Source organism: Pirellulales bacterium, from assembly GCA_035533075.1.
GTDB lineage: Bacteria > Planctomycetota > Planctomycetia > Pirellulales > JAICIG01 > DASSFG01.
This window is the reverse complement of sequence record DATLUO010000212.1, coordinates 1-47,734: the sequence shown is the minus strand read 5'-3', so window position 1 is coordinate 47,734 and position 47,734 is coordinate 1. Positions and strand designations below refer to the sequence as shown.

General features: G+C 62.3%; 39 protein-coding genes, 1 tRNA gene and 1 pseudogene. 25 read left to right on the top strand and 16 right to left on the bottom strand.

Annotation, left to right across the window (positions count from 1 at the left end; genetic code table 11):
* Window positions 1–159: 159 nt before the first annotated feature.
* The 3 genes and pseudogenes from VNH11_27205 to VNH11_27195 all read right to left on the bottom strand — a co-directional run bounded on the left by VNH11_27205 (window position 160) and on the right by VNH11_27195 (window position 1,980).
* The gene (locus tag VNH11_27205) at window positions 160–390 is read right to left on the bottom strand and encodes a hypothetical protein (GenBank protein ID HVA50083.1); all 231 of its coding nucleotides are present in this window, start codon (window positions 388–390) and stop codon (window positions 160–162) included.
* Between the two features lie 189 nt (window positions 391–579).
* Window positions 580–672 (bottom strand): annotated as a pseudogene (locus VNH11_27200) (IS1 family transposase).
* A gap of 1,216 nt (window positions 673–1,888) precedes the next feature.
* Window positions 1,889–1,980: transfer RNA gene (locus tag VNH11_27195), tRNA-Tyr, on the bottom strand.
* Between the two features lie 64 nt (window positions 1,981–2,044).
* Here VNH11_27195 and VNH11_27190 point away from each other — a divergent pair.
* From VNH11_27190 to VNH11_27170, 5 genes are all read left to right on the top strand, one after another.
* The gene (locus tag VNH11_27190) at window positions 2,045–3,112 is read left to right on the top strand and encodes a DUF262 domain-containing protein (GenBank protein HVA50082.1); all 1,068 of its coding nucleotides are present in this window, start codon (window positions 2,045–2,047) and stop codon (window positions 3,110–3,112) included.
* Complete coding sequence (locus VNH11_27185; protein ID HVA50081.1) at window positions 3,112–3,855, top strand: MAE_28990/MAE_18760 family HEPN-like nuclease; 744 nt, start codon at window positions 3,112–3,114, stop codon at window positions 3,853–3,855. Before VNH11_27190 ends, VNH11_27185 begins: the two co-directional genes overlap by 1 nt.
* Window positions 3,852–4,886: a DNA cytosine methyltransferase gene (locus VNH11_27180; protein ID HVA50080.1), complete on the top strand. Its 1,035-nt coding sequence runs from the start codon at window positions 3,852–3,854 to the stop codon at window positions 4,884–4,886. Before VNH11_27185 ends, VNH11_27180 begins: the two co-directional genes overlap by 4 nt.
* Window positions 4,887–4,901: 15 nt before the next feature.
* On the top strand, window positions 4,902–5,330 hold the full coding sequence (gene vsr, locus VNH11_27175; GenBank protein HVA50079.1) for a DNA mismatch endonuclease Vsr: 429 nt from the start codon (window positions 4,902–4,904) through the stop codon (window positions 5,328–5,330).
* Between the two features lie 109 nt (window positions 5,331–5,439).
* A complete protein-coding gene (locus VNH11_27170; GenBank protein HVA50078.1) occupies window positions 5,440–5,667 on the top strand; it encodes a DUF2283 domain-containing protein in 228 nt (75 codons plus the stop codon).
* 29 nt (window positions 5,668–5,696) lie between these two features.
* Here VNH11_27170 and VNH11_27165 read toward each other — a convergent pair whose 3' ends face one another.
* The 6 genes from VNH11_27165 to VNH11_27140 all read right to left on the bottom strand — a co-directional run bounded on the left by VNH11_27165 (window position 5,697) and on the right by VNH11_27140 (window position 10,467).
* Window positions 5,697–6,035, bottom strand: coding sequence for a hypothetical protein (locus VNH11_27165; GenBank protein HVA50077.1), 339 nt, complete (start codon window positions 6,033–6,035; stop codon window positions 5,697–5,699).
* Between the two features lie 68 nt (window positions 6,036–6,103).
* Window positions 6,104–7,450 carry a DUF3887 domain-containing protein gene (locus VNH11_27160; GenBank protein HVA50076.1) on the bottom strand — a complete coding sequence of 449 codons (1,347 nt, stop codon included), beginning with the start codon at window positions 7,448–7,450 and terminating at the stop codon, window positions 6,104–6,106.
* Between the two features lie 21 nt (window positions 7,451–7,471).
* Window positions 7,472–7,762, bottom strand: a complete 291-nt coding sequence (locus tag VNH11_27155) for a type II toxin-antitoxin system RelE/ParE family toxin (protein HVA50075.1) — start codon at window positions 7,760–7,762, stop codon at window positions 7,472–7,474.
* Window positions 7,762–8,040: a hypothetical protein gene (locus VNH11_27150; protein HVA50074.1), complete on the bottom strand. Its 279-nt coding sequence runs from the start codon at window positions 8,038–8,040 to the stop codon at window positions 7,762–7,764. The genes VNH11_27155 and VNH11_27150 overlap by 1 nt, the downstream gene beginning before the upstream one ends.
* Window positions 8,041–8,256: 216 nt before the next feature.
* Window positions 8,257–9,804 (bottom strand): sulfatase, encoded by a 1,548-nt coding sequence (locus VNH11_27145; GenBank protein ID HVA50073.1) that lies wholly within the window; start codon window positions 9,802–9,804, stop codon window positions 8,257–8,259.
* Between the two features lie 258 nt (window positions 9,805–10,062).
* A complete protein-coding gene (locus VNH11_27140) occupies window positions 10,063–10,467 on the bottom strand; it encodes a hypothetical protein (protein ID HVA50072.1) in 405 nt (134 codons plus the stop codon).
* A gap of 178 nt (window positions 10,468–10,645) precedes the next feature.
* Between VNH11_27140 and VNH11_27135 the strand changes: the two genes are divergently transcribed.
* From VNH11_27135 to VNH11_27120, 4 genes are all read left to right on the top strand, one after another.
* The gene (locus VNH11_27135) at window positions 10,646–12,259 is read left to right on the top strand and encodes an acyl-CoA carboxylase subunit beta (protein HVA50071.1); all 1,614 of its coding nucleotides are present in this window, start codon (window positions 10,646–10,648) and stop codon (window positions 12,257–12,259) included.
* 59 nt (window positions 12,260–12,318) lie between these two features.
* Window positions 12,319–15,690 carry a PSD1 and planctomycete cytochrome C domain-containing protein gene (locus VNH11_27130; GenBank protein HVA50070.1) on the top strand — a complete coding sequence of 1,124 codons (3,372 nt, stop codon included), beginning with the start codon at window positions 12,319–12,321 and terminating at the stop codon, window positions 15,688–15,690.
* 133 nt (window positions 15,691–15,823) lie between these two features.
* Window positions 15,824–16,780: a proline racemase family protein gene (locus tag VNH11_27125; protein HVA50069.1), complete on the top strand. Its 957-nt coding sequence runs from the start codon at window positions 15,824–15,826 to the stop codon at window positions 16,778–16,780.
* A gap of 109 nt (window positions 16,781–16,889) precedes the next feature.
* Window positions 16,890–17,537 (top strand): Uma2 family endonuclease, encoded by a 648-nt coding sequence (locus VNH11_27120; GenBank protein HVA50068.1) that lies wholly within the window; start codon window positions 16,890–16,892, stop codon window positions 17,535–17,537.
* A gap of 44 nt (window positions 17,538–17,581) precedes the next feature.
* Here the strand turns inward: VNH11_27120 and VNH11_27115 are convergent, their stop codons facing one another.
* Genes VNH11_27115 through VNH11_27100 form a run of 4 tightly spaced genes read right to left on the bottom strand, consistent with a single transcriptional unit; the run spans window position 17,582 to window position 20,462 of the window.
* Window positions 17,582–18,175, bottom strand: a complete 594-nt coding sequence (locus tag VNH11_27115; GenBank protein ID HVA50067.1) for a hypothetical protein — start codon at window positions 18,173–18,175, stop codon at window positions 17,582–17,584.
* Window positions 18,172–19,179, bottom strand: a complete 1,008-nt coding sequence (locus VNH11_27110; GenBank protein ID HVA50066.1) for a hydantoinase/oxoprolinase family protein — start codon at window positions 19,177–19,179, stop codon at window positions 18,172–18,174. Before VNH11_27110 ends, VNH11_27115 begins: the two co-directional genes overlap by 4 nt.
* Window positions 19,176–20,174 carry an ATP-grasp domain-containing protein gene (locus VNH11_27105; protein ID HVA50065.1) on the bottom strand — a complete coding sequence of 333 codons (999 nt, stop codon included), beginning with the start codon at window positions 20,172–20,174 and terminating at the stop codon, window positions 19,176–19,178. The genes VNH11_27110 and VNH11_27105 overlap by 4 nt, the downstream gene beginning before the upstream one ends.
* 24 nt (window positions 20,175–20,198) lie before the next feature.
* Window positions 20,199–20,462 (bottom strand): hypothetical protein, encoded by a 264-nt coding sequence (locus VNH11_27100; GenBank protein ID HVA50064.1) that lies wholly within the window; start codon window positions 20,460–20,462, stop codon window positions 20,199–20,201.
* 230 nt (window positions 20,463–20,692) lie between these two features.
* On the opposite strand from VNH11_27100, the gene VNH11_27095 reads away from it, so the two are divergent.
* The 4 genes from VNH11_27095 (at window position 20,693) to nadB (ending at window position 25,706) form a co-directional block, all read left to right on the top strand.
* Window positions 20,693–22,039: an AAA family ATPase gene (locus VNH11_27095; GenBank protein ID HVA50063.1), complete on the top strand. Its 1,347-nt coding sequence runs from the start codon at window positions 20,693–20,695 to the stop codon at window positions 22,037–22,039.
* Window positions 22,036–23,301, top strand: a complete 1,266-nt coding sequence (locus VNH11_27090; protein HVA50062.1) for a tetratricopeptide repeat protein — start codon at window positions 22,036–22,038, stop codon at window positions 23,299–23,301. The genes VNH11_27095 and VNH11_27090 overlap by 4 nt, the downstream gene beginning before the upstream one ends.
* Window positions 23,302–23,409: 108 nt before the next feature.
* Window positions 23,410–24,060, top strand: coding sequence for a hypothetical protein (locus tag VNH11_27085; protein HVA50061.1), 651 nt, complete (start codon window positions 23,410–23,412; stop codon window positions 24,058–24,060).
* Between the two features lie 17 nt (window positions 24,061–24,077).
* Entirely contained in the window at window positions 24,078–25,706 is a 1,629-nt protein-coding gene (nadB, locus tag VNH11_27080; protein HVA50060.1) for an L-aspartate oxidase, read from the top strand.
* 11 nt (window positions 25,707–25,717) lie between these two features.
* Here the strand turns inward: nadB and VNH11_27075 are convergent, their stop codons facing one another.
* Window positions 25,718–28,240 (bottom strand): PSD1 and planctomycete cytochrome C domain-containing protein, encoded by a 2,523-nt coding sequence (locus VNH11_27075; GenBank protein ID HVA50059.1) that lies wholly within the window; start codon window positions 28,238–28,240, stop codon window positions 25,718–25,720.
* Window positions 28,241–28,318: 78 nt separating this feature from the next.
* Window positions 28,319–29,626, bottom strand: coding sequence for an aminotransferase class I/II-fold pyridoxal phosphate-dependent enzyme (locus VNH11_27070; GenBank protein ID HVA50058.1), 1,308 nt, complete (start codon window positions 29,624–29,626; stop codon window positions 28,319–28,321).
* Between the two features lie 251 nt (window positions 29,627–29,877).
* On the opposite strand from VNH11_27070, the gene VNH11_27065 reads away from it, so the two are divergent.
* The 10 genes from VNH11_27065 to VNH11_27020 all read left to right on the top strand — a co-directional run bounded on the left by VNH11_27065 (window position 29,878) and on the right by VNH11_27020 (window position 43,628).
* The gene (locus VNH11_27065) at window positions 29,878–30,900 is read left to right on the top strand and encodes a universal stress protein (protein ID HVA50057.1); all 1,023 of its coding nucleotides are present in this window, start codon (window positions 29,878–29,880) and stop codon (window positions 30,898–30,900) included.
* Window positions 30,901–30,904: 4 nt separating this feature from the next.
* Complete coding sequence (locus VNH11_27060; protein HVA50056.1) at window positions 30,905–32,056, top strand: ABC transporter permease; 1,152 nt, start codon at window positions 30,905–30,907, stop codon at window positions 32,054–32,056.
* 20 nt (window positions 32,057–32,076) lie between these two features.
* Entirely contained in the window at window positions 32,077–33,210 is a 1,134-nt protein-coding gene (locus VNH11_27055) for an ABC transporter permease (GenBank protein ID HVA50055.1), read from the top strand.
* A gap of 147 nt (window positions 33,211–33,357) precedes the next feature.
* Window positions 33,358–35,838: a WD40 repeat domain-containing protein gene (locus VNH11_27050; GenBank protein ID HVA50054.1), complete on the top strand. Its 2,481-nt coding sequence runs from the start codon at window positions 33,358–33,360 to the stop codon at window positions 35,836–35,838.
* Window positions 35,839–36,027: 189 nt separating this feature from the next.
* Window positions 36,028–36,234 carry a hypothetical protein gene (locus tag VNH11_27045; GenBank protein ID HVA50053.1) on the top strand — a complete coding sequence of 69 codons (207 nt, stop codon included), beginning with the start codon at window positions 36,028–36,030 and terminating at the stop codon, window positions 36,232–36,234.
* A 131-nt stretch (window positions 36,235–36,365) separates the two neighbouring features.
* On the top strand, window positions 36,366–37,184 hold the full coding sequence (locus tag VNH11_27040; protein ID HVA50052.1) for a hypothetical protein: 819 nt from the start codon (window positions 36,366–36,368) through the stop codon (window positions 37,182–37,184).
* Between the two features lie 121 nt (window positions 37,185–37,305).
* The gene (locus VNH11_27035; GenBank protein HVA50051.1) at window positions 37,306–38,304 is read left to right on the top strand and encodes an RluA family pseudouridine synthase; all 999 of its coding nucleotides are present in this window, start codon (window positions 37,306–37,308) and stop codon (window positions 38,302–38,304) included.
* Between the two features lie 164 nt (window positions 38,305–38,468).
* Complete coding sequence (locus VNH11_27030) at window positions 38,469–39,329, top strand: fumarylacetoacetate hydrolase family protein (protein HVA50050.1); 861 nt, start codon at window positions 38,469–38,471, stop codon at window positions 39,327–39,329.
* Between the two features lie 635 nt (window positions 39,330–39,964).
* Window positions 39,965–40,912 (top strand): hypothetical protein, encoded by a 948-nt coding sequence (locus tag VNH11_27025; protein ID HVA50049.1) that lies wholly within the window; start codon window positions 39,965–39,967, stop codon window positions 40,910–40,912.
* A 937-nt stretch (window positions 40,913–41,849) separates the two neighbouring features.
* Window positions 41,850–43,628 carry a cysteine peptidase family C39 domain-containing protein gene (locus tag VNH11_27020; GenBank protein HVA50048.1) on the top strand — a complete coding sequence of 593 codons (1,779 nt, stop codon included), beginning with the start codon at window positions 41,850–41,852 and terminating at the stop codon, window positions 43,626–43,628.
* A 274-nt stretch (window positions 43,629–43,902) separates the two neighbouring features.
* Here the strand turns inward: VNH11_27020 and opgC are convergent, their stop codons facing one another.
* Window positions 43,903–45,120, bottom strand: a complete 1,218-nt coding sequence (opgC, locus tag VNH11_27015; protein HVA50047.1) for an OpgC domain-containing protein — start codon at window positions 45,118–45,120, stop codon at window positions 43,903–43,905.
* Window positions 45,121–45,312: 192 nt separating this feature from the next.
* On the opposite strand from opgC, the gene VNH11_27010 reads away from it, so the two are divergent.
* Both VNH11_27010 and VNH11_27005 read left to right on the top strand, forming a co-directional pair.
* Entirely contained in the window at window positions 45,313–46,899 is a 1,587-nt protein-coding gene (locus VNH11_27010) for a glycosyltransferase family 39 protein (protein ID HVA50046.1), read from the top strand.
* 262 nt (window positions 46,900–47,161) lie between these two features.
* Window positions 47,162–47,452, top strand: coding sequence for a fumarylacetoacetate hydrolase family protein (locus tag VNH11_27005; protein HVA50045.1), 291 nt, complete (start codon window positions 47,162–47,164; stop codon window positions 47,450–47,452).
* Window positions 47,453–47,734: the final 282 nt, after the last annotated feature.

The following is a 47,734-nucleotide window of genomic DNA, read 5'->3' as shown; positions in this document are numbered from 1 at the left end:
AGCGCGGCCATGATCCAAATCAGTAACGTGCATCTGATGCTGCGCCGGCTTGCCCCGGTCGCTCAGCCCGAATTCCACTACGCCGGCGCTGCTTGAATTCTACGGAAAAACAAGCGAAAAGTTTTCGGATAGCCTCTAAGCTGGGTAGTGTCGTCACAGTTAGTTGGGCGCGAGCGGTGACTTGCCGTCCCATTGCTTGACCTTAATACATTCCGAGGGGAGGTTGTGATGCAAGACCTTCGCCTCAGGCGCCATATTGAAAAACACTTCTGTCTTTGTCGCCGGGCAGATAAAGCCGTAAATGGCGGTCACGCTAAACGGGAATTCGATCGCCAGAGAATGCGGCTCATGGCAGCCAGGGCACTTAATTTCATGCGTTACGTAGCTCATTTTTATCGCTCTGATTGGGGGACATTATCGTGCCAGCACCGCCGCGAACAGTTCATCGAACGTCCAGGTATGGCCGGCTAGGCCGGCCATGACCGCAGCGGTCGGGCGACGCTTGCCAGTCTTTCCTGGCTTCCGGGTTCGCCAACAATAATTGTAATGGGCGACGAAGATCGCGAAAGCTGCCTCCAAGTTGCGGAGCTTTTTGGAGAAGCAATAGGTCAGCCGGTTCAGCCGCTTCAACATCAGGCGTTGGGTGCCGTTCAGCCGCTCGACGTGCGACGTGCATATCGTCCAGCGATCGGCCTTCGTCATGTCACGGCGCGGAGTTCGCTTCGTCCCGACCATTTCCGAGGGGGTGTAGATGATCTTGGCGTTTTTATATTCCTCGCGTATCGTGCCGAATCGAACGTATGCCCCGAAAGCCAGGTCAACCGCTTCGGGATAAGCCGCGAAGGCATCGGTCGAGATTTGAATGACGCGCCGATAGGCTCCGGCCGCGAACGCGTGGTCGTCGCTGGCGTGGGGCTTCGGGAACACAAGGCGCCCGGCCACGTCGAGCATGAACCGCCGGGCGTTGTCGCCCGGCCGCTTGCCGATCAAAAAGCTGGGCATCAGCTTCGTCGTCTGGTCAACGGCGGTCCACAGGTAGATGTCGCCCTTGTCGTGGCAGGTTTCGCGCTCCGTCACGGTCAACCGGGCCTGCTTTTTGGCAACGAACGTCCACTGCTCGTCGAATTCCAAGTGGTCGAGCTTAAGCCCGCGCATGCGGTTATCCAGGAACCGCCGGCAGGCATCGCCGAAATAGACCAGCAGCCGGCAAAGCGTGTTCCGGCCGATGCCAATTAGCCGCTCGGTGGCCCGAATCGACGATCCCTCAACGAGCAAATGGGCGCTCGCTTGGCATCCGCAACCGGCAGCCGCATATCGCCGAGGGGGCGGTAAGCCGCATCGAACCAAACGTGCCCGCAGTTATTGCAGCGATACCGCTGCTCGCTCTTTGCCGTCTTGCCGTACTTTTGAAAAGACGTGTGGGCACAAGCGACCATCATCATTGCCGTTTCCCTTGTTGGGTTACGGCTGGTCGCTACAATTGACTTACCACAGACGATTGGGCGACCGGCCTAATTGTTGGCCCCGCACCGATTAGCCGTTGACGCGGGGCTTTTCCATGCCATTATTGTATATCCTACAAATATCTTAGTCAATGGGCTATCTGGACTTGACGTAGATATTTTTCGGATATACGATTGCGGTATGAAGACCGCAAAAAAAAAGGGACCGGGCAGGCCCCGCAAAGGTTCAGAACAGTCCAAGAGCGAAGGTGTCTTGGTCCGAATGGCACCTAGCGAAAAGCGCGGGTTCACCGATGCCGCGCACCTTGCTGGAGCCCCGCTTTGCGTCTGGATACGCGAGCGCCTGCGGGCGATTGCGGCCAAAGAGCTTCACAGTGCTGGCCGTGAGGTGCCATTCCTGACATGAAGCTGTATCATGGCACGAGCGGAAGGCACGGGAATCGAACCCAGCCGGGCGAGCCGGACCCTAGGGCGGTTTATATAGACCGCTGCGCGACCAACGCGCGGGCAACCTTCCATGTCAACTGGTCAACAAGACGCATTACCCCCCATGCTGGTTCGCGCTGGCAAGATGGTGGCAAATGAGCAAGAAACTACCAGAGGTCACTCCAGAACAGGTCGAGCGAGCCGAAGCCCAGATTGTCGAGCAATCCAAGCGAATCGAGTTTTACCTGACGGAATACTCGGTCGAATTGCTTGCCAACAAGATGCACAACGGCGACTTCGAGATCCCTTGGTATCAGCGAGAGGATACGTGGGAGCCAGAAAGAAAGTCTCGATTTATCGAGTCGCTTCTGATGGGGTTGCCTATTCCCTTTCTCTTTTTCTGGGAAAAGCCATCTGGATCGCTGGAAATCGTCGATGGCTCTCAACGCCTCAGAACAATCGACCAATTCGTGTTGGGCGATCTTCGCCTCGGTGAACTTTCCCAATTGACTGAGGTTGCCGGTCTATGTTTCAAGGATCTGCCACTATCACGACAAAAGAAGATCAAGAACCGCTCGATTCGCGGTATTATTCTGAACGAACACGCCGACGAAGTGGCCCGCTTCGACATGTTCGAGCGCATAAACACCGGAAGCAAGATCGCGACTAAGGCCGAGGTTCGACGCGGCGCGCTTGTAGGAAAATTCACCGATTTGGTGATCGAGCTATCGCGGGACGCATTATTCATCGAGCTCGCGCCCGTTCCGGAACCGTCCGTCAACCGACGAATGCGAGAGGAATTGGTTACTCGCTTCTTCGCTTACGGCGATGGGCTTGAAGACTACAAGGACCGTCCGGCCGAGTTCTTGTTCCAATACACAAAGAATATGAACTCATATTTCGAGAAGCACCCAGCGGCCATCAAGAAGTATCGGGAACGGTTTGCCTCTACGATGGCATTTTGCAAGCGAGCCTTTCCGCTTGGGTTCAAGAAGACGAAAAGGGGCATTGACACGCCGAAAACGCGATACGAGGCACTGGCGATCGGTGCCTACCTGGCACTAAAGGAACGGCCGAGCCTCAAAGAGCAAACCCCCGATGTCAGCGGATGGATCGAAGGCGAGGACTTCATGCGATGGACGAAATCCGGGGGTGCCAATCCGAAGGCAGCGCTCGGCGGCCGATTGAATTTCGTCCGTGACAAGCTTCTTGGGGAAGAGTGATGGCCATTCTATCCGATTCGTTCGACGAACGGCTGCAAGAGATAGAAGCCTACTTGCAGTTGCTTGAGGCACTGGAGAGGCAGGTTCAGCTTGGCCCCCCGATCATCGGCGGCGCGCCGATCACCGCCCAGCAACAGAAAATCCTCTATTCGTCCGTGTACTTGCAGCTCTATAATCTGGTCGAAGCGACGGCAAACTGGTGCATAAATGCGGTCACAGCGGCAGCGGCCGATGGTGCCAGGTGGACGGCTGCTGACCTCGACTCGCGCTTGCGCCGTGAATGGGTTCGGACGACCGCAAGGACGCATGTGGACATGGGCTACGATAGTCGCCTGACTACCGCTATCGCGTTCTGCGATGGAATCATCAAAGCAAGTCCCATAGGCGCCTGGAACGTAGAGAAGGGGGGAGGGGGCAACTGGGACGACCGAGAAATCGAGGAAATTTCGGAACGAATTGGCTGTGAATTGAGCATCTCGCGACCAATCGAGGCGGCCGCCAAGCGAAGGATTCGCGAAGACATGGGCTCGCTTCGGCTCGTAAAATATCTTCGCAACCGGCTTGCGCACGGACAAATTTCGTTTGAGGAATGCGGAGATGGTGTAACCGTACCTGACTTGGTGGACATCAAAGACAGGACCGCAGGCTATCTGCGGGAAGTAATAGCAGCATTCGAGCGGTACATTGCGGATTTCGGCTTCATAGCACCTGAGCGCCGCCCGAGTCCTGGGAAACCTATATGATCTCGGGGATCGATCTTTTTTGCGGCGTAGGCGGCCTGACACACGGCCTGATTCGGGGCGGCGTTGATGTTGCTGCCGGCATCGACCTCGATCCCAACTGCCGTTTCCCCTACGAGTCGAACAACAAGTCGAAGTTCATTGAGCAGGACGTTAAAAGCCTTGACGGCCACTCGCTCCGGTCTCTTTGGGCCGACGATGCCGTTAAATTGTTGGCAGGGTGTGCTCCATGCCAATCGTTTTCTACGTACAGCAGAAAATATCGCCCATCTACGAGCGATTCCAAATGGGAGTTGGTTGCCGATTTTTCTCGGCTCATTGATGAGTCGTCGCCGGATTTAGTGACGATGGAGAACGTTCCGCAGCTTGCAGATCATCCGGTTTTCGAGACGTTCCTTGCATCGCTTACCGGATACGAGCTATGGCACGGCGTTATCGAATGTGCCGATTACGAAATCCCGCAGACAAGGAAACGACTGGTCTTGCTTGCGTCCCGCCTCGGGCCGATCAAGATGCTGCCCCCGCCTCTCATCGATGAGCGGTCGAAACCAACCGTCCGAAAGGCTATCTGCCATTTACCGAAACTGAAAGCCGGCCAGCATGATAACTCAGACAGGATGCATTCCGCATGCCGCCTTAGTGCATTGAACCTCAAAAGAATCAAGGCGTCTAAGCCTGGTGGTTCGTGGCGGGACTGGGATCGATCATTGATCGCCAAGTGTCATCGGCGAAGGACGGGAGAGACCTATCCGAGCGTTTATGGGCGAATGGAATGGGATGCCCCGTCACCCACAATCACGACGCAATGCTTTGGCTACGGAAACGGGCGATTCGGCCATCCTGAGCAGAACCGCGCAATCACGTTGCGAGAAGCGGCAATTCTCCAGACGTTTCCAGGCTCCTATCGCTTCGTGCCCGAAGGACATGTCCCGAAGTTCAGCACAATGGGCATGCTGATCGGCAACGCCGTACCTGTCCGCTTAGCGGAGTGGGTTGCTGCGAGCCTAATCGCGAGCCTGAAGGCGATTAAATGAGGCTCCGTTTCATCGATGGACATGCTTACCGGCGCTCAACGATCGGCCCTGATGGGTCGAGTTCGTGGCAAAGATACGAAGCCCGAATTGGCCCTCCGCCGGCTTCTGCACCGCATGGGCTACCGATTCCGTCTCCACAGACGGGATTTGCCAGGTAGCCCCGATTTAGTGCTCCCTCGCTTCAAGCTAGCGATATTCGTTCATGGATGCTTCTGGCATAGGCACCCAAGATGCCGCTTGGCGACAACGCCAGCGACTAACTCCGCTTTTTGGCTAGAAAAGTTCCGCACCAACCGCAAGCGGGACAGGCGAAATCAGCGGCAATTGGCAGCCGCCGGGTGGCGGGTGCTGGTCGTTTGGCAGTGCGAATTGGCGCAAGTCGATAAGCTGAAAGAACGATTGCGCGGCCTCATCGAGGAGCGTGGCCAGTCAGCGCCCAACTAACTGTGACGACACTACCCTAAGCTGGACCGGCTGTCGCTCACGAGCCAGGCGGAGTAGAATTCACTGAAAATGCAAAAGCCTTTTGGAACGCCCACAGAGATACGTTCCTATGCGAATCAGCTACGATCAGGAGGTGGATGCCCTGAACATCTCCTTTCGGGATACGACGGTCACAACGCAGGAGTTGGCCGATGGGCTCGGCGCGGAATACGACGCCCAAGGACAGTTGGTTGGATTGGAGATCCTGGACGCGGCCAAACGTTTCGGCGATCCGTCTACGCTCCAGCAAGTCATCCTGGAAGGCATCGGGCCGTCCACAGCCGCTGCGGCGCCCTGAGCGCCGACGAGGCAATTATGCCAACCAGTTCAGTTGGTCGCCGGCCGTTTCTTGCCACCTCCGCATTGGCGGCAGGCGTGGCAGTCGTTCCGCAAGCGGCCGCCGCTGAGCAAAAGCCGCGGCATAAAGTCGAACGCCTCGGTATCGGCGCCGTCGGCATGCGATATCAAGGGTCGGTCATTGCCGACAAGGCCCGACTGTACGGCGACGTGGTGGCCATTGCCGACGTCGACCGGAACGTGCGCGAGCAAGCGCGGGCCAGCTTCGGCAGCACGCCGCGAATCTTCGAGAATTATCTCGATCTGCTCCAGCGGCCGGATGTCGCCAGCAGGCTCTTTTTGAAGTTCGCTTCGGTCATCGAACGGCACCTCTTGTTAAGGCTGTTGATTTCAGTTTACCTCGGTCAGGGCCGCGGTCCAGCCAGGTCACTCTGTTGTCAGCGGTCCGTTGCCCGTGCCGCGAAAGCTTCGATCCATTTGGCAACGTCGTCGATGACTACCTTCGCCACGTTGCCGGGAGTCGAGTATTCGGCCGGTGTGCTCTTCCCTTCGCCTTCGATGAACAGGTGGTTGAGCCTGGGATACGAAATGAACGCCACGTCCTTTCGTTGTGCGAGCGCTTTCTTCCAACCGGTAAAATCCTCCATGGTCACCTGATAATCCCGCTCGCCCTGCAAGAACAGCATGGGTTTCATCAATTCGGTGGCCGCTGTGGCGGGGTCGTATTTTCGCAAATCGAGCCAATAGCTCGCCGGAATCCCCAGCGGCAATTCGCTGCTCGGCGTTTTCTCGGATAGGGTTGGCGATTTGACGTTGGCGACTTGCCGTTCCAGGTCATCGAGCTTCTTCTGGTCTTCGTCGGTCAACGTTCCATTCAATGACAGAACGTAGCGGACTTGTTCCAGCACAATCTCCTCCAATGGCCGTGTCGAGCCTGCGAGGCTGATGAAGCCCGCAACGGAAGGATTGCCCTGTCCGATTCGGGGCAGGACCGACCCTCCGAGGCTGTGCCCCAACACGAAGATCCTGCTCGTGTCGATCTTCTTCTCGGACGACAAAGCCTCGACGGCGGCCAGGGCATCGTCAATCGTCTCTTCCTTGACCGTGATCGTGTTTGCGGACAACGCCATCAAGGTCGGGTGCTCCTTGGTGCGCTTCTCATAACGCAGAACGGCGATTCCTTGGGGTGCTAGACCGTGAGCAAGGTCGCGGAACGGTTTGTTCGGGCCGATGGTTTCGTCTCGATCCTGGGGACCGGAACCATGCACAAGAACCACCGCCGGGAAAGGCCCATCACCTTTGGGAAGCGAAAGCGTGCCGGGGACACTCCAAAGCCCGTGGCCAACTGGAAGTTCCTGTTCCTCGAATTTTGAGGGGTCGGCATAAGGGGGCGGCTTATATGTGCCTGATGGTACGAAGAACAGTCCGGTGATCTTGTTGTCGGCGGTGAAGACAACTTTGGCTGCGAGCTTTCCCCGGCGAAACTCGCAGGTCACGAAAACCAATTCGTATTGTTTTGCCTTCGTCGCTCGGGTTTCAGTCGCCCGCAGCAGTGGGCCGTACTGGCTGGTCAGACCGTCCCAGACGTCCTTTAGTTTCGCCTCTGGCATGACCTGTTTCATGGTCGGTTCGAAAGCTTCGATCGCCTTGTCGAACTGGCCCGCTGCCATGCGCGCGACAAGCAGCTTCGCCGCTTCCAGCGGCTCGCTTGGTTGTTCGTCCGCAAAGAGGGCCGGAAGATCAGCCAGCGCGGCAATGAAGAAGATGATGACGAGTCGGCACATTGGTCCAGGGTAGGAGCACATTTAAAGCAAAGGATCTTGCTCGCGGGCAGCGTGTAGCACGCGCAAGACCTGCAAGCCGTCGTCGTCGAAGCGGTAGTAAATGACGTAGCTATCCGCGGTATGTTGCCGCACTTCGCCCCATCGGGGTGTTTCCATCCGTTGACCAAGCGCCGGGTGCGTAGCGAGCAAACCGAACAAGGCCTCGGTTGCGTCGAGCCAGTCTATCGCCGCAGTCAGATCGTCGAGCGCAATGTGCTCGACGATTTGCCGCAGATCCTGCTCCGCTTGGACACTGTAAAGGACGCGGCGCATCAGCGACCACCAGCTCCGCGCGCCGATACGTCATGTGCATGCTGTCGGAGCCGCGACCAATCGGCCGCGGTGAGTTCGCGTAGCCGCCCAGCCTGAACGGATGCAATTGCCTCCTCGACCAATTCCAAATGTACTTCGGGCACCGAAGGCGGCGGCCCGCTTTTGTCTCGCAGTGCTTCCACGGCCGCTTCCAGCGCGGCTTCCTTCGAGGGATAGAGGCCGCCGGCCACCACGCCAGCGAGGTACTGCTCAGTTTGGGGCGAAAGTTCGTATGCCATTCCGTTAGACTAACAAGTCTGGAAAGCGTGGTCCATACGCTGCTCGACCGCGACCTTCAGAATGCGCTCCGCGGCCAAGCGATGCCCCGGTTTGACGCACCGGGGCATCGCTTGGCCGCGGAGCGTGTCCTCAAACCGGGCCGGTCCTGGCCAAGCTCTGCCCCAGCCACCGCCGCTGCCTCGCGGTCGATCGATGAAGGAACGACTGACACAGCACTACGTGCCCGTGCGCTTGGCGGCCGGTCTGCGCTTGATGTCCGCTTCGGGCGGGTCGTGTTCCGGCAGCTTGAGCTGCGCGCGCAGTCGGCCCACCTCGGCTTCGAGCTCCTTTTGCGCGGCCGCATGGTCGGGCTTACCGTAGACGCTCGTCAGCTCGTGCGGATCGCTCTTGCGGTCAAACAGCTCCCAATAGTTGACCTCCGGCTCATAAAAGTAAACCAGCTTGTAGCGGTCGGTCACCACGCCGTAATGCCGCCGCACGTTGTGCGGGCCGGGATATTCGTAGTATTGGTAGTAAAAGCTCTTGCGCCAGTCGTCGGGCGTCTGGCCTTTCAAAATGCCCGCCAGGCTGCGGCCCTGCATTTCGGCCGGCGCATCGACGCCCGCGGCCTGCAAAAACGTCTCGCCGAAATCGAGGTTCGAAACAAGGTCGTCGTTGACGCTCTTGGGCTTGACCACGCCCGGCCAGCGCACCAACAGCGGCGTGCGCAGCGACTCTTCGAAGATCCACCGCTTGTCGAACCAGCCGTGCTCGCCCAGGTAAAAACCCTGGTCCGCCGAATAAACCACGATCGTGTTTTTCTCCAGGCCGGCCTCTTTCAGATAGTCGAGCACACGGCCGACGCTCTCGTCGACCGAGGCGATGCAGGCCAGGTAGTCGTGCATGTAGCGCTGATACTTCCAACGCACCAGGTCGCGGCCCTCAAGCTTGGCCTGGCGGAACTTCTCGTTTCGCGGCGCGTAAAAAGCGTCCCAGGCCTTTCGCTGCTCGGCGGTCAGCGCCGCGGGCGTGGTGAATTTCAGGTCTTTGTCGTTCATCGTCTTGGCGATCGTCATGTCCTGGGTTTTCTCGGCCAGGCCACGTCCGGAATAGTCGTCGAACAGCGTCTCCGGCTCCGGATACTCGCGGTCGTATTCTTCGAGGTACTTGGTGTTCGGCTCCCATTCGCGATGAGGCGCCTTATGCTGGCACATCAACAGAAAGGGCTTGTCTTTGTCGCGGCCTTTCAGCCAATCGAGGGCCAGGTCGGTGATGATGTCGGTCGTATAACCGGCGTGCTTGACGCGCTGGCCGTTGCGAATCATCGGCGGGTTGTAATACTGCCCTTGGCCGGGCAGGATCTCCCAATAATCGAATCCGGTGGGGTCGCTCACCAGGTGCCACTTGCCGATCATCGCCGTCTGATAGCCGGCCCCGTGCAAGAGCTTGGGGAAGGTCGTTTGCGAGCCGTCGAAGCGGCTGTTGGTGTTGTTATAGAAGCCATTGAGGTGCGAGTATTTTCCGGTGAGAATCACCGCCCGGCTCGGCCCGCAGATCGAATTGGTCACCAGGCAGCGGTCGAACCGCATTCCCTCGTTGGCGATGCGGTCGATGTTGGGCGTCTGGTTCAGCTTGTGACCATAGGCGCTGATGGCCTGGTAGGCGTGATCGTCGGAGAAGATGAAGACGATATTGGGCCGTTTCGAGTCGGCGTCGGCGGCTGGAAGCCGGCTGGTGGCGAGGATGGCGGTCGCGGCAACCGTCCAGAATAGACGAGGGCGCATGGTGTCGATCTCCGGAGTTCGTCGGGCGAGCGATGGAAAAACGGGCGTGCCGGGCGGCGCGATGCGCCGCCGGCCAGACATGGTTGTAATTCAACGCCCGGCCTAGGGGAAGAGACGGGGGGAGGGAGCGACGGAGAGAGGGAGCGACGGAGGGAGGGAGTGACGGAGAGACGGAGGGAGGGAGTGAACGAAATGAGGCGTCCACGTCGCGCTCGTTTCCTCTCCCTCTCTCCCTCTCTCCGTCGCTCCGCCTCTCCCTCACCAATTTTGCCCGAGACGGCCCGGCCAATACTTCCAGCCTGGGTAGCCTTCGCCGAAGTAGGTGTAAACAATGTAGCCGTTGCCGACGTTGCCCGGTCCCAAAAGGTTCTGCGGGTAGCCGAATTTATAGGCGCGATATGGAAAGGGATAACCATTGAACCCGTATCCGTACCCGCGATAGGCGCCGGTTCCCAGCGGGCCGTAGCCGTTCCACTTGCGGGCGCTCTTTCCGGCCCAGCCGTATCCCTTGCCCGGCCATTTGGGCGATGGGTAGTAATGGCTCGACTTGATGGCAGAGTGCGCAGGCTTCGCACCAAAGAAGGGCGGCGGACCGGCTTGGGCTGGGCCGCAGCAGAAGGCGGCCATCGCCAAAATCCACGTTGCATGTGCCCGTGCTCGCATAGCGTTCCTCCGGCGGTCTGAGTGGTGGCTGCTCGTGGATGTCTCTGTATTCTTCGCCCTAACCGCGGGACCGGCACGGATTTTTTGCCGGCGGCTGACACGGCTTGCCGCACTTCTCCATCTTCGCGGCAAAGGCTGCTATGATGCTCGCTCGCCAACACACCAGGTTGTTCGCCTTATGCCCGCCACGCTTGCCGAAATCGTCCAAAGTTTTTCGTTGCTCGAAGCCGAAATCGCGGTCGGAGGCGGCCAAGCGGCCATTCAGCGGCAACACGCCAAAGGCCGCCTCACGGCCCGCGAACGGATCGAGCGGCTCGTCGATCCCGGTACGGCCTTCTTCGAGATCGGGCTATGGGCCGGCTGGGAAATGTATGCCGAGTGGGGCGGAGCGCCGGCCGCCGGCGTGGTCTGCGGCATCGGCACCGTCGCCGGGCGAAGGCAAATGATCATCGCCAACGACGCCACCGTGAAGGCCGGTGCCTTCTTTCCGGCCACCACCAAGAAAGTGCTGCGCTGCCAGCGGATCGCCTTTCAGAACCGGCTGCCGCTCGTCTACCTGGTCGATTCGGCAGGGGTGTTTTTGCCGTTGCAAGAAGACGTGTTCCCCGACGAAGACGATTTCGGCCGCATCTTCCGCAACAACGCGGTGCTCTCGGCGGCGGGCATCGGCCAGATCGCCGCCATCATGGGCAACTGCGTGGCCGGCGGCGGCTACCTGCCGGTGCTCTGCGACAAGCTGCTGATGACCGACGGCTCCGGGCTGTATCTGGCGGGGCCGGCCTTGGTCAAAAGCGCGATCGGCCAGACCGTGTCGAGCGAGGAATTGGGCGGCGCCGAGATGCACGCCCAAGTCAGCGGCACCATCGACTACCGCGATGCCGACGACGAGTCGTGCCTGGCGCGGCTGCGGCGGCTGGTGTCCGCCGTGGCGGCCGGTCCGCCGCAGCCGGGGCCGCCTTTCACGCGGCTGGCATCCGCGGAACCTGCCCGGCCGCCGGCAGACCTCGATACGATCGTCAGCGGCAATCCGCGGCGCGACTATGAAGTTCGCGAGCTGCTGCGGTGCATCGTCGATGCGGATACGTTCGACGAATACAAAGCCGAGTATGGCCAATCGCTGGTGTGCGGCACGGCCCGCCTGGGAGGCTTTCCGGTGGGCATTGTGGCCAATCAGCATCACCAGGTACGGCCAGCGAGTGGGCCGGTGCAGTTCGGCGGCGTGATCTACGTCGACAGCGCCGAGAAGGCTGCCCGGTTTGTGATGAATTGCAACCAGGACTGGCTGCCGATTCTGTTCTTCCAGGACGTGAACGGTTTCATGGTCGGCCGCGACAGCGAGCGCGAGGGAATCATCAAGGCGGGCGCCAAGCTGGTCAACGCCATCAGCAACAGCCGCGTGCCGAAAATCACGCTGATCGTGGGCGGATCGTACGGGGCGGGCAACTACGCCTTGTGCGGCAAGGCCTTCGACCCGCGTTTCCTCTTCGCCTGGCCGACGGCGCGCTGCGCGGTGATGGGCGGCGAGCAAGCCACGTCGACCTTGCTCGACATCACGATCAAGAGTCTCCAGCGGCAAGGCGAGGAGGTCGATCCCGAAAAGCTGGCCCGTCTGAAGACCGAGGTCAAGGAAAGTTACGACCGGCAGATGGACCCGCGTTACGCGGCGGCCCGCGGCTGGGTCGACAAGATCATCGACCCTGCCCGCACGCGCGAGGAGTTGATCTTCGCGCTGGAGATCGCCACGCGCCACGCGGAGTTAGAGCCTTTCAAGCTGGGCGTGTTCCAAGTTTAACCGCAATACCGTTGATGCTATAATTACACCTGCCTCATGTTCCTTCCTGAAATCGTCACATGCGACGCACCCTGGCCCTGAGTCTGCTTTTCGCCGGCCTCGCCCTATCGGCAGTGCGCGCCGACGACGGCGGCGTCGAGTTCTTCGAGAAGCGCGTGCGGCCGGTTCTCACAAAGCATTGCTACGAGTGCCATTCGGCCGGTGCCAAGAAACTCGGCGGCGAGCTGCTGCTCGACAGCCGCGACGGACTGCGCACGGGAGGCGAAACCGGATCCGCAATCGAGCCGGGCAAACCGGATGCGAGCCTGCTGATCCGCGCCGTGCGTTACAGCGACGACGCCCCGCAGATGCCGCCCAAAGGCAAGCTCTCAGCCGCGGCCATCGCCGACTTGGAAACCTGGGTGAAGCTTGGAGCGCCCGATCCGCGGATCACGGCTTCGCCTGGCAACAAGGCCGGCGGCGATTGGCCGGACATCCTCCGCGGTCGCCGCGATTGGTGGAGCTTGAAGCCCGTCGTCGAACCCGCCGTGCCCACGACGAACGACGCCGGCTACTCCCAACAACCGATCGACCGCTTTATTCTCTCCGCGCTCGAATCCAAGGGGCTGCGGCCGGGCGTTCGCGCTACGCCCGCCACTTTGGCGCGGCGCTTGGCGCTGCTGCTCACCGGATTGCCGCCCACGCCGGAGCAAGTCGCCCGGCTCACCGCCGCCAAGGGTGATCGCGAGCTTTCGGCCGCCGTCGAGCGTTATATCGACTCGCTCTTGGCGTCGCCCCATTTCGGCGAACGTTGGGCGCGTCACTGGATGGACGTGGTGCGTTTCAGCGAGACGCACGGCAACGAGTGGAACTATGAAGTCCATCATGCCTGGCGATACCGCGACTATCTCATCCGGGCATTCAACGCCGACTTGCCCTACGACCAGTTCGTGCGCGAGCACATCGCGGGCGACCTCCTGCCGCCGCGCTGGAACGAAGCCGAGCGGTTCAACGAGGCGGTCATCGCCACGGCCTTTTACCGCTTCGGCGAGGCGAACCATGACGATTGCATCTCGCTGCCCGACATCGGCTACGACATTGAAGACAACCAGATCGACACGCTGAGCAAGGCGTTTCAGGCGACGACGGTGGCCTGCGCCCGGTGCCACGATCACAAGCTCGACGCCGTCTCGATGCGCGACTACTACGCCCTGCTCGGCGTGCTGCGCAGCTCGCGAATGGTCAGCCACACCATCGACGCGCCCGAGGCCAACGCCGGGCCGATGCGCCAGCTTCGCGACCTGAAGGCCGAAATCCGCAAGGAGTTGGCCGCCGCCTGGAAGAGCGACGCCCAGCAAATCGCCCGCTACCTGCAGGCCGCCCGTGCCAAGCGGGCCAATCATCCGTATGCCGAACAGTTGGCAATGGGCCTCGACGCCGGTCGGCTGGAAAAGTGGGTCGCGGCGCTGGCGGTCGAGAAGGCCCCGCTGGAAGATCCGTTCGAGCCGGCCCGGCGGATGGCCGCCGCAGGCGACGATCCGGCGGCCTTCTCCGCGGCCTGGCGGAAACTCTCTGAAGAGTATACGCAGCAAGACCGCGAGCGGAGCCAATACAACCAGACGCAATTCAGCACCTTCGCCGATTTTCGCACTGGCGTTTCGGCCGACTGGCAGATCGGGGGGCAGGGACTTAAGGAAGGGCCGGCCCGCAGCGGCGAGTTCGCGCTCCATGCCCAAGGCGACCTGCTCGTCAAGTCCGTGCTGCCGGCGGGCCTTTACACCAACGCGCTTTCCGAAAAGCTCAACGGCACGCTGCGTTCGGCCGTGTTGCCGCCGGGTAAGAAAAAGATCAGCTTTCGCGTTGTCGGCGAGCGGTCGAGCGCCGTGCGGTTGGTCTCGAATAACTGCCAGTTCAACTATGTGAACTACCGCGCCCTGACCTCCGATGGTTGGCAGTGGATCACTTTTTCGCCGCCCGACGACCGCGACCGCTTGCGGACCTACGCCGAACTGATGACCATGTTCGACAACCCCAAGTTCCCCGACCAGTTGAGCGCGCTGGGCGGCGACAAGGCGAACTACAAGCTGCCGTGGGAGAAAGCCGCGGAAGATCCGCGCTCGTATTTCGGCGTGACGCGCGTCGTGCTGCACGACGCGGCCGAGCCGCCCAAAGCCGAGCTGAAGCATCTGCTGCCGCTCTTCGCGGGAAGTGAACCGCAGAGCTTCAATCAAGTCGTCGAGCGCTATGCGGCCCTGCTTGATCGGACGATCGATGCCTGGGCTTCGGAGCAGGCCGGCGACGACGACGTGCAGTGGGTCGATGCCTTGCTGCGCCGCGAGCTGCTGACAAATAGTCCCTCGGCATCGCCGCGGCTGGCGACGCTCGCGCAGCAATATCGGCAGATCGAGGGCGGCTTGACGCTGCCGCGGGTTGTTCCCGGCGCGGCCGACGGGGGACCGGGCATCGAGCAAGCGGTGTTTGTCCGCGGAGATTGCCGGCGGCCCGGCGAGACCGTCGAGCGGCGCTACTTGGAAGTGCTATCGGGCGCGCCCGCGCCGTTCACGGCCGCCGGCAGCGGGCGGCTGGAACTGGCCCACATGATTGGCAGCCGCGAAAACCCGCTCACGGCCCGTGTGATGGTCAACCGCGTCTGGCACCATCTGTTCGGCACGGGCATTGTGCAAACAGTCGACGACTTCGGCCATATCGGCGAGCAGCCGTCGCACCCGGAGTTGCTCGATTATCTGGCCGCCCGATTCGCGGCCGAGGGCTGGTCGTTGAAGCGGTTGATTCGCACGATCGTGCTTTCCGGCACATTTCAAGCATCGAGCGAGGCATTGCCCCCCGCTCAACAGTTCGATCCGGCGAATCGGCTCCTCTCGCACTATCCTGCCCGTCGCCTTGAAGCGGAGGCCATTCGCGATAGCATTCTGGCGGCATCGGGGCGACTGGAGCCGGTGCTGTTTGGCATGAGCGTGCAGCCTTATCGGCAGCAGGATATCGCCGACCGCCGTCTTTTCGCCGGGCCGCTCGACGGGAACGGCCGCCGCAGTGTTTACATCAAGAACAACCTGATGGAGGCGCCGCAGTTTCTGGGCGCGTTCAATTTTCCCGGCGGCAAGGTGACGCAGGGCCGGCGCGACGTGACCAACGTGCCGGCCCAGGCGCTCGCCTTGCTCAACGACCCGTTTGTGCTGGGCCAGGCAAACGTCTGGGCTGGCCGGCTCGTTCAGCAACCGGCCGGCAGCGTGGCTGAGCGGATCGCTTCCATGTTCGAGACGGCCTTGGGCCGCGTGCCGAGCGACGCCGAGCAGCAGCGTTTCGCGAAGGCGGTGCGGCAGTTTGCCGAGCTGCACCAGGTTGCCGAGGCCGACACGCTGAAGAACCAATCGCTGTGGGCAGATATGGCGCACGTGATTTTCAACTTGGCGGAATTTGTTTATGTGCCGTAACGTGTGACACCCAACCAGCGAGCTTGCGAACGTCGTCGAGGCGCTGGGCGTTAGGCTTTAGGCGCCGTATTCCAATTGCGCTCTGCCGGCCAATGCCTAACGCCCAATGCCCAACGCCTAACGCCTTCTTCCCATGCCCGACGCCCGACTCCAGCGCATCCAAGTCATCGACACGCACACCGGCGGCGAGCCGACGCGGGTAGTGATCGCCGGTGGACCCGATCTCGGCTCGACGTCGTTGGCCGCCCGCCGCGATCGCTTTCGCCAGCAGTTCGATGCGTTTCGCTCGGCCGTCGTCAACGAGCCGCGGGGAAGCGACGTGATGGTCGGCGCTCTGCTCGTGCCGCCCGTCGATCCGAGTTGTGCCGCCGGGGTGATCTTTTTCAACAACGTCGGCTGTCTGGGCATGTGCGGGCACGGCACGATCGGCGTGGTGGTGGCGATGGGCCATCTGGGTCGCATCGGCGCCGGCCGGCATCGACTGGACACGCCCGTCGGCGCCGTGACCGTCGAATACGACGGCGCCAACCAGGTCTCGCTCGACAATGTAGCCAGTTATCGCCACGCGGCTGCCGTGGTCCTCGATGTGCCGGGCCTGGGCCCCGTTGTGGGGGACGTCGCCTGGGGAGGAAACTGGTTTTTTCTCGTCCGTGACCACGACGAGCAGATCGAGTTGACCAACGTCGAACGGTTGACCGACGTCACGTGGCGGATTCGCCGCGCGTTGTCCGAGCAGGGCATCACCGGCGCCGACGGCCAGGAAATTGACCATATCGAGCTGTTCGGTCCGCCGGGCCGCCCCGATGCCGACAGCCGCAACTTCGTGCTTTGTCCAGGCAAGGCTTACGACCGTTCGCCCTGCGGTACCGGCACCAGCGCCAAGCTGGCCTGCCTCTATGCCGACGGCAAGCTGCGCGAGGGACAAACCTGGCGGCAAGAGAGCATCGTGGGCAGCGTGTTCGAAGGATCGGTGCGCGTCGAAGACGGCAAGATCATTCCACGCATCCGCGGCACGGCGTATGTGACCGCCGAGGCGACGCTCATCCTCAATCCCGGCGATCTGTTCCGCTGTGGCTGGGGCAAACCCTGACCGCATTACGATCGAGTCGCGCTGGCCTTCGATGGCACAAGCCATCGCGCTTGCCGCTCGGCGCCGAACGTGTCAGAATTACAAGTGACCGCGTTTTTCCTGAGTCGTTATGGCACAAGTCGAAAACCCTCCCAACGCGATGACGCTGACCGATCTGGCCGAACTGTTCGGTCCCATGCCCGCCTGGCGCATTCGGAGTGTGCCCGTTCCGGGCACCGCCACGGAACAAGACGTGATCGACATTGAGGAGCATGAGAACCGCCTTTGTGAATTGGTCGAGGGCGTTTTGGTGGAGAAAACCGTGGGATTCTACGAGAGCGTTATCGCGGTGGCCATTGCGCGGCGGTTGGGAGATTTTGTCGAGACTCATAATCTGGGTGTCGTGAGCGGCGAGGGCGGCATGATGCGACTTTTTCCGGGAATGGTGCGGATTCCCGACGTGGCCTTCGCCTCATGGAAAGAATTTCCCGACGGCATCACTGAAGAACCGGTTCCCAACATCGTGCCCGATTTGGCCGTGGAGGTGCTCAGCGAGGGCAATACGAAACCGGAAATGGACCGCAAGCTGGACGACTATTTCGGCGCCGGCGTCCGCCTGGTGTGGTTCGTCGAGCCGCGTAAGAAAACCGTCGAAGTGTTTACTGGCAAAGACGAATCGACCGTGCTCGATGAAAACGCGACCTTGTCCGGCGGCGATGTGCTGCCGGGGTTTTCGATGCCCTTGCGGCCCTTGTTCGCCAAGCCGAAGAAAAAATAGCGCGAAAAACATCCGGCACCCATCGTGCTGAATGCCTTTTGCGGCTAGCTGGTTCCGTCCCGCAAATTGCAGTATCGAACGCGCGCCACGCCTCCGCTTGCCTTGGCAAAGAAGGCGTCGACGTATCCCGCCGCGAGCAGAACCTCAACCGTCGCCGGTTCGGGCGGGGACGTTGATTTCAGCAGCACTAACTCGTCGGCGGCCAGCAGTTCAGCCGCGCGCGCGGCGATCGAGTCGCTGGTCGCTTGCCAACTCATCGGCAACCGACCAGCCGATCCAGCGGCCTCGTCCTCGCGAAGGAAGCGTGCCGGATTGAGGATAGACAAAGGTGCGTCGCGAATGCCGTTGTCGAGCAGCGATTCCAACCACAGGGCCTCGGGCAGCAATGCAGCCACAAGTCGTGCATTCAACGCCATCGCGGCAATGGCCAGCCAATGGGCATCGGCTGAACGAAGACCATGCCGCCTGTCGAAGTCACGCACCACGTCGGCCATACGTCCGCCGCCCACGACCAGCACGTTGGCTGCGGCGGGTTGCTCGCCAAGCCAGCGCCGCAGCCGGTCGGCCAGATCGGCCAGATCAAGAAGACTGCCGCCCAGTTTGACGACACGGACCGGTGGGCCGGCGAGCTGGTTCACGTGCGTTCCCCGGCGATTACGGCCAACGCATGCGCCGCCGCCGCTTGCGAGACGGTCGCACCCAGTTCTTGGGCCAGCGAAACGATCGGTGCCGGCACTTGCAGACGCTGGCAAAGTTGCCGGGCGATGAATTCTCCCTGGCCTGAGATGACAATTGTTCCCGGCACTTCCGGCAATCGTCGCAGCACGTTTCGGGCGGCGAGGCCGAGCTGCGACAATTGGCCACGCGCGACGGCGACGGCGGCCGCCAGGGCGTCTTCTTGGCTGAACAGGTCGCGGTCGGCGCAAATCATCCGCGCCAGGCGGTCGCGGGCGGCAGACTTCGTGGCCGGACGGCCGTCCGCCGTCTGGCAATCGGTCGGGTCTTCGGCAAGATCGCCGAGCAGCAGATAGGCGTCGCGCGTGGTCGCAAACAACTCCGCGGCCACCGGCACCTGTTGCTTTCGCCAAGGCAGCGCATCGACGACGGCGCAGACCGGGCTGCGGACCACACCGGTATAGACCAACTCGCCCGCCGCAAGCCGTTCCGGATCGTTCTTGCCTTGTGCGGCAACGCGGCCATCGACGAGCGGCACGATGTCGGTGGTCGTGGAGCCGACGTCGACCAGCAACGCACCACCGGACGCGCAATACCGGCCGGCAAAACTTGCCAGCGCATGCCAGTTCGCGGCGGCCGCTAACAATGGTTGCCGGCAGGCGAGTTCGGGCGGCACGAGCGAGCCGTCCGTCAGGTAAACAAGCACCGGACGTTGGCCGGCCGCCTGGCACACTGCCTCGACGATGTGGGCAACGCCCTCGGCCTTGGTCTCAAAGCAATCGGCCAGCTCACCGGTCATGGTGACGGCGATCTTCTCCGCGGACGGCGCCCGTGCGATGATTTCCCGCAGGGCGGCCGGCAATTCGGCCGGCCTTTGCCAGAGCGGAAATGGCTCGCTCACGGCGAAGCCCCGGCCGTCCGCCGCCTTCAGGTTTGCTCCGCCAACGTCGAAAGCCAGAAGATTCATGGAAACTCGATCATCTCGTCACTGAACGACAAGTTATACGGTCCGTCCGAGGCGATGGCCAGCATGGCGGCGGCCAGGTTCTGCCGGCAGGCGGCGCGCAAGCCAATGTAGGAGGTCGTCAACCGCGGATTGATTTCAATGACCACGTCGCGGCTGCCGTCGTCGGACTCGCCCAACACGAGGTCGACGCCGAGATAGCCCAGCGGTCCGGGAAGCGATTGGATGGCGCGGCGCGCCAGGCGTGTGGCGCGGTCTGACAAGGGCGGCGGAAGCGGCAATGCGCCGCCCAGATAATGGAACCGACCGTCTCGGCTGAGCCGCTGGCGACAGGGGGGCAGAGCGACCTGCTCGTTCGACCCGCAAAGCAACGCGACGCTCGCCGCCATGCCGGGACAAAACGCTTCCAAACGGCCGCGGCGGCGACTCGCATCAACGCATGGAACCTCGCTGTGTTCGATGAATCGCAATCCCTGCGACCCGGCGCCGTCGAGCGGCTTCCAGACTGCAGGGTAAGGAAAATCGCGCGGCCAAGGTTCGCCCGGCACGAAGGGCATGCCGCGCGGCACCGGCACGCCAGCTTCGGCAAGCTGCACCGCAGTCGCGTGCTTATCGCCGGCCAATTCGACCAGCCGGGGCGAGCTTCCCAGCAATCGGCCGCCGCCGGCGATCACCCGCCGGCAGCGCTCTAAAAGAACGCCGCCGATTTCCGGAGCGATCACCACCGTCCGATCTGCATCGGCGGCGGCGCGGTCGAAGGCCACGTCGTGTTCAGCCGCGCTTCGTACATCAGCCCAGCAAACGTTCGGCGCGTGCAGCCCGGCCTGTCGTGCATCGTGCAAGCACATCACTTCGATACCGCCGACCGCGGCAAAATCGGCGGCCAGCGCCGCGCACATTGCCCGACCCTCGCGGGCCAGCGAATCAATTCCGGCGGACATGCCCGCATCAGCCAACAAGCCGCCGCCGGTCAAGTATTCGTAAACAAACATCTTCATTGAAGAGGCGTTGGGCGATAGCCGCTATCGCTCTTTCCGCTTCAGCCGCGAGTCGTTCTCTTTGAGAAACGTGCGGATTTCGTCGCCGAAGTCCAGCAACCGTTCCCATTGTTCGACGTATAACGTGACCGGCATGCGTTGCAGGCCGTACACGCTGACGGCGCCTTTCTCGCTCACCTTGCAATAGAGCTGGCCGCGCTTCGGCTCTTTGTCGGCCAGCAGCTTGGACGCTTCTTCGACCGGCAACTCGCCGGCCGCCACCTTGGCCAGGATTTCGTCTTTATTCATGTTCCTGTTTCCTTCACTCCCGATTGAGCTGATGTACGGTCTCCGCTACAAACCGTTCCCCCTTGACCCCTTCGCCGCCACAGTTTCGCTCTATGCTAGCGGCAGAGAGTAAAACACGCTACCGCATTCGGCCCGCTCGCGAACCTTGACAGCGCAAACCCACCCGCCCTACGATTGATCGTTCCTCGACACCACTCGTATTTCCAGGCTCAAGCTTCCAGGGCACACTCATGGCTCGCGGTGATGATTCCCTGCAATCGCTGCGCGAGGCGCTGCGGTTGTCGCCCGACAATCTGCCTTTGCGGCGGCATCTGGCCGAGACGTTGCTCAGTCACGGGCATGCCGAAGAGTCAGAGACCGAGTATCGCAAGGCCCTCTCAATGGCGCCGCACGACGTGCAGCTCAAGCTCGGCCTGGCACGGGCCTTTTATCAACAGGGCAAAGACAGCGCGGCCCTGGTGATCGTCGAAGACCTGGCCAAAGACCGCAACCCGCCCGCCGCGGGTTATCTGCTCCAAGCCCGGCTGCTGCTGCGGTCGGGCGAAGTCGAAAGGGCGGTGGCCCAGTACAAGCTGGCCGTCGAGACCGATGCGGCCGTGGCCGACGTCGAGCTGGCCACGCGGCTGGGCGTGGGGGCAGACTCGTCCAATTCCGACGTGGTCGATGGCCGGCTGCGCGAGGCCTGGGGCGACGTGCCCCGCGGCATGCCGCAGCAACTCGAGCGGCCCAGGGTCACGTTCAACGAAGTCGGCGGCATGGACGCGCTCAAAGAAGAGATCCGCCTGAAAATCATCTACCCGCTGACACACCCGGAAATCTATCAGGCCTACGGCAAAGCGATCGGCGGCGGCATTTTGATGTATGGCCCGCCCGGCTGCGGCAAGACGCACCTGGCCCGCGCCACGGCGGGCGAAATCAAAGCCGGCTTCATCGCCGTCGGCATCAGCGACGTGCTCGACATGTGGATCGGCACCAGCGAGCGGAACCTGCACGAGCTGTTCGAGCAGGCCCGCAACAACCGGCCCTGCGTGCTGTTCTTCGACGAAGTCGACGCCTTGGGGGCGCGCCGGTCCGACATGCAGCACAGCGCGGGGCGGCAGCTCATCAACCAGTTTCTGGCCGAGCTCGACGGAGTCGAAACCTCCAACGAAGGTGTGCTGATTCTGGCGGCGACAAACGCTCCCTGGCACCTCGATCCGGCATTCCGCCGGCCTGGCCGCTTCGACCGCATCTTGTTCGTGCCGCCGCCCGATCTGACGGCACGGGCAGCGATTCTGCGCATCCTTTGCCGCGGCAAGCCCGTGGCCGAGATCGACTTCAACCACGTGGCCAAGAAGACCGACCATTTCTCCGGCGCCGACCTGAAGGGGCTGGTCGACGTGGCGATCGAAAGCAAGCTGCGGCTGGCGATGAAAGAGGGCGTGCCCAAGCCGCTGGGCACCGCCGACCTGCTGGCCGCCGCCGGCGCCGTCAAGCCGACGGCCCGCGAGTGGTTTTCGACCGCCCGCAACTACGCCCTCTACTCGAACCAGGGCGGCATCTACGACGACATTCTCAAACACATGAAACTCGGATGAGTCACTTCGCGCGGGCCCAATTGCTCATCGAGCGGTCGCGCTATGAAGACGCGATCGGCGAATTGCAGCAACATCTGACTGCCGAACCGAACAGTCCCCTCGTGCATGCGCAACTGGCGCTCTGCCTGTGCGAGCTGAAGAAGTACGCGGAGGCGATGGACGAGGCACGGCTGGCGATCCACTTGGGCCCCGACCAGTCGTTTTCGCACTACGCCCTGGCCGAAGTGCTTTACGCCCGAAACCGGCCCAAGGAGGCGCTGCCGGCGGCGAGCGAGGCCCTGCGTCTCGATCCCGACGATGCCAGTTACTTCGCCCTGCTGGCCCGCATCCACTTTTCGCAAAGCCGCTGGCGCCAGGCGCTCGACGCCGCGACGGAGGGCCTGGCCTGCGATCCCGAGCACGTGGCCTGCACCAACCTGCGGGCCATGAGCCTGGTGAAGCTCGGACGCCGGGCGGAGGCAGGCGCCACGATCGACACCGCGCTGGCGCGCAATCCCGATGTGGCCCTGACGCACGCCAACCAGGGCTGGACCCTGCTCGAACAACGGCAGCCGCAAAAAGCGATGGAGCACTTTCGCGAAGCGCTCCGCATCGACCCGGAATTGGAGTGGGCGCGGCGGGGCATCGTCGAGGCGATGAAGGCCCGGCACGGCGTGTATCGTTGGATGCTGATCTGGTTTTTCTGGATGGCCCGCCTGCCGCCGCGGTTCCAATGGGGCGTGGTGATCGGCGGCTACTTGGGCGTGCGGGGCCTGAGAAATCTCGAGGTGGCGAACCCTGAATGGTCGGCCTGGGTCACGCCCCTGATCATCGTCTACGTGGTCTTCGCCCTGATGACCTGGGTTGCCGATCCGCTGTTCAATCTGTTGCTGCGGTTGAACCGCTTCGGGCGGCTGGCTCTTTCGCGCGAGCAGGTGGTGGCATCGAACTGGCTGGGGGCCTCGTTGGCAGCGGGCATCGGCATGCTCGGCTGGGCGCTGGCCAGCGGCCGGGAAGAAGTCTATTTCGCCGCGGTCGTATTCGGCGTGTTGTGCATACCGATCTCGGCGATTTACCGTTGCCAGCCCGGCAAGCCCCGCCGGCTGATGGCGCTATTCACGGCCGGCCTGGCGCTCATCGGCACACTTGGTTTCTTGCCGCTGTTGATCGCTCCGGAAACGGCGTTTCGACTATCGCTCAACTGCGTTCAGCTCTTCATCTGGGGCGCGATTGCCGCGCCCTGGGTGAGCAACGTGCTGATGGCCGTTCCCACGCGGCGATAGTTCGCTCGATTGACACGCGGCGTCGGGCATTCGACAATTTGCTGCACGCTGGTCGTTCGCCCCGAATGGGCAGTTCCGGCACTTTTGGATTCCTTTGGAAACATGAACATGTCGAGCGATCCGAACGCCTCCGATCCGTATCGTACGCCCATGCCGCCCTCATCCAGCAGAACGAGCGTGTGGCTGTATTTGGGCGTCGGTTGTCTGCTGATGCTGTTCGTTTGCTGCGGCGGCGGCGGAATAGCCATGTACCTGCTTGGCAAGAGGACCTTCATACCGACTCAGGATCCCGCAGAGGTGGCGCAAAAGAGCCGTGAAATTGCCGATTTCGACGTGCCCCAAGGTTTCAAGCCCGAAGTCGCAATCTCCATGAACAACCCGTTCAGCGGCGACGCTTTCATGACGATGGTCGCCTACCAAGCGCCGAAACGCGACGGCGGCATCTTCCTGATGAGCGCGGGAAAGGCGATGGGCGACATCACTGAGTTTAGGCAGCAAATGGACGTGCAGATGCACGCGCAGGGACGGCAGGCCAAACAACTGCGGGTGCTCGAAACGCGCGACGTCGAGCTGGAAATCCGCGGCGAACCGGCGACGTTTCAAATCCAAAAAGCCGAAGACCGGCAGAACAAGCAAAAATACGTGCAGGTGGAAGGGACATTCCAGGGCAAGCAGGGAACGGCCATGATCGTCGCGCAGCTCAAGGCCGACGACTTTTCCGAAGAGGACGCCGAAAAACTGGTGCGGTCCATCAAGTAGAATAGGCGACCGTCTCGATGCATCCCACCGTCACCACCCGCTTCGGCGCCGATGAACCGCGTTACCTGGTTCCCTTCCATCCCAAGCGGATGCCGCACCATTTTACCGACGTCTTGATCGTCGGCGGCGGGCTGGCGGGATTGCGGGCGGCGCTGGCCGTCGATCCGCGGCTGCGCGTGCTGGTGGTCACCAAAGAGAGCCTGTTGCAGTCGAACAGCAGCTATGCCCAGGGCGGCATCGCCGGCGTGCTCGATCCGGAAGACCGCTTCGAGAACCACATCGACGACACGCTTCGCGCGGGCGGCGACTTGTGCGATCCGGAAGTCGTCGAGTTCGTGGTGCGCGAGGCGCCCGATCGCATCCGCGAGCTGATTGCCTGGGGAGCGCGGTTCGACGAAGAATCGGGCGAGCTGGCCCTGGGCCGCGAAGGCGGGCACAGCCACGACCGCATCGTCCACGCCCTGGGCGACGCCACCGGCCGCGAAGTGATGCGGGCCGTCATCGACCGCGTGCAAACGCTCGAGCACGTGACCACCTGGCAAGACACGTTCACGCTCGACCTGCTGACGCACGAGGGCGCTTGCCGCGGGGCGCTGGTCTGGAATCCGCGGCACGGCAAGACGCTCGTGTGGGCCAAGCAGACGCTGCTTTGCACCGGCGGGGCGGGGCAAATCTATCGCGAAACCACCAACCCGCCCGTGGCCACCGGCGACGGCCATGCCCTGGCCTTTCGCGCCGGGGCCGAGCTGCGCGACATGGAGTTCATGCAGTTTCACCCCACCGTGCTCTACATCGCCGGCAGCAGCCGCAGCCTGATCACCGAGGCCATGCGCGGCGAAGGGGCCCGGCTGGTCGACCGCGGGGGCGATCGTTTCATGCCCGACTACGATCCGCGCGCCGAGCTGGCCCCGCGCGATGTGGTGAGCCAAGCCATCGTCAAGCAGATGGAAAAGACGCGGCACCCCAACGTCTATCTCGACCTTTCGCACCTCGATCCGCGGCGCGTCCGCGGCCGCTTTCCGGGCATCGCCGCCACCTGTGCGGAGTTCGGCATCGACATTACGCGCGATTGGATTCCGGTCCGGCCGGGCGCGCATTATATGGTCGGCGGCGTGACCGTCGATCTCGAAGGCCGCACGACGCTGCCCGGCTTATGGGCCGCCGGAGAGGTCAGCTCCAGCGGCCTGCACGGCGCGAACCGGCTGGCCTCGAACAGTCTGCTGGAAGGGCTTGTCTACGGCGCCCGCGCCGGCGAGGCTGCCTCGCGTCTGGCGCTCGATATGCCCGACGATTTTAGAGCGTTGGCGTTAGAGAATCCATTGCAGGACGACGCCCCGGAGACGCTCGATCTGGACGACATCCGCAACTCGCTGAAGAGCCTGATGTGGCGGGCGGCGGGCGTGCGTCGCGAGGCCTCGGGTCTGAGCGAGGCCGAAGAAACGGTGGGCCATTGGTGCGGCTACGTGCTCAATCGCCAGTTCGACGATCCCGCGGGCTGGCAGTTGCAGAACATGCTTTGGGTGGCCCGGATGATGATCGCCGCCGCCGCCATGCGTCAGGAAAGCCGCGGCGTCCATCTTCGCACCGATTTTCCCTCTCTCGACAACGCCCACTGGCGGAAGCACCTGGCATTTGTGAAGGGCTAATGTTCCGGCGGTCACTCCTTGTTTAGCGTTTCGTCGAGATTGAGCACCGCACTGGCGAGCGCGGTATACGCGGCGTGTTCGATCGGGTCGAGCGATTCGTTCCGCTTCGATTCGCCCACGGCCAGCAGCTCGGCCGCGGCCGACGGATCGGCGGCGAACTCGCGCGTTAGCCGCTCGACGCTGGCGGTGAGCACGCCGAGTTCCTCGGCAGTCGGACGCCGGGCCAGCACGTGGCGAAAGATATTGCTCACGCGTTCGTTGATGTCGCCCGGCCCGGCTGTCAAAACCCGCTCGGCCAGCGCGCGGGCGGCCTCGATGTACGTCACGTCGTTGAGCGTCGTCAGGGCGTGCAAGGGCGAATTGGTCCGCAGGTGCTTCACCGTGCAAATCTGCCGCGACGCGCTGTCGAAGAAGAGGCTGGGCGCCACAATCCGCCGCCAGAAAGTATAGAGGCTGCGGCGGTAGAGCGCCTCGCCGTGGTCCTGCTGAAAGTGCTTGCGGTCGAATGTGATGTCGGCCCACAGGTCGCCCGGCTGATAAGGATTGACCGGCGGCCCGCCCACGCGGCCGACGAGCAATCCCGCCGCGGCGAGCGCCTGGTCGCGGATCATCCAGGAGGGCATGCGAAACCGCGGCCCCCGCGCCAGCAGGCGGTTGGCCGGATCGCGCTCGGCCAGTGCCGCCGAGACGGCCGACGATTGGCGATAGACGGCGCTGCTGACGATCAACCGGCAAAGCCGTTTGACATCCCAGCCTGACTCGACAAACTCCGCCGCCAGCCAATCGAGCAGCTCCGGGTGCGGGGGCAGCTCGCCTTGCACGCCGAAATCTTCCGGCGTTTTCACCAGGCCGACGCCAAAGAACTGCTGCCAGATTCGGTTCACGGTCACCCTGGCCGTGAGGGGGTGGTCGGGCGCGACGAGCCAGCGGGCCAAGCCAAGCCGATTGACCGGCACGCCCGCCGGCAACGGCGGCAGTTTGGTCGGCACCGCGGCGGTCACCGACCCGCGCGGCTTGTCATACAGCCCCTTTTCCAGGATGAAGGTTTGCCGAGGCTGCGGCGTATCGGCCATCACCATCACGCGGGCGATGGAGCGGTTGAGCGCATCGCGGGCATCGATTGCCCCTCGCACCTTTTGCACCTGCGCGACATAGTCGGCGGCATCCTTTTCCCAGTGCTTTTCGAGCTGTTCGAATTGGCCGCGGTTGCGTTGCCGGGCAGGGAGCTTGAGAACGGCCTTGATCGCGTCCGGCAGACCGGCCGCTTTTTCCGATTGGTCCGCCGTCTGTCCCTCGCCCCTGGGAAAGAAGGTGATCTCGAAGGCGTCGAGCTCGCCAGTTGCCGATTCGACCGCCGCGGCAAGTTGCGGCCGACGCGACTGTTGCTCTTCGGTCGGCAGCTCGATCACGGGCGGCGTTTGTGGATTTCCGCCGCCGCCGTCCACGGGCGTCTGATTGAAGAAGGCGAACAGCGAATAGTAATCACGCTGCGTGAGCGGATCGAATTTGTGGTCGTGGCAGCGGCAGCAGTTGAGCGTCAGTCCCAGCCAGACCGTGCCCACGGTTTCCGTCATGTCCATCACGTAATCGACGCGGTTCTCTTCGGGGATGCGACCGCCTTCGCCGTTGATCGTATGGTTGCGGCAGAAGCCGGTGGCCAACGTCTGCTCCTGCGTCGCGTCGGGCAACAGATCGCCGGCCAGTTGCCAGACGGTAGACTGGTCGTAGGGCAGGTTGCAGTTGAACGCCTGCACCGACCAATCGCGCCAGGGATACATCGTCCGCTCGCCATCGCCTTGATAGCCGTTCGAGTCGGCATACCGGGCGGCGTCGAGCCACTCCCAGGCCATTCGCTCGCCGAAGGCCGGTGAAGCCAGCAGCCGATCAACCAGCCGCTCGTAGGCATCGGGGCCGGAATCGCTCACGAAAGAATCCGTCTCGGCGAGCGTCGGCGGCAGGCCCAGCAGGTCAAGCGACAGCCGGCGAATGAGCGTTGTTCGCGGAGCTTCGGGCGACGGCGTGAGTCGCTCGCGCGCCAGCCGGGCGAACACGAACGCGTCAATCGGATTTTGGAGGCGATCGGCGGCGGCGGTTGCTTGCGGGATGGAGGGGCGCGTCAACCGCTCAAAGGCCCAGTGGCCGCCCCAAGGCGCGCCTTCGTCGATCCACCGCTTCAATAAGGCGATCTGCTCGGCTGACAACGGCCGCTGGAAATCCGCCGGCGGCATTCGCTCGTCAGCATCGGCGACGGCGATGCGTCGATAAAGCTCGCTGGCTTCGCTCTTGCCCGGCACGATGGCCGCGTGGCCTTCGCGGACCTGTTTGGCGCTCGCCTCGTCATCGAGCCGCAAATCGGCCTGCCGCTGTTTGGCATCCGGTCCGTGGCACTGGAAGCAGTGGTTGGAAAGAATCGGCAAAATCTGTCGGCCAAAGTGGACCGGCTGTGCGGCTGGAGACGCAGCCTCGCTCGCCGTGGCTCCAAAGGGCAACGGTGCGAAGATCAAGGCCGTGCAAGCAAAGGCGATGCGGAGCATCCGGGGCGTCTTACAAGTAGGCGGGCATCCGTGGCAGGACTATTCAGTCTATCGTAATCGCCCGGAGATTTCACGCTCTTACCCGCCCACTTTGCTCTCGCGTCCGGGCACCGGCTCGACACGGGCAGACGCGCCGTTTTCCGAGGGGCTGGGTCCCGCTTTGTGTTCCTGCCCCAGGCAGCGGCCGATCTGCCGCACGGCTTGCCGCAAGCGGTTCTCGTTTTCGACCAGTGCCATCCGCAAATAACCTTCGCCCGCCGGCCCAAAGCCGCTGCCTGGGCTGGCCGCCACGTCGGCCTCTTCCAGCAATTTCATGGCAAACTGCATGGTGTCCATGCGGCGTTGCCAGACTTCCGGGATTTTGGCCCACACAAACATGCCGGCCCGCGGCGGCGTCACTTCCCAACCGATCCGCCGCAAGCCTTCGCACAACACATTCCGCCGCCGCTGGTAAATTGCCGCCTGGTCTTCCACGGCCGCCTCCGTTTGCCGCAAGGCGACGATGGCGGCAATCTGGATGGCCTGGAACATGCCGTAATCGTAGTAAGCCTTGATCGTGCCCAGCGCCTTAAGCATCTCGGCGTTGCCGGCGCAGAATCCGACGCGCCAGCCGGCCATGTTGTAGCCCTTGCTCATGGTGGTGAACTCGACGCCCACCTCCGCCGCCCCCGGCGCCGCCAGAAAGCTCGGCGGTTGATAGCCCTCGAAGGCCACGTCGGCGTAGGCGAAATCGCTGATCACCATGAAACCGTACCGCTTCGCCAGCTTGACCACCTCGACGTAAAATTCCGGCTCGACCGTCACGGTCGACGGATTGTGCGGGTAGTTGAGGATCAGCAGCTTCGGCTTGGGATAGAGCCGCTCGCAGGTGTGCGCGATGTTGGCCAGAAACCGCTCGCTGTCGGCCACCTCCAGGGCGATGGCGTTGCCGGAGGCCAAGGCCACCGCGTACACGTGAACCGGGAAATACGGGGCTGGCACGATGGCGGTGTCGCCCGGCCCCGTCAGCGCCAGGCACATGTGGCTGAAGCCCTCCTTCGAGCCGAGGCAGACCACGACTTCGCGTTCGGGGTCGAGCCGCACGCCGTACTTGCGAAGATATTTGCCCGCCACCTCGCGCCGCAGGTTGAGAATGCCGATCGACTGGCTGTAGCCGTGGTTGCGCGGGTCGCGGGCCGCCTCGACGAGTTTTTCGATCACGACTTCTTGCGGCGGCTCGGCGGGATTGCCCATGCCCAGGTCGATCACATCATCGCCTGCCCGGCGTTTCTGGTAGAGGATGGCGTTGATCCGCCCAAACAAATACGGCGGCAACCGGTGCATGCGGTCGGCCAGCACGATCTTGAACGGCTCGTCGGACGAACGGTGATCGGTGGATTGAGACATTGGTCGGAGCAAGACACGGCAGCGGAGCGAAACCTACAGGATACCGTGCGGGCCCGGCGAGGGAAACGGGCGATGACGCCCCGTGCCTTTTCGCTCGCCGAGTGCGGAAAAGCACGCCGATCGCCGCCGTGCAGCCCGACAGTTTCGCCGAATACAGGTCCGCCTAGGTGCGGCAGGGCTTGTCGGAACGTTTGGCACGTGAACTGCCTTTCGATTGCTAGGGCAGTACACGATTTCGCAGGAGCCACGCCATGAATGCCACACCCGAGCGCTTTCGAAACATTTTGTTGGCCACCGACTTTTCAGAGTCGGCGGCCACGGGGCTGGAAACGGCCATTTCGCTGGCCCGCCAGTGTGGGGCAAAACTGACGGTCGCGCATGTCATCCGCGATGTCTCGGTCTCGTTTGCGATGCTCGACTATGGCACCGCCTGGCAGGCGTTGCCCGAAGACCTGGGGCGGCTGCAAAACGAGCTGCGCGACGACGCCGAACAGCGTTTGCAATCGCTCGTCGCCGATCATCGCCAGACCGGCGTCGAGATCGCCAGCCAGGTTCTCGTGGGCGTTCCCTATATCGCCCTGATCGAGGCGGTACCACAGAACGCTTTCGACTTGGTCGTGGTGGGAACGCGCGGCATGTCGGCCGTCAAGCGCGTGTTTGTCGGCAGCACGGCCACGCGGCTGGCACGGGCGTGCCCGGTGCCGGTCTGGATCGCTCGCCAGGGGCTGCCCGGCGAGACCCAATCGATCCTGGTTCCGCTCGACTTTTCGCCGATCGGAGACCGCCTGCTGGCGACGGCGGCCGTGTTGGCCAAGGCGCTGCGTGCCAAGCTGCACCTGCTGCACGTTTATGACATCGAAGAGCTTTACGGCGTGCCGCCTATTTCCGACGATACCCGCGCGGAGCTAAGCTATTACCGGCGGCGAGCACGCCGCTTGGCGCTGGAAAAGCTGGAACAATCGTTGGAAGCCATGGGACTCGATCACGGCACGGCCACGCTCCATGTGACGCAAGGAATTCCTCACCAAGTAATCAACGCCACCGCGCGCAAGCTCGACGTCGGCCTGATCCTGATGGGGAGTACCGGCCGGAGCGGCCTGTCCGGGCTGCTGATCGGCAACACCGCCGAAAAAGTCCTGCACACGTCCGACCGTTCGTTGCTCGTAGTCAAGCCGGAAGGTTTTGCGGTAACGCTGCCCACGAAGGCCGAAGTGGCCGCGGAGCCTCAACTGCTGCCCGTGGGCGCGGCGTCCGTCGCGCACCGGCGTTGGTGATGGGATGCGATTGATCGACTTGGTGCTGAAGAACCTGCTGCGGCGCAAGCTTCGCTCGACGCTGACGGTCGTGGGCTTGGCGATCGCCGTGGCCACGGTGGTGACGCTTGTCGGGGCGGCGCGCAACCTGCGTCAATCGGCCGCGGCGGCCTATAAGAACCAGGGCGTCGATCTGGTGGTCGTCCGCGCGGGGGCGGTCCAAAGGACGTCGAGCAGCTTGGACCAGCGTTTGGCCCGGCGAATTGCCGCTTTGCCGGGCGTGGGCGACGTCGTGCCGGCGCTGACGGATGTGATTTCGCTCAGCGGCAGCGGCGTGGTCGGCCTGCCGGTACACGGCTGGCCGGCCGGATCGCCGGTCTGGAACAACTTGAAATTGATTGAAGGGCGCCGCCTTACGGCCGATGACCACAACGGGGTTTTGCTCGGCAATGGGCTCGCCAAGAATCTCAAGAAACGCGTCGGCGACACGGTCGAGATCGAGTTGCGGCGTTTTCGCGTCGTGGGCGTGTATCAAAGCGCAAACCCGTTCGAAAGCGGGGCGGCCGTGGTCCTGCTGGCCGACTTGCAGAAACTCATGGACCGCAAGGGGCAGGTCTCCGAGTTCCTGGTGATGCTGGCCGCCGATGAGTCGGACCGCAAGGACGCGATCGAAGCCGTCAAGCAGCAGGTGGACCAGTTGACCGACGACGGCGGCGATCCGCTGAGGCTGACCGCGCTGGCCACCGAACAATACGTCAGCCAGGACATGGAGATTCAGCTTGCAGACGAAATGGCCTGGGGCACTTCGTTCATCGCCCTGGTGATCGGCTGCGTCGGTGTGCTCAACACCATGCTGATGTCGGTGATGGAACGGACGCAGGAAATCGGCGTGCTGCGGGCGCTCGGCTGGCGAAAGTCGCGCGTGATGGAGATGATTTTGTCTGAATCGTGCCTGCTGAGCCTGGCCGGTGCGGTGCTGGGTACGGGGCTGGGGAGCGTTCTCGTGGCGGTGCTCAGCCGATTCACCGTGGCCCGCGGGCTGATTCGCGGCAACGTTTCGGCGGCGACCGTGCTGGCAGGATTTGCCCTGGCGGTCGTCGTGGGTTTGATCGCCGCGATTTATCCCGCCTATCGCGGCGCGAACTTGCAGCCGACGGAGGCGCTGCGGTATGAATAGCCCGTAGGAGATGCACTCGCGTGTGGTTTCTGACGCTCGTCATCAAAAACCTGTTCCGCCGGCGTCAGCGTTCGTTGCTGACGACGCTGGGCATCGCCCTGGCCGTGACCGCAGTGGTCTCGCTGGTGGGGATCTCCAACGGCTTCGAGCAATCGTATTTTGATCTTTACGCCCAGCGCGGAATCGATCTGGTCGTTCAGCGATCGGGCCGCAGCGAACAGCTTGCCAGCGGCCTCGACCAGCGGCTGGGCGAGCGAATTCGCCGGTTGCCCGGCGTGCGTGAGGTCATCGGGGGCATGGTCGACGTGGTGTCGCTGGAAGAGGCCGACCAAATGATGGTGATTGTCAACGGCTGGCCGGCGGAGTGTCCGCTCTTCGACCGTCTGACGTTCCTCTCCGGGCGAAGTTTGACTTCGTCCGACCGGCGGGGCGTCTTGCTTGGCAAAGTGCTCGCCGGCAATCTGGACAAGCGGGTGGGAGACTCGATTGAGCTTTATGGCCGGGCGTTCAAAGTCGTGGGAATCTTCGAGAGCCATAACGTTTACGACAACGGGGCCGTCGTGATGCTGCTCGACGTGCTGCAAAAGGAGACGGACCGCGCCGGTGAAGTGAGCGGTTTCACCGTCGAGGCCGAACCCGGCGCTCCCAAGCAAGCGATCGACGAATTGAAAGGGCGCATCGAGAGGCTCGAACCACGGCTGTCGGTCCTCTCGACAGCCGACTTTGTGAGCAGCATCGCCCAGATTCGCGCGGCACGGGCCATGGCTTGGCTCACCTCGACCGTGGCGCTCGTTTTGGGCGGCATCGGCGTGCTGAACACGATGGCGATGTCGGTTTTCGAGCGGACGCAGGAGTTTGGCGTACTCCGCGCGGTCGGTTGGCGGCGCGGACGGATTCTGACGATGATTCTTTCCGAGGCGCTTCTTCTGGCTTTGTTTGGCGCCTTGCTCGGATCGGTGGCCGGGGTGGCCATGCCGCTTGTCTTGTCTCACGTCCGCTCCGCGGCCGGCGTGATTGAAGGCCGCGTTTCTCCGGCGATCGTCGTCAAGGGAATCGCCATTGCACTGTCGATGGGCGTCGTCGGCGCGATTTACCCGGCATACCTCGCCGCCAGCCTGCGGCCGGTCGAAGCGATGCGGCAAAGGTATGCGTAAGGTGGGGCCAGCGAGCTGGCCCCACCTTACGCCTACTACGTCGCAAAAGGATGCAGCGTCGCGGATTGTCAAATGGCACCCGCCAGGGGATAACTAAGTGCGGCCCAGCTTGTCAGCGGCCCCAAACGCTCCTGGTCGGCATCATCGATGGCTCGTCGTTTCACACTCGCCGGTTTGCTGTTTTGGGTCACGTTCGCCGCCCTGGGGTTGGCGATCGTGGTGCCGATCTATCGGCGCACGCACCGACTGGCCGCCCGTCAGGACATGGTTGTTTCTCTCGCGGTCTCGGCCGACGGCTCGACCTGCGGGGCATTGATGGGTGACGGAAAGGTCCTTATCTGGGACACATCGGGCATGTTCAAGGCCACATTGCGGACGCGGGGTAGTTTTGGTCTTGCCGGTCAACTCGCCCTCTCGCCCGACGGAAAACAGGCCGTCGTTACACGCGGTTGGCAACGCAAGGGGAACCGGCCGCGCCGCGGAATCGACCTGTGGGACGTCGGCGCCGTCAAGGTTCTCAAGACCATTCCAGCGGCGACGCTCGGGGCACAAATCGCCTTCTCGCCCAGGCAACATCTGCTGCTCGTGCAAGACCGCAGGCGCGGAACGGCCATCCACTCTCTCGACAACGACCGCCCCCCGCGGACCATCGCCAGCGAAGGCCTCCGCGCCAAATTCTCGCCCGACGGAACGGTGCTTGCCGTCACCACGGGGGCCAACGAGTTGAAAGTCTACGACGCGGCCACCCTGGCGCTCGTGGCGCAAACGGACGTCGGCGGTGACGAGTGCTGGTGTCAGGATATGGCCTGGTCGCCTGACGGACAAACGATCGCGATCCTGCGCGGAACATCCGAGGACGTCGATGATTCGAACACGACCATTGAAACCTGGCAATGGAAGTCGGGCCAGCGGGAAACGAAGACGCTGCCCGACGATGCGGCCTTTGCTGCCCTGACCTTCGTTGCCGACGGGCGAACGCTCGCCGTCGCCGGCAGTCGGACCGGACTCGTACACGGCGGCGGTCGGTTCGAACCGCTGTCGATGGGGCCGACGCTTCACCTGGCCGCGGACGTGCGAGGCGAAAGCTTATTGACGGAGGGCGTCGGCAGGATCGATCTTTGGGACGGCGGCACGTTCCGGCTGCGCAAAAGACTTTTCGAGAAAATGCCTGAGCCGCCCCTCTGGCCGGCGCTGGCGGGAATGACGATCTGGCTCATCGTGTTTGCCCTTCGACGTGCGCGAAAAAAGGTCCGCCTTCGCTTCGAGCAAGCGAAAACGCTCACGCCCGGCTCGCAACGCAAAAAGAAACGAGCAAGCGTTGTCGGCTATTTCATGGCACTGATGCTAGGCTTTGTATTGATGGTGGTCGTGAGGTCCGGTAACGGTGCCAAGCTCCGGGAAGTCGCGCCGCTGCCCCTTGGGGTCTTAGCGGGATCGATCGCCCTGGGCATCGGCATCGTCTACGCAAGGCTGCGATGGAAGTTGGCGCGCGCCGCCAATCCGGCGCGCGATTTTGCGATCGCAGAACGGGCCGCCGGCACACAGGGCACAACACGGCAAATCGGCGACATGCTGACTTGGTCGGCACCCGGCACCTCGCTGGTCGAGATGCTGGAAAGGGAGGCCGAAGCCGCCCGCGATCGATTGCGGTCCGTGGTCGGCCTTAGTCCGCCCCCACCGACGGTCCGCACGTTCTTCTTTGAAGACGGTCAGGCGCTGGCGAGCTATTTGGCAGGACTGGGCATACAGCTTGCCCCGCACTTTCTCAGCAAGAGCGTTTATCTGCGGGCGCCGGGTCGGCGGCTGCTCGTCGCCGAAAGCCCGCTACGACAGCACAGCGCCGATCCGCGGGTCACGTTGCGATGGCTGCTCACCTATCATCTGCTCGAATCGCTGGACGGCCGATCGCCCGCGGCCTGGATCGACCAGGGGCTGGCGGCGGCGCTGTCGCACGACAACGAGTATCACGAGCTTGCGCGGCTGCAGCGACGGGTGCTGGCCGGCCGCGCCTCAGGTCGGACCATTGGCGCCGGCGAATTCCTCGCCGGCACCGTCAATCGCAACTGGCGAAAACATCTGCGTCATAACGATCTCAAGCACTTCGCCTGGAGCCAGCAGTTCGCGGCCCAGACGTGGTCGGTGATGGAATTTCTTTGCGGACGCGGGGCGACGCCCGAAAGACGGCTGGCGTTTCAGCGGTTCTTCAACGACCCCGATCGCCGCAAGCGACCGGCCGAAGCTTTCGCCCGGCACTTCGACTGTCCCTTCGAGGAACTCCTTAACAGGTGGCAAACATGGGTCGACGAACAAGGAACCGGCGAGCATTACCCGCCGCCGGCGCATTTGGCGACGTATCTCATGGAGGGGCCAATTGCCAGGCTGGCTTCCACCGACACACTTCCGGGCGAACGCGTGACCGCCATCCGAGAACTGGGCGAGCACGGCTACTTGCTGGGTGCCGATCGGTTGATCGCCTTGCTCGATGGCCACGACGAAGAACTTCGCCGCGAAGCCGTTTGGTCGCAGGAGTGGATCTCTGGTCAGTCTCTTGGATCGGCCATCGCGAATTGGCAAGCATGGTGGCAAGGCGTCGCTGAAACGACGTCGTATCCGACGGCGACTTCTTGAAACGGGAAAGCTGCGCCGCAAGGCCCCATTTGGCACGCCGCTGGCACGATAATTGTTCGCTGTGACTTTCCGGCGCGCTCAGCGCGAACGTTTTGGCACAGGAAACCCAGACCAATGGCCAAGAAAAAAGCGGTAACGAGAAAGGACGCTTCCACCCGATCAGGAAAAAAAGAGGCGACTGGGCGCCGGTTGAGCACCATCAAGCCGCCTTCAGCGCCACCGCTGTTCCATAGCGACGAGGTGGGCGCTCCGCTGGGGCGAGACCGGGCCATCCGCGAAAAGGTGCGGCTCTATCCACGGGCAAGCGTAAAGGAAATCGTCGCCATGTTCGAGTTGGAAGGGCTGCGCGTCGCGCCCGCCGACGTGCAAAAGGCGAAGCGCCAAGCGACGCCTTGACGGCTTTCCGTCGCACGGCCTATACTCCGCGCTGGACGATGTGCCGGAAAGCCCGTCGCGCGCTGGACCGCGGTGAGCTGCCGACTTTTGTTTTTCGCGAACTTTCGCCGCCCTCCTTTGAAGATCACGCTATGAAAACCGAGCGCCGGCACGAGCTGGCCACGAATGTGTTGGCGGACTGGCTCGGTGAAAAAATCGAAGCCCTCAAGCCTTATTCCGCCGCCGTCTCGGCGAGCGTGCTGGCCGCGGCCGTGCTCGTATTTGCCTCGGTCCTGTGGTATCAAAAGCGGGAAGCGACCGCCAACCAGGCCTGGGAAGAGTATTTTTCGGCCCTGGAACAGCCCGACCCGAACAAAACCTTTGAGCGGCTGGAGGAAGTGGCCAACAATTACCAGGCCGACTCGCCCGCCGGGCAATGGTCGCGGTTGAGCCTGGCCGATACCCAGCTCGCGAAGGGCGTCGACGATTTGTTCAAAGACCGCGCGGCCGCACGCAAGGCGCTGGAAGAAGCGGTGGACCTCTATCGGGCCGTGCTGGAAAAGGCGCCCGGTGAATCGCTGCTGGCGGAACGGGCCACTTTCGGCCTGGCGGAAGCCTACGAATCGAAGGACGAACTCGACTCGGCGCGCGATCAATATCGCGCCTTGCTGGCCAACTGGCCCGACGGCGCCTTCAGTTCGCTCGCCAAAAGCCGGCTGGCCGATCTCGACCGCAAGTCGACGAAGGATTTCTATGATTGGTTCGCCAAGCAATCGCCGGAGACGAAATTGCCCAAAGGGCCGGGCACTCCGGGCATCAAGCCCGATTTCGACCTCAACAAGTTTCCGGAACATCCCTTTCAGTCGGGCATGACCCTGGGCGGAGAAAAGCCGGAAAGCAAGCCGAAGGACGATGCACCGAAAGAGGACGTCCCAGACGCGAAAGCCGATGGCGGCGAGGTGCAACCGTAGGGTGGGACCAGCGAGCTTGCGAGCGCCGGCCCACCGAAAGCGACGACGTCCCTTAGGGTGGGCCGGCGCTCGCAAGCTCGCTGGCCCCACCCTACAGGAGCGGGGCCGTCCATAGCGAACAATGCCGCCAGATGAACTTTCTTCCGCGCCGATCGAAATTGTCGTTTCCGACGCGCAGGCCGACGCTCGACTCGACTGGTTCCTGGCGCAGCAGTTTCCCCGCTATAGCCGCACGTTCCTGCGCCGCGTGATCAACGCCGCCGCGGCCAAGGTCGATGGAAAGCGCGTGCGGGCGAGCCACCGCGTGGCCCCCGGCGAGCGAATCACCGTCTTTTTGCCCGAACTGCCGCGCGAGGGGCCGGAGCCGGCCGACATCCCGCTCGAAATCCTTTACGAAGACCCGGCGCTGGCGGCCATCAACAAGCCGCCGGGCATGGTGGTCCATCCCGGCAAAGGCAATTGGCGCGGCACGCTGGCCAGCGCGTTGCAGTTTCATTTCGACCGCCTAAGTGGGCTTGGCGGCCCGACGCGGCCGGGCATCGTACACCGGCTCGATCGCGATACCAGCGGCGTGATTGTGGTGGCCAAGCACGACCGCGCCCACAAGGCCCTGGCCGACCAGTTCGAGGCCCGCACCGTGACGAAAGAGTATTTCGCCATCGTCGTGGGGCAACCCGACCGCGACCGCGATCTCATCGACCTGCCGATCGGTTTTCACCCGCACCAGCGCGAAAAGATGGCCATCCGGCCGACCGACCCTGCCAGCCGTCCCGCCCAGAGCTTCTATGAGGTGCTCCAGCGGTTCGACGGTTTCAGCAGCGTGCGGATTCTGCCGAAGACCGGCCGGACGCACCAGATTCGCGTACACCTGGCGGCGATCGGCTGCCCGGTGCTTTGCGATCGGGCCTACGGGGGTCGGTCGAAGCTTACGCGCGGCGAGCTGCGTCGCGTGTCCGACGACGACGAAGTGCTCATCGACCGCCAGGCCCTGCACGCCCGACGCCTGGCTCTGGCCCATCCCGACACGGGTCAGCCCTTGGAGATTGTCGCCCCGCTGCCGGTCGATTTGGAGCGCGTCATCGAAGCGCTGCGCCGCTGGCGAAGTGCGCGGTCCCATTGATTGCAGCCGCGTTTGATTGTCAAATCATGAGGCAAGGCGTTAGGCATTGGGCGTTAGGCGTTAGGCGTTAGGTATTGAGTATCCCTAGAGCGACTCCCATTTCCTAACGCCTATCGCCTAACGCCTCTTTCGCCACGTAGAACCACCCACGCGCAGAGACTGCCATGAAGCTTGTAAAATACACCCAGCACGGCGAGGGCGAACGCATGGGCCGGCTGGACGGCGATGAGATCGTGCCGCTGGTTTCCACCGCCGGCCAATATCAGACGCTCACCGACATCCTGGAAGCCGACGATCCGCTGGGCGTGATCGACTTGCTTGCCGATCCCGACACCGGCCGGCTGGCGTTGGACGCGGTGACGCTCTTGCCGCCCATCGATCGGCAGGAGGTCTGGGCGGCGGGAGTCACGTATATCCGCAGCCGGACGGCGCGGATGGAAGAATCGACCAGCGCCGCGGCCTGTTACGACAAGGTTTACGACGCGCCGCGGCCGGAGTTGTTCCTCAAGGCCATGCCGTACCGTGTGGTCGGGCCGGATAAACCGGTGCGGATCCGGCTCGACGCGGCCTGGAGCGTGCCGGAGCCGGAACTGGCCCTGGTGCTCAATTCGCGGATGATGTTGGCCGGCTTCACCATCGGCAACGACGTGAGCTCGCGCGACATCGAAGGCGAAAACCCGCTCTATCTGCCGCAAGCCAAGGTCTACGATCAATCGTGTTCGTTGGGGCCTTGCATTACCTTGGCTCAGGCCATGCCGGAGCCGGCCGACATCGGCATTCACCTGGCCGTGCTTCGCCGGCACGCGATCGTGTTCGAGGGGCGGACCAACGCGGCGCAGATGCACCGCACATTTCGCGACCTGATCGACTATCTCGGCCGCGACAACACGTTTCGCTATGGTGCGATCTTGCTGACCGGCACGGGCATCGTGCCCGACGACGATTTCCGCCTCAAGGCGGGCGACATCGTGAACATCACCATCGACGGCATCGGGACGCTGGTGAACTCGGTGGTGCAGGGGTGAGTTGACCCGTCGAATCGGGATGCTATGCTGACGAGACACGGATCCTCAATTGGTCCCGTCGATGAACCGTGCCGAAGACGACACACGCACCAACTGATCGTTCTACTTCGCGCGGCCGACGATGAAAGATTTCACGTTTCGAGCGCCTGGGCGGTGGCCCAGGCAGAGCCTCTCCGCACATCCGTTCTGCCTCGCAACGTTCCTCGGGGCGACCTTCGTCCGGCGGTTCGCACGCGCCGGATCCGCCCGTCGTCTTCGCGAGCCATGCGCCAAACTCAGGCGCGTCGAGCGACTTTTCAAGCCCACGACGAAACCGGCGATCCGCTGTGGGGCGACGAGCGGCGGGAAATAGCGAGCGTCGTCGGCCTTGTCGCGGCGGCGATAGATCAGCGGCGGCTTGTGGGCCACAAAGTCTTGTTGCAGTTCCTCTCGCGCGGGACGGAATCGCGCCACCGGCACCTTACGAATTATTAATGCTTTTGGCCTTGCCCGGCGGTTCCCTGCCGCGCTCCCTTTTGTTAGGTTGGCGGTGTTTTGCCGGATCGCTTGCCGACCGCTTTCGGGTGGTGGCACCCAGATTTTTCCGGAGTTCATTATCTCGGCGAGGACCGGACTTTTCGGCGGAGGCCGTAGGGATGTTCCCGAGCACGTTGAAAAAAGAGGTGCGATCGCTTTTGCAGGCTGCCCTCGCTGCCTGTGGCGTGGGCTTAGTTGCGGTGGCCGCTCGCGGATTTATAGTTGATCTGCGGTTGGCTCATGGGACGCGCGGAGATGCCGCGACGAGCATCCCGGCAGCGATAGCTGGAACCGTCGAGGTCAAGGCCCGTGAGCAGCCGCTCAGGATCGACCCAATTCCCGGGCTCGAGGACGTTGTGACCGAATCGCAAGCGGTCGAGGCGCTGTGCGCGAGTCTCCCTAACTGGAACCCGCCGACAGTCACCTTGCTGCTCCACGAATTGCGCTTGTGGGGACCGGCCGCGTCCTTCTCCGATCGAGTGCTCGGGATACCTTGGTCCGGCGCGGCAGCAACGCAGATCCTGTTGAGCGACAAGCTCTGCAATGCATCTACCGTTCCAGGCGGCGGTAGTTACCTGCTTGATTCGCCCTTTGGCATCCGCGTTGTCAGGGCAGGCTCCGCAGATGCGGCGGGATCGGGCGGTGAGGGGCACCACGGCCAGCTTCTAATGGTGCTCGGCGAGGCTCGGCTGCCGCTGTCGACGCCGATAGAGACGGAATCGGGACGACTAGGCACAGTAGCTGATCTATTGCGCGACGCAACCGTTCGGTTCACGCTGTCGGGCGAGGGAGAGTTTATGGCGGTTGCACTTGCGTTTTGGCTGGCTCCGGAGAGTGCGTGGACAGACCGACTCGGCGCCATACATTCGTTTGACGATCTCCTCGGCGAGTTGTTGTTGCAGCCGTACGGTAAAGGTGCATGTGGGGGGTGCCACACACCCTATGCCGTAACAGTCATCCTGCGGTGCGATGACCATTGCCCAATTCTGTCGAATCTCATCACGCCGCGCGGCGCTGCAATGGCTCGCGCGCCTGTCGAAGCTGCTGGAGCGCTCCCAGCGCCCTGAGGGCGGCTGGGATTTGTCGTGGCCCGGCGCCTACGAGTGCAACCGCATTTGGTGGGACGACGTTATGGATAGGATTACCATTGCGGGCCACCACCTTGAATGGATCGCGCTGGCGCCCTCATCGGCTCGCCCCAGCCGCGATGTAGTAAAACGCGCGGCGGCAGCCCTAATCGCCGATATCAACGCTCAGCCAGAAATGCGGCTGCGTTCAATCAAATCGCTTTTACCATGCAGCCATGCTGCGAGGGCGATATGTCTACTGCGCGGCGTTGACCCGTATGCGCTGTGGACCCGTTGTTGGGAGGCCGGAAAAATTTGCCGTTCCAGGGGTGGGGGCTGGACGTTCAATGCAGTCAGAGTTCCGAGGCGTTCTGAGGGCGGGGGCATTCCATCCACATCCAAGTGAAAAGGAGGCAACACCGCACACACCGCACATAGACGACTATGAAGTTTCTGTACGAAAGCTTTGATCATTTGTTTTGGAGAGAAAGTATGAAACGAATTCGCACCATAGGCCTTTGCTGTATTGTGGCGCCTCTATGCGCGGGACTGCTCCCTTCGGCTAATCCAGGTCGTGCTGTTTCACTTGTCGAGGCGGCAAATGTTTGGGGCGGTCAGTGCTATACCCCTAATGAGTCAAACACCACTACAGCTTGCACCGACTGCGGAATCATCGTCATGGTCCCATCAATCTATGACTACCCGCTGGGTTCGCCTGAGGGTAGACCGATTCCCTGCATCGTGGGGAATAAGTGCTTGTACACGCCGCTCAACCTGACCAAGCATTGTGCGGGCAGTTGATCACTGAGCGCTGATGTTCGCTGCCGGCACGGCTCAGCTACGCTCCGGCCGTGCTGGCAGAAGTTGGCGGCGCCTCGAGCGATCGTGAGCGGTTGGGTGGTGTAAGGTGTGAATCGACCTTTGCGCTCTCGGAATCATGAGAATCAGTAGCGTGCCGGTGATAGTGTTGGTAATAATGTCGTATGCTGTGTACGGACGTGACGTTGAGCCGCCGAGCGTCGAATTCATAACCGACGGCCTGAGCCGTGCCGAGCGTGCCTTCTTTGAGTCCGGCAAGCTCACATTGAGATACACGCGTATCGAATCGCTTAACATGGGAGCTACGGGCGCGCTGCAACGCGTCGAATGGCTCCTTGGTCGCAACGGCAGCGCATGGTATCAAGAGGCGAGATCCTTGGATCCGATGGAAACCCCAGAGGTATCGGTGTCCGCTGAGCCGCGCGTGTATATCTTAAGAGGCGGCGTGTCGTTGGATTGGACGCAAGAGAACCGATATGTCTTTCTTGCACCCAAGGACAATTTCAATGTCCTCCACGGCTGGCACCACCTCGAGAACGCCGGGTTTAACCCTTACCGGCAGGTCATTGAGTCGATTGGTAGGTCATACGACGAGGCAGCGCGCGATAAGAAATCGATGCTTCATCAGTTCTTGCGCAGGCCCCTGTTGCCAGATTTCTTGAGCGCGAACGCAGCAGAGTACAAGGTGCTCCGGGAACCAGAGCCGGTTGATGGCAACACTTGCTGGGTCATCGAATGGCCCGGCATGGACAAAATCTGGGTCGACGTAGACCACGGTTTCGCGGTGCATCGCCGAATTTTTCGTTGGAAGGTGAATGGACCCCGCGCGCGACAAGTAGATAATTCCGACTTTAGGGAGATCAAACCGGGCCTTTGGTTGTGCTTTCGGCAAGTCGTCGATAGCTACGTGGCGCCGGAAACAGTGACCGAGGCAGAATGGGACACGGTCGCCAACCGGTCGACGTACGAAGTAAGCCACATTGACCTTTCCCGGGCCCCAGAAGGCCTTATCTCCGTACAACTCCCGGTTGGTACGCACGTGACCGATCAAATTCGAAAAATCAACTACACGGTAACGGATGAGCAAGGTGACCCGTTTGAGAAAGCGTTGGGCGAGGCAAAGGAGTCCGCACGCGTGACGCGGCGGACCGGCATCATCGGTCCAATCATCATTGTTAACGCGCTTCTCCTTGCTTTGGTGGCGATCTACGTTTTCTTGCGTCGCAAGAAGGCCGCCGCGGCCGTCCTGGTCGCTATCTGCAACTTCGCCGCTGGCGCCACCGCCCGGGAACATGCTGTCATGTGGCCCGCGCGCGATCATGCGAAAATGGTGGACGATAAAGGCGAGTGGTTATGGAAGCCAGCATGGCTGGAGATGAACGCCTGTGGGCCAAACTCGCTCTTCGTGCTCCTTAAGCTGCTCGGAAAGAACGTCACCTTGGACCAGGTAAAGGACCGAGTGAAGTGCGACCCCGTCCGCGGATGCACCATGGCAGATCTGTCGGACGCGGCAAGCGCATTTGACGTGCCAGCGGACGTTCGTTTCGTCCATCCGAATGAGTTAGCCGACGTTCCGTTCCCCTTCATTCTTCACGGCATCTCGGGACTGAAAGCAAAAACAGGGCATTTCGTCGTGGTCGTCGGGCGCGACAGCGTAAAGCAGAACTTGGCGACCATCGACCCGATGCGTGAAACATTCCAGTGGGATCCAGAACGCGGCTTCGTCTCGGATTTTTCCGGATACATTCTCGTCCCACGGCGACATTCGGTTGCAAGGCCGACTGTTTTGCTCGCACTTGGTTTGACGCTCATATCAATTGGTTCGGTATGGCGTTACCGGACTCGAGGAGGCCAGGAATTTGGTTCTCGCGCCGATCACCAAGTTATAGAGACGTGACGCGCTGCCCGGCCATCCCGCCACTGAGCGGCGATTGTCTGCTCGATCTGCGCCGTCCTGATCGGTTTTGAGAAACTAGGCGCGTAGTCCTACCGGCACGCGAGCGGGATGCGTGATGCGTGAGCCTCCCGGTAATACAATGATCGCAGAGCGGCATCGCACCAAATAGCCTCTTCGTATCGTGGGCTTACCGGGACGCTCACGCGTCCCGCTCTCCAGAAGACTTCGTGCGCGTTTCGTTTGTCAAAACCGATTAGCGTGCGAACTCAAGATGCTAGACGTGAAGCGGGACTGCGGCTGCGTGTCGTGCCTCGCCTCGCAGCCACAAACGCGCGCGACTCGCCACGGTGGCGACGGCGAAGCACGCCAACCAACCCGCGAAGTTGATCAGCATCTGCGCCACAAGGCCAAGCTGGTGCATGTTGATCAGCCAACTAGCCAGGGTTGACAGGACGGCACCGGCGCAAAATACCGGCAACGGGCTTTCGCCGCACCGAACGATCGGTCGTGCGAGAGGGCTATCCCAGAAGTTGGGGGCCGGTCGCTCGCCCCGAAGCAGGCAGCGCCCCACGACCAGCATGCAGAAGAAAAACACAAGGCGGAGTGGTTGCATGTCCTGCTTGTCGATCAAGGGAATTAAATGCCGCGGGTAGGCGATTTGCATGAGTAGCGACGCCTGGATGAGTGCGACCCCTAAGAAGAATGCGAGTGGGCTCCGCGGAATAAACCGTTTCGCCGCGGGGGAGGTGCCGAGCAACGCACCCGTCATAAAGAGAAGCTGCCAAGCGAATGGGTTGAAAAAACAGGCGGCCTCCCAGCGACGCGGGACGCCAAACAATCGCGGAAATACCGGAACCGCGAGATAAAGAAGAAGCGAGACGGTGACCGGGATCGCAATAGACCTTCGGCCGGCGGCGAGCGCCGAGGGCAAGACCAGCAGCAAGACCATGTAGAGCGGAAGGATTGCCAAGTGCTGTGGGTAGCCTCGTAGGAGCGCAAGATCAATCAAGGATTGCGCGGGCGTCGCTTCGACGCTGCGATACCACGGGACAACGGCGCCGCCGGGGGAGCGTGCATATTGGTGGAGTGCCAAGACCAAAATCAGAACAGCCACCGACGCCAAATGAGCAAAATAGAGTTGGCCAACCCGATAGAGCGCCTTCTTTTGACATGACCAAAAGCCCTTCGCCGACATCCGTCTGTAATAGGCGATTCCGCCTACGTACCCTGATATGAAGACGAAAACCTCCGCCATGTCGGCGAAGCCCACCGAGTAGAGCGTATACTCAGCGAGCAGGTTTCCGGATATGTGGTCGCTGTAGATCAGCAGCAATGCGGCTCCGCGAATAAAATCGACCCGCCGGTCGCGAATCGAAGAAGCGTCGCACAAGCCAATGGCCGGCGTATTTCCCGTTGCGTTCGAACCGGCTATCATGGAGCATCCGCTCGCGACGTTTTCACTGACTGTTGAGGTTGACTTTTGGTCGGGCATGTTCGTTCGGCGCTTCGTGACGCCCGCCGTGGCTTTGGGGACCGAGCTTCATGCGTTGTCGCAGCAATCCTCGCCACGCACGCCCTGCTTTTAGCATGGATCGATTATCGCAACAGCCCCACGATCGATGAAGTGGCCCATCTCCCCGCGGGCATCAGCCACTTGCTTTTCGCACGGTTCGACCTTTATCGCGTGAACCCTCCGCTGGTGCGATCGGTCGCCGCGATCCCGGTGGTTGTTGCCGGCGCGAAAACCGATTGGTCATCATACAGTTTCGATCCGGGCAACCGTGCCGAATTCGCGGTTGGCGACGCGTTCGTCAAAGCTAACGGCGCCAAAGTCTTCTGGTATTTCACGTTGGCGCGCTGGGCCTGCATCCCGTTTAGCCTGGTCGGCGGTTATTTCTGCTATCGGTGGGCGCGATGGCTTTACGGGCCGGCGCCGGGCATTGTGGCCGCGGCGCTTTGGTCGTTCTCACCCAATATCTTAGGCAACGCGGCGATGATCACGCCAGACGCCGGTGCGGCGGCCTTGGGCGTCATGTGCGGCTACTGCTTTCATCGCTGGCTTGCGGATCCATGCTGGCTTCGCGCGTTGACGACCGGAGCCGCCCTCGGATTCGCTGAATTGGCAAAAACCACCTGGATCGTGCTGTTCCCTCTGCTGCCCGCACTGTGGCTGGTTTGGGCTTTGGTCAACCACCGGACGCGGACGAGGCGAAGCCGGTGGCCCGAAGCGCGTCAGTTGTCGGCTGCCTTGCTGACGGCGGTGTACTTAATCAATCTCGGCTACGGTTTTGAGGGGTCGTTTCGACGGTTACGCGATTTCAAATTCGTCAGCAGCCTTCTCGCCGGTCCAGAGGTGGAAGTCCGGGGGGGCAACCGTTTTGCCGGGAGTTGGCTCGGGTGTCTCGCGGTCCCGCTCCCATCGAGCTATTTGGAAGGCATCGATATCCAGAAATCGGACTTCGAGCGCGGCAAGCTTTCTTTCCTGCGCGGAGAACAGCGCCTGGGCGGATGGTGGCACTACTATCTCTATGCACTCACGATCAAGGTGCCATCCGGCACCTTGGTTCTGGCGTTGTTGGCGGCCGGGCTCACAGCGCGCCGAGGTTATTCGGCTGGCGCCATGAACGAAGCGGTCGTCGTGGCTCCGGCAATCATCGTCCTGCTGATAGTCAGTTCGCAAACGGGATTCAGCCGGCACTTTCGATACCTCCTTCCGGCCTTTCCATTTGCCTTTGTTTCGGTCAGCAAAACTGCCCGCGCGGTCCCACTTGGCCATCGTTCGCTGGGCCTTGTTTCAGCCGCCTGCCTCAGCTGGTCGATCATCAGCGCAATGGCGGTGTATCCCCACTGCTTATCCTACTTCAACGAGACCGTCGGCGGGCCGATGCGCGGCCATTCGCATCTCGTCGACGCCAACATCGATTGGGGCCAGGATCTCTTGTACCTCGCGCGTTGGACGCAGGCGCATTCGGCGGCAGTTCCTCTCTACGTCTCATATTTTGGCACTGTGGATCCCAAAACCGCCGGCATCGAGGCCATGCCGCTTCCGCACGAGGCCACGGCCCCTGGAATGCCATTCGCGACGGCAGCGATCGCCGGTCCGCTGAAGCCGGGCTGGTACGCCATCAGCGTCAACCATCTCCGTGCCTATCGGCACTGGCAGGCAAGAGGCAATCCCGACGACAGCCAATTCTTGCGACTATTGCCGGTTTCAAGGGCCGGTTATTCGATCTACATCTACCGAGTCCAACCACGCGCAACTAGACCGTAGCGGTGGTCGGGCCTGGGCCTATTCCAGACATTACGCATTTGTAATGATTCTCGTGTTGACCCAGTTCCTTGACACGTTCCCTACGCGTATCATCAACCGCGTTGCACGCGGCCGTTCTTTTTCGCGCCGCTTCAGGAGCGCCGGAGTCTTGACTAACTCCTGCGCATCGGCGCGGCCGCGAATGATCGCCGACACCGTCAGAATTCTTCCGGATTCTGCTGCAGCGGCACAAAGGAAGACGCGGCCGGTTCCAGGCCCAGCGTTGCCAACGGCGACGCCGGCCGACATCGGCATCCATATCGGCATCCATTTGGCCGTGCTTCGCCGGCACGCGATCGTGTTCGAGGGGCGGACCAACGCGGCGCAGATGCACCGCACATTTCGCGACCTGATCGACTATCTCGGCCGCGACAACACGTTTCGCTATGGTGCGATCTTGCTGACCGGCACAGGCATCGTGCCCGACGACGATTTCCGTCTCAAGGCGGGCGACATCGTGAACATCACCATCGACGGCATTGGCACGCTGGTGAATTCGGTCGTTCAGGGGTAGGCGATGCCAAGCCTCTTCCTTGCAAGCACCACCCGATTCGGTAGCCTGCCTGCTACCAGACGATGAAGTGGTCGAACACCATGTCGCGTGGTTGACCTGTCGACGCAGATGCTATGCCGGCTAGACTTAAGTAAGACGGTCTCTAAGTTCAAGTTTCGCGGTTTCCGGACATAGTTCGAGCCGGCCGTCGCGTTGGGTGCGGCGGCAAAACAGCAGTCGTTGAGCCGTAATTCGCGAGACAGAGCTCGCGTCGGCTTGGTCAGCCCGCGTGGCTGATAAATT

Coding starts and splice junctions, on each gene's coding strand:
- VNH11_27150 (HVA50074.1), bottom strand. CDS start 8,040: ATGGCATACGAACTTTCGCCCCAAACTGAGCAGTACCTCGCTGGCGTG.
- VNH11_27185 (HVA50081.1), top strand. CDS start 3,112: ATGGCCATTCTATCCGATTCGTTCGACGAACGGCTGCAAGAGATAGAA.
- VNH11_27110 (HVA50066.1), bottom strand. CDS start 19,179: ATGAATCTTCTGGCTTTCGACGTTGGCGGAGCAAACCTGAAGGCGGCG.
- VNH11_27060 (HVA50056.1), top strand. CDS start 30,905: ATGCGATTGATCGACTTGGTGCTGAAGAACCTGCTGCGGCGCAAGCTT.
- VNH11_27160 (HVA50076.1), bottom strand. CDS start 7,450: ATGTGCCGACTCGTCATCATCTTCTTCATTGCCGCGCTGGCTGATCTT.
- nadB (HVA50060.1), top strand. CDS start 24,078: ATGCATCCCACCGTCACCACCCGCTTCGGCGCCGATGAACCGCGTTAC.
- VNH11_27105 (HVA50065.1), bottom strand. CDS start 20,174: ATGAAGATGTTTGTTTACGAATACTTGACCGGCGGCGGCTTGTTGGCT.
- VNH11_27090 (HVA50062.1), top strand. CDS start 22,036: ATGAGTCACTTCGCGCGGGCCCAATTGCTCATCGAGCGGTCGCGCTAT.
- VNH11_27065 (HVA50057.1), top strand. CDS start 29,878: ATGAATGCCACACCCGAGCGCTTTCGAAACATTTTGTTGGCCACCGAC.
- VNH11_27030 (HVA50050.1), top strand. CDS start 38,469: ATGAAGCTTGTAAAATACACCCAGCACGGCGAGGGCGAACGCATGGGC.
- VNH11_27020 (HVA50048.1), top strand. CDS start 41,850: ATGAGAATCAGTAGCGTGCCGGTGATAGTGTTGGTAATAATGTCGTAT.
- VNH11_27120 (HVA50068.1), top strand. CDS start 16,890: ATGGCACAAGTCGAAAACCCTCCCAACGCGATGACGCTGACCGATCTG.
- VNH11_27205 (HVA50083.1), bottom strand. CDS start 390: ATGAGCTACGTAACGCATGAAATTAAGTGCCCTGGCTGCCATGAGCCG.
- VNH11_27170 (HVA50078.1), top strand. CDS start 5,440: ATGCGAATCAGCTACGATCAGGAGGTGGATGCCCTGAACATCTCCTTT.
- vsr (HVA50079.1), top strand. CDS start 4,902: ATGGACATGCTTACCGGCGCTCAACGATCGGCCCTGATGGGTCGAGTT.
- opgC (HVA50047.1), bottom strand. CDS start 45,120: ATGCCCGACCAAAAGTCAACCTCAACAGTCAGTGAAAACGTCGCGAGC.
- VNH11_27040 (HVA50052.1), top strand. CDS start 36,366: ATGAAAACCGAGCGCCGGCACGAGCTGGCCACGAATGTGTTGGCGGAC.
- VNH11_27050 (HVA50054.1), top strand. CDS start 33,358: ATGGCTCGTCGTTTCACACTCGCCGGTTTGCTGTTTTGGGTCACGTTC.
- VNH11_27180 (HVA50080.1), top strand. CDS start 3,852: ATGATCTCGGGGATCGATCTTTTTTGCGGCGTAGGCGGCCTGACACAC.
- VNH11_27070 (HVA50058.1), bottom strand. CDS start 29,626: ATGTCTCAATCCACCGATCACCGTTCGTCCGACGAGCCGTTCAAGATC.
- VNH11_27190 (HVA50082.1), top strand. CDS start 2,045: ATGAGCAAGAAACTACCAGAGGTCACTCCAGAACAGGTCGAGCGAGCC.
- VNH11_27035 (HVA50051.1), top strand. CDS start 37,306: ATGCCGCCAGATGAACTTTCTTCCGCGCCGATCGAAATTGTCGTTTCC.
- VNH11_27025 (HVA50049.1), top strand. CDS start 39,965: ATGTTCCCGAGCACGTTGAAAAAAGAGGTGCGATCGCTTTTGCAGGCT.
- VNH11_27100 (HVA50064.1), bottom strand. CDS start 20,462: ATGAATAAAGACGAAATCCTGGCCAAGGTGGCGGCCGGCGAGTTGCCG.
- VNH11_27075 (HVA50059.1), bottom strand. CDS start 28,240: ATGCTCCGCATCGCCTTTGCTTGCACGGCCTTGATCTTCGCACCGTTG.
- VNH11_27135 (HVA50071.1), top strand. CDS start 10,646: ATGCCCGCCACGCTTGCCGAAATCGTCCAAAGTTTTTCGTTGCTCGAA.
- VNH11_27140 (HVA50072.1), bottom strand. CDS start 10,467: ATGCGAGCACGGGCACATGCAACGTGGATTTTGGCGATGGCCGCCTTC.
- VNH11_27155 (HVA50075.1), bottom strand. CDS start 7,762: ATGCGCCGCGTCCTTTACAGTGTCCAAGCGGAGCAGGATCTGCGGCAA.
- VNH11_27130 (HVA50070.1), top strand. CDS start 12,319: ATGCGACGCACCCTGGCCCTGAGTCTGCTTTTCGCCGGCCTCGCCCTA.
- VNH11_27095 (HVA50063.1), top strand. CDS start 20,693: ATGGCTCGCGGTGATGATTCCCTGCAATCGCTGCGCGAGGCGCTGCGG.
- VNH11_27085 (HVA50061.1), top strand. CDS start 23,410: ATGTCGAGCGATCCGAACGCCTCCGATCCGTATCGTACGCCCATGCCG.
- VNH11_27145 (HVA50073.1), bottom strand. CDS start 9,804: ATGCGCCCTCGTCTATTCTGGACGGTTGCCGCGACCGCCATCCTCGCC.
- VNH11_27125 (HVA50069.1), top strand. CDS start 15,824: ATGCCCGACGCCCGACTCCAGCGCATCCAAGTCATCGACACGCACACC.